This is a genomic window from Clostridium algifaecis, assembly GCF_017874415.1.
Classification (GTDB): Bacteria; Bacillota; Clostridia; order Clostridiales; family Clostridiaceae; genus Clostridium_B; species Clostridium_B algifaecis.
Genome location: NZ_JAGGLM010000004.1, coordinates 57,672 through 115,342 on the forward strand (window position 1 = coordinate 57,672; position 57,671 = coordinate 115,342).

Genomic DNA, 57,671 nt, shown 5'->3' on the forward strand with positions numbered 1-57,671 from the left:
AAAAAATATTTTCTTATTTGTTAAGCTTAAAAAATCTGAATGAAAAGACTATAAAGAATGTATATGATTATGATAAATTATACTGGGAAGAGGAATTTTTAAATTTATCGGGATGTGTTGTAAACAGGAACACTACAAATGATTTCTGGATAGAAATAAGTAAAAAATGTGGAAAATTGTACGATGAATTTTTCAAGCTATATCAGGAAAGTGAAAAAAGAGGAGAAGATTTTGAGATAGTATGTGGATATGGACTTATGTGCTGGAAACTAAACAATGAAAAAATAATTCATCCTGTACTTGAGACTAAAATGAGAATAGAGTTTAATGCGTTAAGAAAGGTATTTGATTTATTACCTTGCGGTAAAACTAAGTTTCAATCATCTATATTTGAAAATTTAGAAAACGTCGACATAAAAAATATTTTTAGCTTGGAAGATAAAATAAATAATATTAATCTGGATTTAAGAATTAAAGAAGAAACAAAACAAGTTCTTTTAAATATAATTTCAGAGATAAACAGTAAAGGAAAATTGGAAGACACATATTTTTCTAATAAAAAAATTAAAATAAATGATGTTCCTGTAATATATGACACTTTTGTTATTTTTGTAAGAAAAAATAACATGAAATTGTGGCAAACTGAAATAAACAACATATTAAAAGAAATAAAAAATGGATATCCTATACCTGAAACAATTAAAGCATTGGTTGGAGAAGGCAATATATCCGATGATAAAAGTAATAAGAAAAAAGATTCAGAAGATTGGGAAAAAGTATCTAAGACTGTACTCTTCCCACTTCCTGCAAATTTAGAACAAAAAGAAATAATAAAAAGAATATCAGAAAACTATGGAGTAGTTATGCAGGGACCACCGGGAACAGGAAAAAGTCATACCATAGTTAATTTGATATGTCATCTTCTTGCTTATGGCAAAAGAATACTTGTTACGAGCCAGACAGATAGGGCACTTAGAGTACTTATAAAAAAAATACCTGAAGAAATAAGACCACTTTGTATAAGCCTCCTGGGAAATGATCCAGAATCTTTTAAAAATTTAAATGAATCTGTAAGAAAGATAACAGATAATCTATCTTTAGATGCTAAAAATATAGATAATGATATAAAAATATTAAAGCATCAGTTAAATTCATGTGTAGAAAATCAAAAATTACTTTATAGAAAATTAAATCAAGCACAAATTTTAGAAAATGAAACTATAACCTATTCTGGACAAAAATATAATATGCTAGATATATCAAAATGGGTAAGAAAAAATAAAGATAAATGTTCCTGGATTTCAGATAAAATAAATACAAAAAACGATATGCCAATTTCAAGCGAAGAATTTGATTTACTTATGAACTCATTAGGTGAAGTTAGTAAAGAAAAGAAATATAATTTTGACGGCATAAAAAATATAATAAATAAGTTGCCGGAAAATGAAGAAATTAGTACTGTAATATCTAATTATAAAAAATTAAAGCCGCATTATAAAGAGTATATTTCCAATATAAAAAATTGGCATATACCTTATAAAGACAGATGCAACTACGATGAACTTTTAGAGAGTGTTTTAAATTCAAGAGATACTATAATTAAAATTAAGGATAGTGTGTGGGAAGATATTTTTAAAAGATATCATGAAAATGATGGTATAAAACAAACTTTTAAAGATTTATATTATAAATCAAGTAATTTAGTGCTTAGGATTACTAAAATATCCAATGAGCTTAGAAGTCACAGCGTTAGATTACCTGAAGATGATATAAGTAAATTTTCAAAGAACTTTGACACAATATACAAAGCAATGGACAATAAGAAAAAGATAGGAAAATTATTTAAGATACTTCATCCTGAATGTAACTATATATTTTCTAAATGCATCATAGATGATAAAAAGTTTAATAATATGGATCAGGCACTTATTGTTAAATTATTTCTTCATAAAAAAACTATTTTGAGAGAATTAAAAACAATATGGGATAATACGATGTCGGATTATGAAGGGAAGGAAACAAACGATTACGGAAATGATATATTCAAGATAGAAAGAAATTTAAAACAATTGAGAATTATAGTAAATTGGGATGAGGAATATAAATCTGATATTTTAGACAAATTAGGTAAAATAGCACTTCCTAAGGAAATAGATTGGTATTCTTTGAAAACATATGATTACTTAATTGATTGTATAAATAGTCTGAAAAATATTAATGAATATAATAAAAGCAAAGTTTATTTGGATACTTTGAAAAAGTTGATGCTATCTGTAGGAAATAATTCATACTATGAAAATGAATTGGAAGGAATGTCTTTAGACAGCATAAATAAACTTTCAAATGAATTGAAAAATATAAAAATAACTCAGAATAAGGTAAATAAAATAAATGAAGTCTTAAGTAAATTAGAGAGAATATGTCCTAATACTGTGAAAGACATAGTTAAAAATTGGGGAAAATCAAAGGATATGTATACAAATTTCTGCAAGGCATGGAAATGGTCTCAATGGAATAGTCTCCTAAATAAGTTAATCAGATTAAATCCAGAAAAAATTCAGGAAGATTTGGAAAGAGAAAAAACTACAGAAAAGATTCTTATAAAAGATTTGGTTGCTAAAAGCACATGGTATAATCAGATACTTCAAACTTCAGACACACAAAAAAGAAGTTTATTCTCGTGGATGCAGGCAGTCAAGAGAATAGGCAAAGGTAGAGGGAAAATGGTTGCAAAGTATAGAAAGATTGCTCAAAATGAAATGGAAAAATGTAAAGAAGCTATACCGGTATGGATTATGCCCTTAAATAGAGTTATCGAGAATATAAAACTTTCTAAAGATTTATTTGATGTTATTATTTTTGATGAAAGCAGTCAAAGTGACATATTTTCCTTATGTGCACTTATGAGAGCTAAAAGAGCAGTTATAGTTGGCGATGATAAACAAATAAGTCCTGAAATTATTGGAATAGATCAAAAGCTTGTTTTAAATTTAATAGACAAGTATCTTGATGGCATACCAGACAAGCAATGGTTTGATCTTCAAACAAGTCTTTATGATACGGCACTTAGGGTATTCCCAAACAGGCTTATGCTTAAGGAACATTTTAGATGTGTGCCTGAAATAATAAAATTCAGTAATGATTTAGCTTACTCTGGTGAAATAAAACCACTTAGATATCCTACTCTTAATGAAACTTTCTATCCGCCTATAAATGCAGTTAGGGTGAATGGAAAAAGGGATGCTTTAAAACCTATAAATATGATAGAGGCTGAGGCTGTGGCAGACAAAGTTGCAAACTGCTGTAAGAATGAGAAATATAATGGCATGACTATGGGAGTTATATCATTGCTTGGTGAAGCACAGGGAAATATTATAGAGAACATTCTTAAAGAAAAGATTGGAATAGAAGAGATGATAAAAAGGAGGATTATATGTGGGGATGCATATTCATTTCAAGGTGATGAAAGAGATGTAATGTTTTTATCAATGGTAATTTCAAATGATGTTAAGTTTGCACCTTTATCAAGAGATGCAGATATAAGAAGATTCAATGTAGCTTCGAGCAGAGCGAGAAATCAAATGTGGCTTTTCCACTCGGTTGATTTGAAGGACTTAAGCGAAGAATGTGTGAGATATTCTCTTTTAAATTATTGTGAAAATTACAATAAGGTTATTGTAAATAAAAACGATATAGAAGAAGTATTTCAATCCGATTTTCAAAAAGACGTTTACAATTGTATAAAAAATAAAGGATATAGTATAAGGCCAGAGATAAAGATTGGAAAATATAATATAGATTTTATGATAGAAGGCGAAAGAAACAGGGTTGCCATTATATGTTATGGCGATACTTCAAAGGAACAGTATAATTTTAAGGATACTATAGAAAGACAATTGAATTTAGAAAGGGTGGGATGGACATTTATTAGAATAAGAGCAAGTGAGTTTTATTTAGAACCAGAAATTGTAATGAATAGGGTATTTGAAAAATTAAATAACCTAGGAATGAACAAAAACATTATTAGTAATTATAATAATTCCATTGAAAATAAATTGGATGATCTCAAAGTCGTATAAGACCAGGACAAGGTATATTGAAACAAGTATATTTTTCACAACTTATATTATACAAACATATATTATAATGTGATTTATATTTATTATTGAAAATTTAAGTTTATTTAATAAAGACATCATATATAATATAAAAATATTTGCAGCAATGGTTAGGAGGTAAATACTTGTTATATGCATTGATTTTGGCTGGAGGAAAAGGTACGAGGCTTTATCCACTTTCAAGAGAAAAAAACCCGAAACAATTTCTAAAAATTATAAATAATAAAAGTTTTTTAAGAAGTACTGTAGATAGAATAATTCCTTTAGTAGATAGAAAAAATATATATGTTATTACAAACGAAGAATATATAAACAAGGTACAAAAAGAATTACCAGATATTAACAAAGATAATATATTTGCGGAACCGGAAAATAAAGAAACAGCTACATGCATTGGATTTTCAGCAGTAAAGTTGTTAAAAAAAGATCCTTCTGCCACTATGATAATTTTACCGTCAGATCATTATATTGGAAACAATAAATTGTTTATAAATACAATAAGTCAGGCATCAGAAATTGCTGAGAAAAAAAGAGGACTTGTAACCATGGGAATTAAGCCTCAAAGGGCAGAAACTGGTTATGGATATATAGAGATGGGAGAAAAAATAAATGCAGCCATAGATAGTTTTAAAGTAGAGAGGTTTTTAGAAAAACCTAATTTAGAGGTAGCTAAAGATTTGATACTCAAGGGCACCTATCTATGGAATAGTGGCATATTTGTATGGAGGGCAGATGTATTTTTGAGAGAAATGCAAAAATATCTCCCTAAAATGTATAAAAGTATGCTTGCTATTTATGAAAGCATTGATACTAGACAGGAAAATAGTACTATAGAAGAACAATATGATATGATAGACGGTATTTCAGTGGATTTTGGAATAATGCAAAAGACCAGAAAAGCTTATGTAGTTAAATGTGAATTCTTATGGGACGATATGGGAACATTTACTGCTATCGGGAGATTTTTAAGAAGATGTGGAGAAAATAATATAAAAGGAAATGTATTCCTGGAATCTAGTGAAAACTGTACTATTTTTGGAGATGAAAGGTTAATAATAGCTTTTGGAGTTAAAGACTTAATAATTATAGATTCGGATGATGTACTCCTAGTTATGGATAAAAATAGAGATCAAGAAGTAAAATATTTAGTAGATATTTTAAAGAAAAAAAATACCATGAAGAAATATTTATAACATTTAGAACAAAAAGTACAGTAGATTTAACTTGTCTGCTGTATTTTACTTTAAATTTTTATTTGATTGAATTATTTTTAATTTATTTTCTTTTGTAAGCTGTTTTATGGCATATTCACGCTGCATAGCTTGTATTTTTGAACTATATTCTTCAAAATATACCAACTTTACAGGAAGCCTTCCTCTTGTATATTTTGCTCCCTTGCCGGCATTATGAGTTTGTATTCTTTTATTTAAATTGTTTGTATATCCTGTATAAAACGTATTGTCATTACACCTTAATATGTATACATAATGCATAAAAATATCCTCTTTTTATAAATTATCTACTTATTTTTTGATACATATATATTGTTTTTTATGAAAAATCTCCATGGGTAATCTTTAGCTTCTTCGGCATAATCTATGCCTATTCTTTTTGAACTTTCTATTTCAAAATTATTAATGCTATTATCTGATATATACAATTCATCTTTACACAAGTCTAATTTATTAGCACTTCTGTCTATTGATAAAGCACTGCAAAGTTTACCAGGACCATTTGTTAAATTTTTGATCTGATATTTTGATAGTTCATCATAAGGTTTATTGAATCTATTAAGAGCAAGTGTATTCAAATTATCTAAAGGCTCCAAAGCCCTTATAAGGACTGCATTTGGTATACCTTGTTTTTCTGTTATTACATTAAAGCAGTTATACATACCATATATCATGAAAACATAAGAAATACCAGGTATGCCATACATAACCTCCGTTCTTTTAGTTCTCCTGCCTTTATAAGAATGAGCAGCTTTATCTGAAATACCTTTATATGCTTCAACTTCTACTATTTTTCCTGAAAGTATATTACCATCTGTATTGTGGATTAGTACTTTACCTAAAAGTTCTTTTGCAACTATCAAAGTGTCTCTGTTATAGAAATCCCGATTAAGTTTTACCATAAGTTTTACACTTCCTATTATGTGATGTAGTAATTATAACACAATATAATATTTTACGTAATTTTTAAAAATATATACTAAAAAAAAGAAAAAGAATTATGTTAAAATAAATATAAGAGTATATAAATTATTTATCTAAAATTTAACAGTTAGGAGAAAACGATATTATGAAGATACTTTATTATGATTGTTTTTCAGGAATAAGCGGAGATATGAATTTAGGGGCAATGATAGATGTTGGAGTAGATAAAAATTATTTGATATCGGAACTTGAAAAGTTGAAAATTAATGAATATAATATAATTATACAAAAAAATACCAAAAATGGGATTTCAGGGACTAAAGTAGATGTTGTCCTATCAGAAGAAAGCGAACATAATTTCGATCATAAACATAATGAACATGAGCATCATCACCATCATCATAGAAATTTATTTGATGTTGAAAATATTATAAATTCTAGTGAATTAACGTCAAAAGTCAAACAGATTAGCCTTCAAATTTTCAAAAAAGTGGCTGAAGCAGAATCAAAAGTTCACAATAAGCCTATAGATGAAGTACATTTTCATGAAGTAGGGGCAGTGGATTCTATAGTGGATATTGTAGGAGCGGCAATATGTTTTGACTATTTGAAAGTAGACAAAGTGTTATCATCAACCGTAGAAGTTGGATATGGATTTGTAAAATGTGCCCATGGAACTTTACCGGTACCGGCACCAGCTACAGCAGAAATACTTAAAGATATTCACGTAAAAGCTGAAGTACCTTTTGAAGCTACTACTCCTACAGGAGCAGCAATTTTATCTTACTTAGCTTCGGATTTTACGAATCTTAAAAATTTTAAAATAAATAAAGTGGGATACGGAATAGGTACAAAAGATAATGATGAAATTCCTAATGTTCTAAGAGTATTTTTAGGAGAATATACATTAAATAATCCACAAAATTCAGATGAAGATTTTAGTATGGGATTTATTAAAGATGAAATAGAAGTTATGGAATGCAATATAGATGATATGAGCTCAGAAGTGTATGAATATGTAATGAATACATTATTGGAAAACGGTGCACTGGATGTTTATTTGACACCTATAATAATGAAAAAAGGTAGACCAGCTGTAAAATTAAGTATTTTATATAGAGAAAAAGATGAAGATACTATGAGAGATATAGTTTTTATTAATACTACAACATTAGGAATTAGAAAATATTCAGTAAAAAGGGATATGCTTAAAAGAAAAACCAAAAAAGTAACTACGCCATATGGCATAGTAAATATAAAGGAAGCATATTATAAAGGGAAAAAAGTAAGAAATAAACCAGAATATGAAGATTGCAAGAAACTTGCAATTAAAAATAATGTAAGCATAGAAGAAATTAAAAAAGAAGTTATGATAAACTACAACAAATAATTTTTACAGAACAAGGTGATAAAAATGAATATGGATGATATTAAAAAATTACTTAAGAAAGTGAAAGATGGTTCTGTAGCTATAGATAATGCAGCTGATCAATTTAAAGATATATCATTTAAAGATTTAGGCTATGCAAAGATTGATAATAGCAGAGAAATGAGGGTAGGATATCCTGAGGTCATTTACTGTGCAGGCAAAACTGTAGATCAGGTAAAAGGAATAGTAGAGTTTATGATGACAAAAGGAGATAATATTCTTGGAACCAGGGCGAGTGAAGAACAATATGATGCAGTAAAGAAGATATGTCCTAAGGCAGAATACAATAAAGAAGCTAAGATTATAACTATAAAGAATAAAAAAATAAAATTATCAGATACGTATATAGCGGTGGTAACGGCTGGGACTTCTGATATTCCTGTTTCTGAGGAAGCTGCTTTAACAGCAGAAATATTTGGAGAGAAGGTTGAAAGAGTATATGATGTAGGAGTAGCTGGCATACACAGATTGTTTAGTAAATTAGATATTATAAGAGGTGCAAAAGTAGTAATTGTTATAGCAGGTATGGAAGGGGCACTTGCCAGTGTAGTAGGAGGGCTAGTTGATAAGCCTATTATAGCTGTTCCGACTAGTGTAGGCTATGGAGCTAATTTTAATGGACTTTCTGCCCTTTTATCGATGCTGAATAGTTGTGCTAGCGGGGTTAGTGTAGTCAATATTGACAATGGTTTCGGAGCTGGATATCTAGCAAGTATGATAAATAGGCTGCATTAAATAATTTTTATACTGGTTGTTAAAATATTTACTAATGTTAAAATATACTTATTTCTCATGATTTATTCTGAAAATCAAATAAACATGGCCGATGTTCTCTAATTGACTATGAATATCAAGTAATAGCTATAATACCACTGAATTGAACATTAAAATAATGAAAGCTATAATTAATATAAGTACTGAATAGGTACTTATATTAATGCTTAGAAATAATTTTTTAATTAATAATTTATGAGGAGGAATGGCAGATGAAGGTAGTAGAATTATTGGAAAAGACAGCTAAAGATACATTGGTAAAATCGGGCCTAAAGTTACTTAATAGTAAAGAGCCAGAGAAAAGCCTTGATAAACTCTTTGCATTAGTTAAAAAAACAATAAAAAAGGATAAAGATAGTTTGGAAAAAGTTGAGCGTGTTGAGGAATTATATAATACTAATCCATCAATTCATGAACTTGTTACAGGAATTGTAAAAGATACAAATAGAAATTGCATGAATAAATTCTTTACTAATTTTTTTGCCAATGCAGCATGGTATGGAGTACCAAAGAGAGATAAATTTTTAAATGATACAGGGATAAAAACACCATTTACGATTCTTATAAGCCCATCCATGAGATGTAATTTAAGGTGTAGTGGTTGCTATGCATCAAGTTATAGTAAAGAAGATGATATTCCTAAAGAAGAACTTGATAGAATTATTAAAGAGGCAAGAGATCTTGGAATTTATTATTTTATAATTCTCGGAGGAGAACCTTTTATAAATGACTATATGCTGGACTTATATGAAAAATATAATGATTGTATGTTTACACCGTTCTCAAACGGCACACTTTTTACTGAAAAAGTAGCAGATAGAATACAAAAGCTTGGAAATGTTATTCCAATGTTTTCTCTTGAAGGTTTTGAAGAAGAGACAGATAAAAGAAGAGGCAAAGGAATATTTAAAAAAGTTATGCATGCCATGGATCTTTTGAAGGAACGTGGAGTTCTATTTGGAGTGTCTTCTGCAACTAGCAGGAACAACATAGATACAGTAACTTCGGATAAATTTATAGATATGCTTATTGAAAAGGGTGCAAAAATGAGCTGGTATTTTTTGTACATGCCTGTAGGTAAAAAGCCGGATACAAGTGTAATGTTAAAACCTGAGCAAAGAATATATCTTGGAGAAAGAATAAGAGAAATAAGAAATAAAAAACCTTATTTTACTATTGATTTCTTTAATGATGCACCTTATGTAGGAGGATGTATTGCTGGAAAATTTTATTGTCACATAAACTCTGAGGAGCAGGTAGAACCATGCATATTCGCTCATTTTGCTGTAGACAACTTAAAAGGCAAAAAGCTTGTAGATGTATTTAAGTCGGATTTTTTTAGAGAACTTAGAAACAGACAGCCATATAATCGTAACTTGCTTATGCCTTGTATGATGATTGATAATACAAAACAAATCAGGGATATTGTAAAAAAGACGGGAGCAAAACCAACAGATGAAGGTGCAAGGATGATGCTTGAAGATCCAGAGTTCCAGAAAGATCTTGATAATATATCGAAGGATTTTAGACCTTATGCGGAAAAAGCATGGAAGGAAGAATTTCATTCAACGGGAAATTATAAAATGTCAAAAGGTTAAAAGCTGAGAGTACGCTCCAGCTTTTTTCTTTTGTTTAACTTATGATATAATATTTATACATGAAATATGGGGGATATAATATATGAATAAATATATAAAATTAAGTTTAATTTTTTTAATAGTAATAATATTATTTGTCGCTGTATCCTGTAATAAAAAAGAAAGTTATAGTGAAAAAGAAGTTTATAAAGGTAACTTAAATATTGTAACGGATGCAAAATATGAAGACCAATTTAGAACTTCTGCAGAAAAATTTAAAGAAATTTATAAAAAAGTAAATGTAAATGTAAAGACTGATAGCAATATTCAGGGAAATCTGAAAAACTTATTAAGTGATAACAGCAGTGATGCAGATATTATTAGTATTAATGATGAAAATTTAGAATATGATTTAAATAAATTTAAAAATAATATTTTAGACTTGACAGATTCAGTATCAAATTACAAAAATACAATAATATCTAATAAAATTTATATTGATACTGTGAATGGCAGAATTTATGGAATGCCATGGGATGCATCACCTGAACTTATATTGTATAGAAAAGATATATTTAAAAATGAAAATATAAATATAAATGACATTAAAACATGGGATGATTACATAAATATAGGAAAAAAAATATCAGGAGATAAATGCAAAAATTTTATAGGTAATAATGAAGCAAGCAGCAATTTCAACTTAATTCTGGCAAATCAGCTTGGAACCAGTTATTTTAATTATAATAAAAAATTAGATTTTAACTCTGAAAAGTGGAATAGAATATTTGAATTGAAAAAACAAATTTACAATGAAAATTTAATTGTAAATTTCAATTCAGAAAAAGAGCTTATAAAAGCTGCTCAATCAGGAAACATTGTAAGCGTTATTGCAAATCCTTATACTGCTTATGATTTAATGAAAGCAATGCCTGATAGTAAAAATATGTGGGGAGTCATGAAGCTCCCGGCTTTTGAATGTGGTGGAAATAATAATGTATCAATAGGTGGAATAAATTTAATAGTGAACAAGAACTCTAAGAATAGTAAACTAGCGGAAGAATTTATAAAATTTGCATTGACAGATGATAATCTTCAAATAGAATTATTGAATAAATATGGCAGACTGCCTGTATATAAAAATTCATATAATTTTGTAGATATGGATAAATACATAGGTTATTTTGATAATAAGATATGGAAACTATTCTCGGATTCTCAGAATGGTGCATTTAATATAGAGTATACCAAATATTTTCCAGATATATATTCTGAAATAAATAGTTTTCTAGACCCGACAAATATAAAAAATAAGGATGCAAAGACTGTATTTTCTGATATTGAAAAGGCTTTGGAAAATAAATTAAAATAAATTCAATAAAACGTTTACAAAAATATGATTATAAGATATAATAATCTCAAGGGGATTTAATCATAGGGATTTTTTAAAATATAAAAAGATAAAATTTTTAACTAGAGCGGAAAATAGTTAAAAGTTTTATCTTTTTAATTTTATGTTTTCAATATTTTATTGTAAATTTTTATGGTTTTTTCACAGGTATTTTCCCATGAAAATAGATGGGAACGATTTAATGCTTTTAAACTTAGCTCATTTCTTATAGTATCATCATTTAGGATGGATTCTATAGAGTACATTAAACTTACTATATTTTTAGGATCTATTAATATGGCACCATCACCTACTACTTCAGGTATGGAAGATATATTAGATGTAATTACAGGTGTCCCACAGCTCATAGCTTCCAGTGGAGGAAGTCCAAAACCTTCATATAGAGATGGATATACAAAAAGGTCACAGCCGCTATAGAATACAGGAAGCAAGTCATCTTTTATAAATCCTGTAAATCTTATATTCTCTTCTATATGCAACTTGGAAGAAAATTCTTTTAACTTTTCTAAATCATCTTTACTTGAGCCTACAATAACCAAGTCATAATCTTTATTTAAATTCTTGTGGATTCTAGAAAAAGCTTCAATTAAAGATGTAACATTTTTTCTTGGACTGAATCCTCCTACATATAAAATAAATGGTTTATCTATATTATATGTTGATTTTATTTTATTTTTACATATTTCTTTGTCTAAGGGTTTATATTTTTCATCTGCAGCCAAAGGTGTTACAAATATTTTATTTTTATTTATAGGAAAAAATTTCAATATATCTTTTTTAGAATATTCAGATACAGTTATTATAGCGTCAGCCATATTTATAATTCGCGGCATTTCTTTTATAAACTTTGTCAGATAACTTCTTCCCACGGTTTCAGGCATTATATAAGGTATCAAATCATGCACAGTTATAACTTTTTTACAAGTTATATTTTCTGAAATACCAATTCCATTTTGTGGTACATGATATATGTCTATGTTTTCTTCTTTTAGATTTTCAGGAAAATAATATTGTTCGAAAAATCTATGCTGTTTTTTAGATGCCATTATTATTTTAGTATTCTTTTTATTAAAATTATCATATTTGTTTCCAGACCAGTATATGTGATAAAAATTTTCACTATGATTTTTTATCATGTAGGATAATATTCTATCTGTATAAGTTCCAATACCGGTGCCTTTGTACCAATTAATTCCTCTCGCATCAATGGCAATTTTCATTAATTTTACCTCCAACAGCGCAAGCTAAAAATTAAATTAATCATATTACATAATATTATTAATTATATAAAAATGTGAATTGCGTGAGCTATCACATACGTAAATAATTATTCATATAATACAAATATAGTGATTTTGGAGGCAAAATCTTGGATATTTTAAAAGTAAAAGAACTTGTTCAAAATAATTATGATATTAATATTCAGTATATAGAAAAAATAAAGAATGTGTACAAGATTAATGATGATTATAAATACTATTGTTTAAAAGTAATAAATTATGATTTTGGACATTTTTTATTTATCATTTCAGCTATGGAACATTTGCAAAGAAATGATTTTCAAAGCATACCTGAAATAATAAATACAAAGTCAGGAAAAAAATATATAAAAATTGGAAATAGTTTTGCTTATCTTACTAGATGGATTAATTGCAGATTATCAGATTATGATAATTCTTCGGATATTCTTATGGCATCTTCAAAATTAGCAGAGCTTCACAATAAGAGTTTGGGATTCAAGTTTACTGAAGATATGAATCCTAGAATTGGCTGGTTTAAATGGCTGGAAACTTTTAATACACGAGAAAATGAAATACTTGATTTTAAAAAAAGAATTTTAAAGAAAGATAGAAAAAGTAAATTTGATAACCTGTATATAAAAAAAATGGATGAGGAAATTGAGATCTCACGATGTTCTAGAAAACATTTGGCTGAAAGTAATTATCTTGATAGTATGAAAAAAGAAGTTGTAAAAAATGGTTTTTGTCATCATGATTACGCTAATCACAATGTTCTTGTAAGTGAGGATAACAAAATAAATATTATTGATTTTGATTATTGTATGCTAGATACTCATTTACATGATTTAGCCAGTTTACTTATGAGAAGAATGAAACATGGAAAATGGAGTATGAATAATGCACTTTTTATAATGGATGTTTATGATTCTATAAATAAAATATTTCAGCATGATATTCCAATTATGGCAGCTTTTATGGAATTCCCTCAGGATTACTGGCAGATTGGAATACAGTATTATTGGGAAAAGCATAGATGGGATGAAGGTTTATTTATAAAGAAATTAAGAAAAATATTTGAAGATGAAGGACAAAAACAGGAATTCATACATGAATTTAGATTAAAAAGATACAACTGAAATTAAGTTAAGGAGGCAGGTATCAATGTCACATAAAAAAGAAAATGAATATAAAGGGCAGGATGAAGATAGAGACTTTACTTACTATGAAAATAGGGCCAATAGTTTAAAAAAGACTGTAAAACAGCTTGAGAAAATAAAAAGGATGAAAAAACATGTAAATGAACTAGAGAGGAAAAAGAAAAAGATACTTAAAAAAATGAAAAAACATCATTCTTGATTTTCATACGGTTAACCCATTAATAAATGGAGGTGATTTAGTGTATTATTTTGATATCAATTCATGTTTTTATAAATATCTTAAATCCAAGGGTATAGTTATAGTAGATGATTTTAAAAATGAAGAAAAAAACGATGATATAAACTTACCTAAAATAGAAGAACAAATTGAAGTTATAAACGAATTTCACAAGAGAACTTTGGGATATACCGGATACATGAACAAACGACTGGATAATAATGTGGGAAAATTAGTGGAAGAGTATAAAATATATATAAATTGGTTAAAAAGAGATATAAATAATATATATGAAAAAAGCGAATTTCAAAAGATAATTAAAGAGGTAGGAAAAAAATATTTGGAAAAAGCACAAAAAAGCATAACTGATATATATGAGAATAATTATATATGTATTCTTAAGAGGAGTAGTAAAAGGAAAGAAGTAGGTATTAAGAATACTTATTTTAATAATTTAAGACAAAGAAATAATATAGAAATTATTAATATAGATGGATGTTCATATAATATGGTAGAAATAGATGCTATAAGTTTTTTAAAAAAACTTAGAAAAAAAAGAATAGATATTGATATGGATTATATTATAAATAAATTTTGTAGTATTGAAAATTTAGATAGAGATAGTGTGGAATTTATATCGTCTATACTTAATTATCCTTATGAATTTATGAAATGTTGTAATAAATATAGATTTAGATCTAAATCGCTAGATGAAGAAAAATATGTTACTAAATTAAAAAAGATTGTGGAGTATAAAAATTAAATTGTATCAACTTTTAAGGAGGTGTTTATATTGATATATAGATATAGTGATAAAAGATATCTTATGGAATATGACTTATGCATAGAACTTTTTAAAAGCTTTGATTTGAATGTAAATGATGTAGTACCGGTAAGAAATGTTTATATGGTATCTACAGATAAAGGAGAAAAGATTTTAAAAAAAGTTGAGTATACAATAGAAGAATTAAATTTTATATATGATGTTCTTACTTATATAAAAAGCAAATTTAACAGAATAGTAAGTTTTGTGAAAAACAAGGATAGAAATATTTATACTATATGGAATGGAAATATGTATTGTATAATGGATGTAGTTGATGGAACAGAATGCAATTTCTATAATCCTATGGATCTTATTAGTGCATCTAAGGGATTGGGAGAACTTCATAAGGCTTCCGAAGGATTCAAAAGCAGCTTGGCTTCGAAATGTAACAGTGGAAAGACAATTGACATTTATAAGAGAAGAATTCAGGAGATGGAATTTTTCAAGAATATTGTTAAAATCCATGAAAAGAAAACAGAATTTGACGAGTTATTTATAAAAGATGCTGATTATTATATAGATCAAATAAAACATAGTATAGATATGTTAAATAATGCAGGATATTATAAATTATGTAGTGAAGATGACAAAATAGTTGTATGTCATAATGATCTAGCTTATCACAATATAATTATAAGCAATGGGGAAGCATATTTTATAGACTTTGATTATGCGTCAGTTGATATTAAGGTGAATGATTTATGTAATTTTATAAATAAAGTAATAAAAAATTTTGCATTTGATATAGATAAAGTTAAAGTTATAATAGAAAATTATTGTAAAACTAATACGGTAAGTAAAAGGGAACTTAAAGTATTAACTGCTATGCTAAATTTCCCGTATGATTTTTATACTATATCAAGGGATTATTATACAAGACGTAAAGAATGGGACGAAAATGTATTTTTGGATAGAATGAGGAAAAAATCATCATATAAGGATGACAGAGAAGAATTTCTAGAAAATTTACAAAAATTATGCCCGTTATAGAACCTGATTTTAAATAAAATAAAAAGCTTGTGAAACGTAATTTTCACAAACTTTTTATTTTATTTATTTACAATTTTATCATATACGGCCAATGTATCTTCGGCTGTTTTTTCCCAGCTGAACTGAGAAGCTCTCTTTATTCCTCGCTTTGAAAGATCAATATAGAGTTTTTTATCGAGTAATACGTTTAACATGGATTCACATAGTTCATCATAATTTCTAGGGTCTATTAATAGGGCACTATTTCCTACAACTTCTGGTATGGAAGTTGTATTTGAAGTTATCACAGGAATCCCACATGACATAGCTTCTATAGGCGGAAGTCCAAAACCTTCATAGAAGGAAGGATATACAAATAATTTTGCTGCATTATATATATACGGAAGATGGTTTATTGGTATAAACCCTGGAAATATAACTTTATCCTGAATATTTAATTTTTCAGCGCATTTTTTATATAAACTATAGGATTTTCCACGATTTCCTACAATAACAAGAGATATAGGATCTTTATATAGAGAAATAAGCTTGCTGAAACTTTCTATAATACCCATTATATTTTTTCTCGGACTAAAACCGCCTACATAAAGTATAAAATCACCTTTTATTGAATAATATTTTTTAGCTATATATTTACTTATCATTTTATCAAGAGGTCTATATATTGATTCACTTGCCAGGGGAGTAACATATATTTTTTCTTCAGGATAATTAAATGCTTTTATTATATCCATTTTAGAAAAAATTGATACAGTAATTATAGCGTCACATTGCGATATTATTTTGGGAATATATTCTGAGAAAAGATTTAAATATCTATCACTTACAGTTTCAGGCATTCTATATGGAATAACATCATGCAATGTTATAACAAATTTACAATCTTTTGAAGAAGGAAGGCCTATTCCATTTTGGGGAACATGATAAAGTTGTATTTTTTCATTTTTCAGCACATTTGGAGTATTTATTCCATCCCAAAAATTGTCTTGTTTATTATCTTCAATATTTCTTATTTCAAAATTTTTATCAAAATTTATTTCATTTTTGGAGCTGCCAGGCATGAACAAAAGATAATTGTTTACTTTATCTATTTCATTCAAGCAGTTTATAACCTGATAGGTGTAAGTTCCTATACCTGTACCTCTATACCATTTGGCAGCACGTCCATCAATTCCTATTTTCATCATAAAATTCCCCATAAACTTACTATATTTCATTATATTAAAATGGAGTTAAAAATGTTAATATTCTTCTAAAGCAGTATATGTGTTCATATAAATATAGAGAGGTGATTGAACATGATGCGAGAATTTGAAATTGAGAGGCAATTTGGAATTAAAATTGAAAGCATAAAGCCAAATAGGGGAGTATATTTTTTAAAAACTAATAAAGGACTAAAATGTTTAAAAAAAATAAACTATGGTACCCAGAAACTTTTATTTGTATATGGCGCAAAGGAACATCTTATAAAAAATGGATTTCCAAGATTAGATAGATATTCTCTTAATATAAATGGAGCTCCATATGCTCTGGTAAATGAGGATATATATACCTTGTCTCAGTGGATTCCCGGAAGAGAATGTGACTTTAAAGATGATTTGGATATTAAAAATGCAGCAAAATGTCTTGCAAGTCTTCATAAATCATCTAAAGGGTATGAGCCTCCGGAAAATAGTAAACTTAAAACAGATCTTGGAAGATGGCATCATCTTATGGAAAAAAGAGTTAGGTCTTTCGATAAAATGAGGGATATGAGTAGGAAAAAGAATAACAAAGGTAAATTTGATATGAATTATATAACAAAAGTAGGGTTTTATAAGGATTTCGGAAATAGGGCCATAAAAGTACTACAAAACTCAAAGTACAATGAACTCTGTGCAAGTACGGAAGAAGAAATGAGCTTTTGCCATCATGATTTCACATATCATAATATCATAATTGATGATGATAATAATGTAAATGTAATAGATTTTGATTATTGCAAGAGAGAAATAAGAGTATATGATATTTCAACTTTTATGATAAAAGTTTTAAAAAGGGTAAACTGGGATATAAATTATGCAAAACTTATAATAGATTCTTATAATGAAGTTAGTGAACTCAAAGAAGAAGAATATATGGTATTATTTGCATTTTTATTGTTCCCTCAAAGATTTTGGAGGCTTGCAAACAGATATTATTATAATGAAGTCAATTGGCCGTTAAATACGTTTAGTAATAAATTGGAACAGTTGATTTCAGAGCAGGAAAAATATGTGGAATTTATAGATAAATTCAAAAGCACTTACAACTTAAAAGAAGTATGAACATGATAAATAAGAGTCTCATATAGTAAAAAAATTACTGAATGAGACTCTTGTTTTATTAATGAATTTATAATGCACGTAAAGAACTTATATCCATATTATAATATTATGATTGCTAGTTCGGAGATGGAGATATGAAAATAGGAGACATGGTAGTAAGAAAGTCTTATGGGCGTGATATAACCTTTAAGATAATAGATATAAAAAAAACAAAAGAAGGTTATATATATATATTAAAAGGGACAAACCTTAGAATAGTTGCAGATTCTAGAGAAGAAGATTTAGAGGAGGTATCTGAGCATTCTCTAACAGACAATGAAAAATTATTTTCTAAAAAAGTAAATAATTCAATTAAAAATATATTGATAAATAGAAATGGATTTAGAGGCGAAGCAAACAAAAGTTTAAAACAGGAAGGCAATAAAAAATTTTTTAAAAAGAATGATTCTAAAAATGAATTGGCTTTTGGAAGACCAGGAAAAGTACTGCATATAGATGGTGATGCAGAATATTTGGATGTATGTCTTAAAGTGTATAAGCAGTTGATGTTAAACGCAGTTGGAAAAAACATACCGGAAAGTGAACAGCCTGAGAAAATATTAGAACTTGTAAAAAAAGTAAAACCAGATATTGTAGTTATTACAGGACACGATTCTATAGCTAAAGATAGCAATGATTATACTGATTTGAACAATTATAAAAATTCAAAGTATTTTGTAGAATCAGTGTTAAGGCTTAGGAACTATGAACCCAATTATGATGATTTAGTTATATTTGCAGGTGCATGTCAATCTTGTTATGAAAAGATATTGGATTCTGGAGCAAATTTCGCTAGTTCTCCAGGCAGAGTTTTAATTCACTGTCTTGATCCTGTGTTTTTATGTGAAAAAATAGCTTATACGAATATAGAAAAAGTAGTTTCTATTGAGGAAGCCCTGGAAAATACTATAACAAGAACAAATGGAATAGGGGGATTGCAGACAAGGGGAAAGTATAGAGAAGGATTTCCAAAATCACCTTATGTATAAAATTGCTTAAGGTGTAAATAATATTGTATATATAAGCCAGTTAAAGTAATATTGATAAATAGCAAATAAAATCATCTTAGAAAGCATTTGTTTACAAAAAAATAATATTGACAAAGCTATTTATTAATTGTTACAATTAAGCTTTACTTGACATTATACCCATACGGGTATATAATTAAAATGTGGAGAGAAGGTGTTTAGTATGGCAGGACAAAATGTTTTGGTTACTATAAGAAATGATATCCAAGGCCACGTAGGTGATAAAGTTACCTTAAAGGCAAACGGTGGTAGAAGAAAAGTTTTTGTAAATGAGGGAATAATAGAAAAAGCTTATCCTAGCATATTTGTAATTAGGTTGGAGAATAATAATCAAAGAAAAGTGACATATAGCTATTCAGATGTTTTAACTAAGACAGTTCAATTGGTATTTTCAGCATAGAAAATTACCCACTTTACACTACATTATACTATAATAATAAATTACATTATTAAATAATTATTAACTCAATATAATATCACTATATAAATATTATATATGTACTCAAATAATTTTTCAAGCTTAATCTATTTTGAAATTAAATAATTTTTAAATGTATTTTTTATAATTACGCCAGCAAGTTCTTTAAATAAATTTTATGGTACTTACTGGTATATTTTTTTTATTTTATTTATATAAATAAGTAGTAGATTTTATAGGGAGGATTATTTAATATGAGCATAGATTTGGTTAAAGAGAATATAGAATGTGAACAACTTCTTGCTGAAAATTTTTGCGATACTGTGATAAAAGCAGAATATGTAATACCCGATACTCATCCTGATGTTTCGGAAATCTTAATTTTAGATGCAAGTCCGGTTGTAACAAATAAGGAAGTAATGCAGGATAAAATATTTCTAGAAGGAAAGATAAATTATAATATATTGTATTTGGCAAAAGAAGAAAATGATGAAAGTGGAATATATAGTGTGGATTATACAGGAGATTTTTCAAATTATGTGGAGATAAGTGGAGCGGAACACACTATGCTTTGCGATTCTGATTGTTATATTGAACATATGGACTGCACTATAGTAAACGAAAGGAAAATTGGAATAAAAGGTATTGTAAAGTTAAAAGCAGAGGTATATAAAAACTATGACTTTGAAGTAGTAAAAGATATAGCTGAATCAGATGATGATGTACAGATGCTAAAAAATCCAGCTACATTGGATAAGATAATGGGAACAGTGAATGGAAACTTAATAGCAAAAACAGAGATTCAAATACCAACTGATAAGCCTCAGGTAGGAGATATACTTAAAATTGATACTATGGTTCATAAAAAAGACATAAAAATTTTAGATGACAAAATACAATTGGATGCTTTTGTGCTTATTAAAGTACTTTATAGGGGAAAGGATACAAAGGAAGTTGTAATGATAGAAGACGATGTGCCTGTAAATAAAGATTTGGAATTAAAAGGAGTAACACCTTCCATGAATAGTTTTACAGACTTTGATGTAGATGGACTTGAATACACTGTAAGGGAAGATGATTTGGGAGAAGACAGAATAGTACAATTAGAGGCACTTGTAAAATCAAATACAAAGGTTATGTATAAAGAAGACATGGATATAATAGAAGATGTATATTCACCACAATCTCTCATGAAAATAGATAAGAAAAACTATGAATTAAATGTTATATATGGCCAGAATACCGTTGAAAGCATGGTTAAATCAAATATAGAAATGGAGAATGATGAAAGATTACAGAACATAATTATGTGTCATGGGGATGTATGTATTACGGGCAAGAAGATAGTTGAAGATAAAGTTGTTGTAGAAGGAGTAGTCAATGTAAAAGTTCTGTATGAGACATCAAGTGGAGGCATAAGAAAAGCTAATGAAGAAATACCATTTAATTCTTCTATCGATATACCCGGAAGTAAAATTGATATGCAGTGTATAGCTAAAGTATCAATTGAAAGCATAGATACGGATATAGAAGTAAATACTATAGCTGTTAAAGCTGTAATAGAAATTTATGCAAGAGTAAATTATATTACCCATAAGGAATTTCTGATTAATGTAGATGAACTTGATGGTGAAATTCCAGGTAAGAAAGCTAGTTTAACAATATATGTAGTACAAAATGGCGATACGCTTTGGAAAATAGCTAAAAGGTATTGTACAACTATACAAGACCTCGTTAAATTGAATGATATAGAAGATCCAGATGTTATAAAGATAGGAGATAAGCTGCTTATACCTGGAAGAGCTATTATTTAACCAAAAGTTCATATAATGTATTTGGATAAAATATGTAAACTTCAGTAATTTTATGACTGAAGTTTTTTTATATGCATAATTAATTAGAATTTGGCAAAAATATAATATATCTAAAGGAAGGGATGCGTCATTTTGGAAGAAGAGTTAGATGGAAATTTAATAATAATAGGGGGAGCAGAAGATAAGAAAGGTGACAAATACATATTAAAAAAAGTATGCAGCAAATTAAAAAAAGAAGAAGATATATTGGTTATTGCAACTATAGCTTCTGAAACTCCAGAAGAAATGGGAAACGAATATAATAAAATATTTGGAGAACTGGGTATAAAAAATATAAAAATATTAAATATAGAAAATAGAAAAAATGCTTATGATAAAAATAATATGGGAAAAATTGAAAATGCATCTTTAATTTTTTTTACCGGTGGAGACCAATTAAGAATAACAAGCCTTATAGGAGGGACACCACTATATTCAAAGATTAAAAAACTATATAAAAATGGATGTATATTTGTAGGAACGTCAGCTGGGGCATCTGTTATGAGCGAGACCATGATAGTTACCGGCCCTGATGATGAATCACCTAAAAAATGTACTCTTAAAATGGCACCCGGCCTTGGACTTATAAATGGCATTATAATAGATCAGCACTTTGCACAAAGGGGCAGGATAGGAAGGCTTTTGGTTGGAATTGCTGAAAATCCACAAAGCTTAGGTATAGGAATAGATGAGGATACTGCTATTATTGTTAAAAACAGCAGTGAATTTAGAGTAATAGGCTCGGGAGCTGTATATGTTATAGATGGTTCAAATATAGGTTATACAAATGTTTCAGAACAATATCCGGAAGAAGTATTATCAATTTTTGATGTAAAGTTACATATACTCAAAAACGGAAACAGATTCAACATATTAGATAGGCTGCCGTACAGTGATTAGAGGAGGAATTATGTAAATGAAAATAGATGATCTCAGAGTTTTTGAAGGGAGAAATATATATTCTCATAGAAAATGTATTAAGATGTATGTAGATTTAGAAGGATATAGTGAAACTCCTACTAAGGATATAAAAAATTTTAATAAGAAATTACTTGAAATTATACCAGAATTAAATGAACACAGATGTGGAATTGATGAAGAACATGGATTTAGAAAAAGACTTTATGAAGGTACATATATTGCTCATGTATGTGAACATATTATAATTGCAATTCAAAATATGCTTGGCATAGATATAGCCTATGGGAAATCGAGGGAAATAAAAGAAGACAAATATTATATTGTATATGAATACAATTATAAGAATACAGCAATAAAAGCTGGTAAGGTAGCGGTAGACCTGATAAATTCTTTTATAAATCAAAAAAACTATGATTTTGCTAAGGCTATGGGTTTATTGAATGATATTTTAATAAAGGAAAAAATTGGACCGAGTACTGCATGTATAATAAAAGAGGCACAAAAAATGGGAATACCTGTAACTAGAATAGGCGATAATAGTGTATTTAAATTAGGATATGGTAAGTATGGCAAGACAATAGAAGCCACAATATCATCTAATACAAGAGCAGTAGCCGTGGATATAGCGTGTGATAAACTGCTTACAAAGGAAATACTTAAAAATCAATGTTTGCCTGTAGCTCCTGGAGAGTTGGTAAAAGATATAGATGACTTATGTACAAAAGCAGATGAAATAGGATATCCTGTGGTTTTAAAACCGAGAAGAGGAAATCAAGGTAGAGGTGTATTTGTAAACTTAAAAAATAAAAATGAGGTTATAGAAGCATATAAATTATTATCAAATAATTTTAGTGACATAATGATAGAAAAAAATATATCAGGAAAAGATTATAGAATTTGTGTAGTTGATGGAAAGGTTGAAGCTGTATCTGAGAGAATACCACCGTATGTTATAGGAGATGGAGTAAGTACTATAAGACAACTCATAGATAATGTTAATAATGATATCATGAGAGGCTATGGACATGAAAAACCTCTTACCAAAATAAAGATAGATAAAGAGCTTGAAGCCTATATAGGTAAAGAAAATTACAATTTAAATAGTGTAATCAAAAAAAATCAAAAGTTAATTTTAAGAGAAAATGCCAATTTGTCTACTGGTGGAAAGGCAGCCGATTGCACAGATATAATATGCAATGAAAACATAGATATATGTGAAAGAACGGCTAAAGCCATAGGTTTAGACATATGTGGTGTAGATTTGTGTTGTGAAGATATAAGTAAACCAGCTTTTGAAAAAGGGGCAATACTTGAAGTAAATGCAGCTCCAGGGATAAGGATGCATCACTATCCAAGCAAAGGAAAGATAAGAAATGTAGCCAAAGCGATAATAGATGAATTGTTTAAAAATTCTCACAAGACTATACCTGTTGTTTCAATTACTGGGACTAATGGAAAAACAACTACTACAAGACTTGTGGCACATATATTAAATAAAGCAGGATATAAAGTTGGTATGACTACTACAGGAGGAATTTATATAGATAATAAATGTATATATACAGGAGATACCACTGGATATTATAGTGCTAAAGCAGTGTTGAACAATTCAGAAGTTGAAGCAGCTGTACTTGAAACTGCAAGAGGAGGAATAATAAAAAAAGGTCTTGCTTATGACATGGCGGATGTAGGTGTAATTACTAATATAACAGAAGATCATCTGGGAATAGATGGCATAGAGAACATGAAGGATTTAGCTTATGTTAAGTCACTTGTGGGAGAAGCTGTAAAAAATGATGGATATGTTGTCTTAAATGCGGATGATTCAGTAAGTATGAGCATAATAGATAGAATGAAAAGTAATATAATAATGTTCTCAAAAGATAAATACAATACTATGCTTAGGAGAAATATAGAAAATGGTGGATTTGGTATTTATGTTGATGACGATGTTATGTATGTTGAAAAAGGAAATAATGTCTTACCAGTAATTAGGACTAGTGACATAAAAGTATCTATTGGTGGAAAGCTTATGTATAATGTTGAAAATGCAATGGCGGCATGTGCAGCAGCAATAGGACTTAATATAAACTATATTGATATAAGCGAAGGGCTTAAGGGCTTTTATGGTAATTCTTTTTTCAATCCGGGAAGATTTAATGTATATGAAGTGAATAATGCAAAAGTTATTTTAGATTATGGACACAATATTGCAAGTTATAAAAGTGTAATTAAAGGAATTGAAAAAATGGATTATAAGAGATTAGTTGGCATAATAGGAGTCCCAGGAGATAGAACTGATAGTAGTATTGAAGAAATAGGAAAAATTGCAGGAAGAAATTTTGATTATATTTATATTAAAGAAGATAAAGATAGAAGGGGAAGGAAGCCTGGAGATGTTGCAAATATTTTAAAAAAAGGTGTACTTGATACAGACTTCAGTGTAAAAAAAATAAAAATTATACTTGATGAGAAACAGGCTTTTGAAGATGCAATAAGTAACTTGAAAAGTGGAGACATATTGATAATATTTTTTGAAAAACTAGAGCCACTTCAAGACTTGATAAATAAAAAAATTAGCGACGAAAAAATAAGAAAGCTTGAAAACTCAGAGGCAATAATTTAATGATATTTAGTGATATTTAATAAATTTAACATTATAAATCTGAATTATCGGTGTAAATCTAGAGTTTTAGATATATTTGTAGTAAAATATAACGGATATAATATATTAAAATTAATTAGTTTTACTTAAATAATAAAGCCGGGATTTGGAGGTTAATATGTTAGTAAAAGCGTATGCTAAGGTAAATTTATCATTAGATATAATTGGAAAAAGAGATGATAATTACCATATTTTAAGAACTATAATACAGGCTATAGACTTGTACGATGTTATAATAATAAATAAAGTCAGTAAAGGAATATATTTATACTGTGATAAAAACTATATACCTTGTGACATAAGAAATTTAGCTTATAAAGCAGCGGACTTATTTATTAATACATATAATATAAGCGGCGGTATTAGAATAAATATAAAGAAAAATATACCTGTTTCTGCAGGACTTGCAGGTGGAAGTGCAGATGCAGCTGCAGTACTTAGAGCCATGAGAGATATATACAAACCACATTTAAGCAATAAAGAATTGGAAAAATTGGCTTTAAAAATAGGTACTGATGTAGTCTATTGTATTAACGGTGGAACTGCACTTTGTGAAGGAATAGGAGAAAAAGTAACTAGAATTACTTCATTTAAAAATCACATTTTAGTACTTGTAAAACCTCCTTTTGGAGTTTCTTCAAAAGAAGCGTATAGTAATCTTGATATCAATAAAATAAATAAACATCCGGATACAAAGCTAATATTAAAAGCTATAGATGAAGATAATATTTTAATATTAAGTAAGAATATGAAAAACATTTTAGAAAATGTAGTTTTAAAGAAACACTTTATATTAAAACAAATAAAAAGAGAAACCATGATTCTAGGGGCTGTAGGATGTTTAATGAGTGGCAGTGGACCTACCATATTTGGTTTATTTGATGATATGTTAAAAGCACAGAATTGTTATGATAAAATGAAGGATAAATATAAAGAAGTGTTTATAACAAGGACAATTTAAGTTTATATATTTTTATATAAAAGCACTATTGGATTAATTTTAATTTAATCTGATAGTGCTTTTAATATGTCTTTGAATAAATAAATCTCAATAGGTTAAAAATAATTTAGGATGTTATTTAAATAAATTAATTTTTTAGGAAGTGACAGCTTTGAAGGAAATTATAGAGAATTATGTATCTTCTAAAATAGATGAAAATATGATGTATGTAAAAAAATTATTTGAGGGAAATTCAGATATGGTTTTTAGAGAGTTTTATATAGGAAATGTAAAGACTTCACTGGTTTATATAGATGGTATGGTAGATAAAATATTAATAAATGATCTTATGAGAGGACTTATGACAAGATCCCACTATATAAAAAATGAAAATGAAATAAAAGATAAACTTTTAACTGTGTCAGATGTAAAAGAATTAAATGATTTAGAAAATGGTATAAATTTTATTTTATCTGGAGAGACTTTAATGTTTGTAGATGGGTTAAGCAGCTTTTATATAATAGCTACAAGACTTTGGCCTGCAAGATCAGTATCAGAACCATCCTCTGAAACTGTCATAAGAGGATCGAGAGATGGATTCACGGAAACAATTAGATTTAATACAGCCCTTATAAGGAGAAGAATAAGAGATACAAGGCTTAAGATGGCTTATACGCGTATAGGCATAAGATCTAAAACAGATGTAGTTATTGTTTACATAGATGACATAGTGAATAAAACTGCATTAAGTGAATTAAAGAATAGGCTGAACAAAATAAAAATAGATGCCATTTTAGACAGCGGATATGTAGAGCAGCTTATAGAGGACAACAAATGGTCGCTTTTTCCACAAATTCAAAATACAGAACGACCGGATGTAGTGGCTTCAGCTGTATATGAAGGAAGAATTGCAGTACTTGTAGATAATTCCCCATCAGCTATAATAGTGCCAACTACTATGCCTAATTTATTTCAATCTCCTGATGATTATTATCAGAGGTGGATATATAGTTCTATTGTAAGGATTATAAGATTTATAGCAATGATTTTATCTCTTGTAATGCCTGCTTTTTATGTAGCAGTTACATCATTTCATACAGGAATTATACCTAACAAATTAGCATACTTTATTGCAGCTTCAAGGGAAGGAGTACCATTTTCTGCATTTATAGAGGCAATAATAATGGAAAGTAGTTTTGCATTATTACTTGAAGCTATATCAAGGCTTCCAAAAGCAATAGGTGCAACTACAGGAATAGTGGGAGGGCTTATTATAGGTCAGGCGGCGGTTCAAGCAGGAATTGTAAGTCCTATTATGGTAATTATAGTGTCTATTACGGCAATAACTAGCTTTACAGCTCCAAATTATGAAATTACAACTACATTTAGAATAATAAGATTTTTGCTTATAATTGCAGCGGCTATAGTAGGCTTTTACGGAATAATGATAGGATTGATACTAACTTTAATACATCTCGTAAGATTAAAAAGTTTTGGAGTGTCCTATTTGTCCCCAATGGTAAGTGAAAATTTAAGTGATTTTAAAGATATGTATTTTAGAATTCCTATCAATTTCTTTAAAAAAAGACCTAAGTATATGGGTACTGAAGATAAAATAAGACAAAAATAGAAAATAGAGGTGATATATAAATATGCAATATAAAAGTTTTATTAATAACTTTGGATTATTCAGTACTATTGTAGTAACTGTTGTAGGTGTAGGAATATTTTCTTATCCTCAGGAGATAGTTTCTATCGTTGGAACAGATGGCTGGATTGTAACTATTTTTGCAGGAATTATAACTTATTTGCTATTATATATTGCATATTCAGTTATTCGATTGAGTGAATATGAAAAATTTTATTTTATATTGAAAAATAATTTTGGAGCTATAATTGGCAGAATTGTATCTCTTGTTTTTATAGCATTTAATGTTGTTGTAATATCTATGGGAATGAGAATGTTTTCAGAAGTTATAAAAATGTATTTATTAGAAAAGACACCTACAGAATTTATACTTGTTATAGTAATACTTACAGGAATGTATCTTTTGAGGGGAGGACTTGAAAGCCTAATAAAATTCAATGAAATATCTTTCTGGATAATGTTTGTACCGATAATTATTGTGTTTCTGTTTACATTAAACAAAGCTGATTTTAGTAATATTCTTCCTGTATTTAACAGCAAACCTTATGAATATATAGAAGGTGTCAAAAATTCAATATATTCATTTTCTGGAATAGAAATAATTTATTTAATAGCTCCTTTTATAAAAAGCAGATTTTCTGCTTTAAAAACTTCAGGCAAAAGTATATTATTTATAACATTGTTTTACGTAATAACAATTATTCTATCATTAGCTATTTTTTCAAAGCAGCAGACAAGAGTATTACTATGGCCAACTATAACTATGATGAAATCAATAAGTGTTGATGGAACTTTTATACAGAGGTGGGAAGGTGCAGTCATGGCAATGTGGGTAATGTTTTATTTTACTACTTTCACGAATATATATTACCTTGCATCTGATATAGCCAAAGATATGTTTAAATTAAAAAATATTAATATCCCATGTATAGTATTAGGAGTTGTAATATATATAACTGCACTTTATCCTAAAAATATAGCAGCCTTATATTATATAAACAATAAATTAGTCACGCCACTTTTTATATTTAATCTTCTCATACTTCCAGTAATTTTGTTTTTAGTTATTAAATTTAAAAAAAAACCTTTTTTAAAAAAGGTAATCCCTTTATTTTTAATATGTATTTTACTTACGGGATGCTGGGATAAAACTGAAATAGAAAAAAAACAATTGATTTCCAGTATTGGAATAGATGCAGGAGAAGATATAGACAAACAAAAATATTTAAAAAATGTGAAGTCTAAATATCCACTCACGTCTATTGATCTAAAAAAGATTCATGTTACATTTAGTGTACCTGATTTGAGCAAACTTGGACCGGAAAAAGGAGCACAAGCCGAAGACAAGTATATAGATGCAGATGGATATTCAATGCAGGATGCAGTAAGTAAAGCAAGACGTAAAAGCAGCAGGGCAATAAAATTTAGCCATACGGAATTGCTTATTCTAAGTGAAGATATAATGGAACATCCTGATGTGTTGAAAGAAATTATAGATTATCTTCAAAGGGAGCCATCTTTAAATAGAAATATGTATGTAGTTCTAAGTAAGGGAGATTCAAGCCAGTATATGAAATTAAAAACCAATATGGAAAAGAATATGGAAAGTTACATATTTGGCTTGATAGAAAATGATTTAAAAAGCACTGAAATAATTCCAGTAACTTTAAATGATTTTTTGGTTCAGATGTCCCAAAATGGAAACAGCTTGCTGCCGATAGTTTCTATGGACAAAAATAATAAAAATATAAAAATAGATGGCTCTGAGGCTATTAAAAATTTTAAAGCTAAAGGTAATTTAAATTCAGTTCAAACTGCTAATATTGAATTACTTAGAGGAAAACTAAAGGGAAGTAACAAAATGATTCTTTTAGATAATCATCCTATTGACATAGATATTAATAATACCAATAGAAAAATAAGTGTAAGTGAAATCAATGGAAGATTGTGCTTCAATATAAATTTAAATATAGAGTGTCAAATAAAGAATTATTACTCAGATAAAAAGATATTTTCAGTAGATAAACTAAATTATATTCAAGACAATTTTAATAAGTCTATAAAAAATGAATGTGAACAGGTTGCACAATTAGTTCAACAAAAAATGGAAATAGATCCTATAGGGTTTAAAGAATATGTGGAAAAATATCATCCAATTATATGGAATAAAGTTAAAAATAATTGGGAAAAACAGTACAAAAGTTCAATTATAAATGTTAATGTAGATACGCAAATAAGGAGGATTGGAGTAGTAAAATAAAAAATATAAAGACAAGTGAATATAACTAAAATATATGTCAATAATTACTATTAGATTTATAAATTTTAAACTGTCAGTTTAACAAGGGAGATAGGGTAAAATGAAAAGATTTTTTAGTATATGTGTATTATGTATTTTAGTTATATTTACATTAAATATTACTGCAAGCTGTAAGAATCTAGATACAGAATCTTTAAATCAAAAAAACTGTAATATAAAATTAAATAGCAGAGATTATCAGCCCGTAATACCATTAAATAAAAATATAAATTCTGACAATGAAGGTAATGATGATGTTCAACAAAGCATAGCGTCAAAGATTATAAGATTTCATATTATAGCTAACAGTGATACAAAGAGTGACCAAGCTCTTAAATTAAAAGTGAGAGATGAAATACTTAAATATATATCACCTAAGTTGGAAAATTCTAAAGATATAAACCAGTCAAGGGAAGTACTGAAGCAAAATAATAAAAATATTTTAGATATAGCAAGGAAAGTAATAAATGAGGAGGGGTATACTTATGGTGTGGCGAGTACATTGTCGAAGGTAAATTTTCCTATAAAGACATATGGAAATATTACCCTGCCACAGGGGACATATGAAGCTTATAGAATAGTAATTGGAAAAGGTCAGGGGCAAAATTGGTGGTGCGTCATGTTTCCACCACTGTGTTTTGTAGATGTTTCCAAGGGGCAGGCATCGTATAAACAAACTGAAAAACAGATGAAGAATGTTTTGAATAAAAAGGAGTATAATTCGATAGATAATGGAATTGAAGATTTAGATAATAAAAATATAGGTAAAAACATAGAAGTGAGATTTAAAATAATAGATTTTATAAAGAAACTTGGAATATAGAATTATCTATAACTTAGGGATTATCCCTGAGTTATAGATAATTCTAATTACTTTCAAATAACTTATTGGCTGTTTTTAAAAAATATTCTCCAGCAGATTTTATTAATGTCCTTATATCTTCTTTTTCATATAATCTGCTTTTAACTGAAGGACTATTTATATTAGAATTAGTATTTTTTTTATCTATGAGAGAATGAATTAGTTTTACAATATTGTAGCCTGAATCAGGTTTAGAAAAATCAGTGTAGCTTTTGGCTATATTAGTTAATTTTTCAGGATACTTTAATAATCTTTCTATATTTTCACCGCATTTTGATATATCAGTAAAATCAATAGCAAGTTTATTTTTAAAAAGAAACTCAGCATTTCTTTCTTCCTGGCCTGGTATTGGAGAGAAAATGCCAAGGGGTAAATTACATATAAGAGCTTCGGTAATTGTAAGACCACCGGATTTAGTGAGGAGAATATCACTACACTGCATATACTTATTTACATGATCTGTAAAGCCTATAATACTGGTTGCTTTTAAAGAATCTTTTTTCAATTTTAGCAGTTCAGAATACAGTTTTTTATTTTTACCCGTTATTATGATTATTTGAATATCATCAGCTATTTCGTTTAATTGTTCATATATGTCTTTAATTTTTCCCATTCCAAGACTTCCACCCATAATAAGTATTGTAAATTTAGAAGCAGATAAATTTAATTCATTTAAGGTATTCTCTTTGGAATATTTTTTATGAAAATCTGGATTTACAGGTATTCCAAGATCATATATGGTTTCACTTTTGATGCCTTCTGATACCATTTTTTCAATCATATCTTTATTTGATACTACATAGGCGTTTATATAAGGATGAAGCCAGGTACTGTGAGGATAAAAATCAGTAATTATTGACATACATGGTATTTTCATATTGTATTTAAATTTTAGTACTGACAGCATTTCTGTAGTAAAAGAATGAGTCGATATTAATATGTCAGCATTAAAATCATCTATTAGCGGAAGCAACTTAGAAGTTAGAGCTTCTATTAATTTAGAAGCTAAAGCTACCGCAATAGGATCACTGCCTTCAGAATAAGAATATAGTTTTCCATAAAGAAAAGGAGTAACTTTTAGTGTTTTTAGATAACTGCCTATTACTACTTTGTCTATTACTGGATTTATATACTTTAAAGTATCTATTATTCTTACTTCTGAATTGGAATTTTCTAGTTTAATGTAATTTTTTATTGCTTCTGCTGCATGGCCATGGCCGCCTCCAGCGGAAACTGAAAAAATTAACACTTTCATTTAATCACCTTCTGATTAAGTATGCATAAGCACCACAAATAAGATTTTTAATTTTAAAAATCCATGACTTAATTATATAAAATGTAGATAAAATAATAAACTCATTTAAGAAACATTTAAGAAAAAATTAATATTGTTTGTCTTCGATAAATAAGTTTATATAGATATTATATCAGATATTCACATTTAATATTATGTATTATTTATTATGTGATTGAAATCATGAATAATCAAATCTTCTCAAGCTTAACATATGTATATTATTTATTATAGTACAAATAATATATTTGAAGTTTACAATAAGAGGAGGGAAGAAGTTACACTGGATAAAAACTGTGTAGCGATTAGTCAATGAGAACATTCAAAAAAAGTATAATATACACGGCTATAGTGATTTTAATTATTGTTTTTTCAAGTACATTTGCTGTCCTTATGACTTTAGAAAGAAACGATTATAGGAATTATCTCCAGGCTGAATATGGAAAGAGTATGTATGAACTTATAGATGCAGTTAAAAATATAAGAGTGAATCTGGCAAAAGCAGAAGTTGTAGGATCTAGAGAACAAGGGATAGTTGTATTTGAAGAAATATTTAGATATTCTGCTATAGCTGGTGACAAACTTCATTCCCTTCCAGTTTCACAGCAGGATATATCAAATACAAGTAAATTTTTAAGTCAGGTTGGCGATTTCTGTTATAATTTAGGAAGTTCATCAAGCAAAGGCGTGCAACTCACAGATAAAGACTATTCTAATATGGAAAGATTGAAAAAGGAATCCATAAATTTGGAAGATGAATTAAGTAATGCTTCGAACAACATAAACCAGGGCAAGGTGAAGTGGGGTGAAATAAGAAAAAAGGTTACAGGAGTTCTTGCAAGAAATGATGCAGACAGTGCAGAAAGCGAATTTAAAAATATACAAAAACAGGTAGTACAGTATCCAGCATTAATTTATGATGGGCCATTTTCGGATAATACACTTGAAATAAATCCTAAAGTTAACTCAAAGAAAGAAGTTTCTCAAAAGCAGGCTGAGAAAGTTGCAAGAAAAACTATAGGCAATAATAAAATTAGCAATTTGAAAACTGAAAATCTAACTGAAAAAGGAAATATAAAAGTATATAGATTCACAGCAAATCTAAAGTCCAATAATGGAAAGAAAGAAAATGCAATATGTGAAGTAAGCAAAAATGGAGGAAATATTCTGTATCTTATAAATGACAGAGTTATAAATAATTCCAGCATTAACATGGATAAAGCAGTTGATACCGGGGAAAAATATTTAATCGATTTGGGATATAAAGGTATGGTACCTACGTATACTTTGAGATACGGCAATGAAGCTGTTATAAGCTATGTATATAAGCAGAATAATATTATAATGTATCCTGATCAAATAAAGTTAAAAGTAGCACTGGATAATGGAGAAGTGGTTGGTGTAGAGTCAGAAAAATACCTGGTAGCACATGAGGATAGTAGAAACATAGAACAACCTAAAATAAGTTTAAGTGCTGCAAAGCAAAGAGTTGGAAAGAGATTGAGGATAATAGGTGAAAAATTGGTAATAATTCCGACAGAAAATAATAAAGAAGTACTTTGTTATGAGTTCTCAGGAAACTACAATGAAGATAAATTCAAAGTTTATATAAATGCATATACAGGATATGAAGAAAGGATAATACAGATAATAAATACACCGAATGGGCAGCTTACCATGTAAATTTACATTTGATAAAAATAATAAATAATTTGCATAATTCAAATGTTTTGCTATAATTGACGTATATTTTATAAGAATATAGTTATAACAGGAGGATTGTGTATGAAAAAGAAAGCTATCATATCGGTTTCAAGTAAACAACAAAATAATGATGATACTATAGAAGTTGTAACCCCGGGTGAATTTTATAAAAAAGATGATTGTTATTATGTAGAATATAAAGAAACAGAGATATCTGGTATGGAAGGAACCAGTACTACATTTAAAATGAATAATGATAATTTTTCCCTTATAAGAATAGGGAGTACTAATGCTAATATGAATTTTAACAAAAACCAGAAAAGTTTATCTGTATATGATACACCGTATGGTACTATGGAACTTAGAATAAGGACAAATAAATTGGAAGTTAATTTAGATGAAAAAGGTGGAGATGTATTTATAGATTATAATTTAAGTATATCCGGTCAAGATTATGAAAATACTCAATTAAAAATCAATATAAAAGCATAGATCTGTAGTATTTTCCAACATTCATATTTTTATTTGTGTTTAAAATTTTATTATATGGATAATAATAGAGATATATTGGTTTAAAATTATTATTAGAATAATTAACTAGTAAAATCAATTATCGGGAGAATTAATTATGAACAAATATTTTAACAGTAAAGTGTATAAATACGACGTTATAATTGAAATGCTTAGCAGATATAAAGGCCTAAACAAAGATGAATTATTTCAAATATTAAAAGATAATGAATGCAAATATTTATTTTTTCTTTTAATTAAAAAATATGAATGTTCCAATCTTGAAATATTAAAAAAAGACTTTCCATCTATAAATGAAAACAAATTAAAGAATGGAATGAAAGCGGCAGAGAAAAAATTATTGATTAATAAAAAAATAAGAAATATGTATTTTGAAGCGGAAAGCTTGATAGATAATGTTAAATAAAATAATATGATAAAAAAACAAAAAAAGTCTAGCATATATTAAATTAATATGCTATTATATTAGGTATGTTAAAAAAATGTTTCAAATAAAAAAATCAATATAATAATTAAATTGTATTATGTGAGTAATTTTTATTATAATACTGACGAAACATTTTGTCAATAGTATTTCTATTAAAAAATTTAGATATAACTTACCTAGGAGGTGAATGCTGCTTAAAAGCAGAGATTTTATGAGCACAAAATATATATTTGTAACTGGAGGAGTAGTATCTTCACTTGGAAAAGGAATAACTGCAGCTTCTTTGGGAAGACTTTTAAAAAATAGAGGACTTAAGGTTTCAATTCAAAAATTTGATCCATATATAAATGTGGATCCGGGAACTATGAGCCCTTATCAGCATGGAGAGGTTTTTGTTACAGATGATGGAGCAGAAACAGACCTGGATTTAGGACATTATGAGAGATTTATAGATGAAAGCTTAAGCAAAAATAATAATGTGACTACAGGTAAAATATATTGGTCTGTAATAACTAAAGAAAGAAAAGGTGAATATTTAGGTAGTACAGTTCAGGTAATTCCTCATATAACAAATGAAATAAAATCAAGAATATATAGAGTAGCTAAAGAAAAGCATGAGGATGTAGTTATAACTGAAATTGGTGGAACTATAGGTGATATAGAGTCACTTCCTTTTTTAGAGGCAATAAGACAGGTCAAATATGATGTAGGAATAGAAAATGTATGCTTTATTCACGTAACTTTAGTTCCTTATTTACGCAAATCAGGAGAATTAAAGACAAAGCCTACACAGCATTCTGTTAAGGAATTAAAAGGCATAGGTATACAACCAGATATAATAGTATGCAGATCGGAAAAGGAAATTTCTCAGGATTTGAAAGAGAAAATAGCTTTATTTTGTGATGTAGATAAGGACTGTGTTATTCAAAATTTGGATGCTAAAAATTTATATGAAGTTCCATTAATGCTGGATAAAGAGGGACTGGATGATTTAGTTTGCAGGAGATTAAAGCTAAAATGTAATGACATAGACAACAACGAATGGATAGAAATGGTAAATAGAATAAAAAATTTATCCCATGAAGTGACGATAGGACTTGTTGGAAAGTACGTAGAACTTCACGATGCATACATATCTGTAGTAGAAGCACTTAATCATGGCGGATATGCTAATAATGCAGATGTAAAAGTTAAGTGGATAAATTCTGAGGATGTTACAAGAGATAATGTTCAAGACTATTTAAAAGATGTAGATGGAATTTTAGTACCAGGAGGTTTTGGTGACAGGGGAATAGAAGGTAAAATAGAAGCTGCCAGATGGGCAAGAGAAAATAAAATACCATTCTTCGGAATATGCCTTGGCATGCAGTGTGCAGTAATAGAATTTTCAAGAAATGTAATTGGATATAAAGGAGCACATAGTTCTGAAATAGATCCTGATACCAAATATCCTGTCATAGATTTAATGCCTGAACAAAAAGATATGGATGAAAAAGGCGGCACTATGAGATTGGGTGCATATCCATGCAAATTATCTAAAGACAGCAATTCTTTTAAAGCATATGGACAAGAAGTTATATATGAGAGACATAGACATAGATATGAATTTAATAATGAATATAGAAATCAATTTTTAAAAGCAGGTCTTGTATTTTCCGGAATGAGTCCGGATTCAAGATTGGTTGAAATTGTAGAAATTAAAGATCATCCATGGTATGTAGCAGTGCAATTTCATCCAGAATTAAAGTCTAGACCTAATAGGCCTCATCCGTTATTTAGAGATTTTATTGCAGCAGCTCTAAAAAAATCTAATAAGTAGTTTGTAATTTTTTTCTTATTTTAGTTAATTTATCCGATTTAAATATAATAATATGGATAAATTAACTATATTTTTTAGATCTGGATAAAATTTATCAAAATAAATTCTAAAAACTATTGATTATTGTGATAGATAATAATACTATAGATAATAAGTACCATATTTATGCTATAAAAATTTATTTTTAGTAATAAATTTTGCCCTTCAATATAAATTTCCTTAATATAAATATGAAAAATAAAAAATATTTTTTATTTTACTTTGGATTTCCCTAAAAAATACATATGAAGTTAAATAATGAGAGGTGTTACTTTTTGGTTAATAAAGATATAGATAAAATGAAATTAGTAGAGCTCAAGGAGCTAGCAAAAAGTTTAAAAATAAAAGACTATTATAAATATAAAAAGGCAGAATTAATTGAAAAAATAAAAGAATCGTCTCCGGCATATATAAAAAGAGATGGAATTATACTTAGGGAAAAGATAAGTCCTAAAAGTGAAACAATGGATAAGCATATAAGAAATGAAGAAGAAATATCAAAACCTCATTTGGTAAATACGGTAAAAGAAGAGAAAAGTAAAGAAAATAAGAACGAAGATACTAAAATAAATCCTGATGAAAAAAAAGAAAAATTAAAAGAAATGATAAATGAATCTGATAGTGCAAAGGGAGTACTTGAAATTATTGAAAATAATAATTATGGATTTTTAAGAGGGAAAAACTATTTAACAGGTCCAAATGATATATATGTATCTCCATCTCAAATAAGAAGATTTAATCTAAAAACAGGTGACGAAGTTAGTGGTAAAGTTAGAATTCCAAAAGAAGGAGAGAAATTCAAGGCACTTCTTTATGTTCAAAAAGTAAATGGTGAGAATCCTGAAAGAGCAGTAGGAAGAAAGCCATTTGAGACCCTTACGCCTATTTATCCCAATAAAAAAATAAAGTTAGAAACTGGAAGCTCGGATTTATCTACAAGACTTATGGATATAATATCACCTATAGGAAAAGGACAAAGGGGAATAATAGTTGCGCCACCTAAAGCAGGAAAAACTACACTTCTAAAAAAGATAGCCCAAAGTATATCTATAAATCATCCACAAATAAAATTAATAGTTGTTCTTATAGATGAAAGACCGGAAGAAGTTACAGATATGCAGAGATCAATCCGCGGAGAGGTAATATATTCAACTTTTGATGAAGAACCTGAACATCATACAAAAGTGGCTTATATGGTACTTGAGAGAGCGAAGAGGATGGTTGAACAGGGGCAGGATGTTGTAATACTTTTAGATAGTATCACTAGGCTTTCAAGAGCATACAATCTAACAATAACTCCAACAGGCAGAACACTTTCTGGAGGGCTTGATCCTGGAGCACTTGTAATGCCTAAGAAGTTTTTTGGCGCAGCACGAAATATAGAAGAAGGCGGCAGCCTTACTATTCTTGCAACTGCATTAATTGAAACAGGAAGCAGAATGGATGATATGATATTTGAAGAATTCAAAGGTACTGGAAATATGGAAGTTCACTTGGACAGAAAGCTTCAAGAGAGAAGAATATTCCCTGCTATAGATATTTACAAATCGGGAACACGAAGAGATGAGCTTTTATTTAATACTCAGGAAGAAAAAGATGCTGCTTTTAACATAAGAAAAGTTTTATATGATGAGAATAATGCTCAAAATGTTACAGAACAACTTATAAATCTTCTTACTAAAACTAAAGATAACAGAGAATTCGCTGGTTTTGCCAGTAAAATGGATATGAAGGTAAAACATTTTAGCAGTAGAGATAAATAATAAAACCTGCCCTAATACGGGACAGGTTTTAATAAACTTAAATTGTTTATAAGCTATTATTCATTTTTTAAGTTGAATTTCTTTAAGAATTTATCAACTCTTCCACCTGCATCAGCCATTTTTTGTTTACCAGTGAAGAATGGATGGCATTTAGAACATATTTCCACTTTAAGTTCTTTTTGTGTTGAACCAGTTGTAAAAGTGTTTCCACATGCACACTTTACTACCGCATCATGATAGTATTCAGGATGTATGCCTTTTTTCATATTATTCACCTCTTTCAAATTTTAAACATAATTACGAGATTAACTATTAGATTATATCATAGGCACAATGTCAAATCAATAAAATTTACTGGAATTTTCATAAAATAAATACTTTAATAAATTAAATATGTTTGTTAAAATAATATTTGTTTATATTGTTTATGTAAAAAATAAAATGAAGTAATATATATGATATATGAATAAATTATTATCTTAGATATGTACCTGTGAATTGTGAAAAATGCAATTTTAAATATAAAAAAAGTATAAAAATTAAAGTCTAAATTGAAATGGAGTGATATAATGTGGAAGATAACTTCAGTGGGCGGACAAGCAGTTATAGAAGGAGTTATGATGAGAGGACTTCATGGTATTGCTACGGCAGTTAGGAAACCGGATGGTGAGATTGAAGTTGATACGAAGGAAAGTGTGCCGTTTAATAAAAGAAATAAATTTTTATCACTTCCTGTAATAAGAGGATTCGTAGCTTTAATAGAATCTCTTATTATTGGAATAAAGACACTTAATTATTCTGCATCTTTTTTTGAAGAAGATGAGGAACCAGATAAGTTTGACAGCTGGTTAAATGCTACTTTTAAGGATAAAAGTGATAGTATATTACTTGGAATTACTTTGTGTATTTCTCTTTCTGTTGCTATTGTATTATTTTTTATATTTCCAACTTTTTTTGCAAATGTATTTAAAAAAGTTGGAGTAAAGAGTAGTATAGGATTAAATGTAATAGAAGGAATAATAAGAGTATGCATATTTTTAATTTATATATATCTTATTGGAAAAATGTCAGACATAAACAGATTGTTTCAGTACCATGGTGCTGAGCATAAGACTATATTTTGCTATGAAAATGAAGTTGAACTTACCCCTGAAAATGCAAAAAAATTTGGCAGGCTTCATCCAAGATGCGGCACTAATTTTTTATTTTTAGTTATGATAGTTAGTATAATAGTATTTTCGTTGACGGGATGGAACAATATATGGAATAGGATATTTTATAGAATAATTTTACTTCCTATAATATCTGGATTGACATATGAACTTATAAAGTGGATGGGTATGAGCAACAGTATATTGTCCAAGGTACTATCATATCCAGGACTTATGCTTCAAAAGCTGACAACAAGGGAACCTGATTATAGTCAGCTAGAGGTTGCTATAATGGCATTAAAATATGCAGAGGGAATAGAAAAAGATGAAATTTAATTTACTTGAAATGGAGAAATAAATATGGAAAAGTTAAAAACTAAAATCGGTGAACTTTTAACTTATGGATATGAAAAATTAAAATTACAGAATATTGATAGTTACAGACTGGATGCTGAACTTTTGCTTGGAAAAGTTTTAAATAAGGACAGATTATTTTTACTAATAAATAGAGAAATTGAAGTAGATGAAGCAGACATAGAGGAATATCGTAATTTTATAACTTTAAGAGAAAAAAGAATGCCTGTAAAGTATATATTAGGTGAATGTGAATTTATGGGACTGAATTTTAATATAAAAAAGGGAGTCTTGATTCCAAGACCGGATACTGAGATTCTTGTTGAAGAAGCATTAAAAAAAATAAAGGAAAATGAGTTCAAAAAAATTTGTGATGTATGTTCTGGCAGTGGTGTTATTGGAATATCAATAGCTAAATTAATAGATGAAGTAAGTGTTAATTGCTGCGATAAGTTTCCTATAGCTTGTGAGATTACTAAAGAAAATATAAGTAAGTTTTCACTTGATGACAGAGTTAAAGTTGTAAGAAGTGACTTGCTTCAGAGTTTTGTACTTGAAGATGAAAAGTTTGACTTGATAGTGTCCAATCCGCCTTATATAAAGGAGAAAGTTATAGATACATTAATGGATGATGTAAAAAAATATGAACCTTATGAAGCACTCTGCGGTGGAAAAGATGGACTTAAGTTTTATAGAAAAATAGTGGATCAAAGTTTAGGATTGCTTAACAAGGGTGGAATAATTATGTTTGAAATAGGTGATGATGAAAAAGAGGATATAGAATTTATTCTGGAGCAAAATGGATTTTCAGATATAGAAAGTAAGAAGGACCTTGCAGGGAGGGACAGAGTAGTTTCAGGAAAATTTTAATTATATGAATTTGCAGCATTATAATACGGTTCATTATTGATACAAATAAAAATATTATGATATAATATAGAATTGTGAAAATATTTATACGGAGTGATAAAAAATATGTTGGAAAGACTTGATTTTATAGAGAATAAATATGAAGAACTGTCTATTAAAATAAGTGATCCTTCGATTATGAAAGATCAAAAAAAATGGCAGAAACTTTGCAAAGAACATGCTGAAATGGAAATAATCGTCTCTAAATATAAAGAATATAAAAAAGCTCAAAGTGATCTTGAAGATAATAAAGAAATGCTAAAAGAAGAGACAGATAAAGAAATGAAGGATATGGAACAAGAAGAAATAAAATCCCTCACAGAGAAAATAAAAGAGAGTGAACAAGAGTTAACGATACTTCTGCTTCCAAAAGACCCTAATGATGATAAGAACGTATTTGTAGAAGTAAGAGGCGGTGCTGGAGGAGAAGAAGCAGCTTTGTTCTCGGCAGATCTTACAAGGATGTATACAAGATATGCAGAGAGAAGAGGATGGAGTGTAGAAACTATAAGTTTAAATGCTACAGATATTGGTGGATTTAAAGAAATTGTATTTATGGTAAAAGGAAAAGGTGCATACAGCAGATTAAAATATGAAAGTGGTACCCATAGAGTACAGAGGGTTCCGGATACGGAATCCAGCGGCAGAATTCATACATCCACTGCTACTGTAGCGGTATTGCCTGAAGTAGATGATGTAGATGTACAGATAAATGCCAATGATTTGAGAATAGATGTTTTTAGAGCTTCAGGACACGGCGGACAATGTGTAAATACTACAGATTCAGCAGTAAGAATTACCCATATTCCAACAGGCCTTGTTGTATCATGCCAGGACGAAAAGTCACAGCTTAAAAATAAAGAAAAGGCTATGAAGGTTTTAAAATCCAGACTTTATGAGATGGCTGAGAATGAGAGAAATGCTAGTATAGCTGAAGATAGAAGAAGCCAGGTAGGTACAGGAGATAGAAGCGAGAGAATAAGAACATATAATTTTCCACAGGGAAGAGTTACGGATCATAGAATAGGACTTACTTTATATAAATTAGATTCATTTTTAGATGGAGATATTGATGAAGTTATTGACGCTCTTATAACGGCAGATCAGGCAAAAAAAATGGAGTCCATGTAATATTAGAAAAGAGAAGGAGTTGAAAACCGTTATTAGTTAACGGGTAAACATGAATATAGATAAAACCATAAGAAAGCAAAAAAAATATTATAATATATTTCTGCTATCTATGTGTTTTATCTTTTTTATACTTCCGACAGCATTTATTATGTCAAAAAACTTTCATTTATTTTATATAATATATCTTTTAATTATAGAAATATTAATACTTATTGCCATTATAATAAGAATTAATAATGAATTTTTAAAATTCAGCTATGATAGATATAAATTGGTAATAAATATTGGCATAAAGAGAACTAAAATTGACGTTATTTGTGATAACATTGCATTGGTGCATATAGAAAATTACATATCTAAAAATAGCAATATAAAAGATTTTAAAATCATATTTTTATCAAATTCAAAATTTAGAAATAAAAGAATGGTTCCTATTAATGTAGAATTTTTAAAAAGGCATCCTTATGTAGCTTATGAGTATAATAAAATAAAAATATTACATCCAGAATGGAATATCTATTATACTATAATAAAAAGAGGGGGATTAAAAAAATACCTTCTTTTAGACAGCGTCTATAAAAGTTGTGTTCATGCCAATTTTACAGAAGCAGCTATAGATAAAATAAAATATTATAGGGAAAATTCTGAAAACTATGATAAGATGTATAAAAGTTAATTAATATACATATAAATCATTTATTTTAAATAAATATAAAGCATAATCAATAAAATATAGGTGATTTTTTGCATATTAATATTACTGATATTGTAATAATAGGCAGTGTAGTATCCCTTTTGGGGACAATGATTGGAGCGTTTCTTGGCATAATAGTAAAAAATCCTTCTAAAAAATTTATTGGAACCATAGTTGGATTTGCAGCAGGTCTTATGCTTTCTGTAGTTGTATTTGATTTAATTCCAGAAGCTATTAATAGATGGAGTTTTTTTAATACAATAATATTTGCAGTATTAGGAGTTATTATGATGGCCGCAGTTGATAGCAGAATTAATGTTGAACACTTAAATAAACATTTAAAAGTAGCTTTTATGGCAGCAATAGGACTTATGATTCACAATTTTCCGGAAGGTATAATAATGGGATGCGGTTTTAGTGCAGGTGGCAGTCTCGGAATAAAAATGTGTCTTATAATTGCAATTCATGATATACCAGAAGGTCTTGCAGTTTCAGCACCACTTATGTCATCTAATATAAAAAAATATAAAATATTACTTTATGCTTTTATTACTGCATTTCCTACCGCTATAGGAACTTTTTTTGGAGCATTTATTGGAGGTATATCAGAAAGTATACTTGGTATTTGCCTCTCGGTTGCTGCTGGTATAATGCTGTATGTAGTTTGTGGAGAAATGATACCGGAGTCATCCAGATTATGGGATGGAATAACAAGTACCTTAGGAATTTTATGTGGAATAATACTTGGACTTATAATTGTGCATGTACTTTAAATTTAAAAGGTGGTAATTGAATTGGAAACAAAGGTAAAAATTTTAGACGAAGAAAATATTGATGAAAATGTCATAAAGCAAGCTGGTGAAATTATAAAAAATGGTGGACTTGTAGCGTTTCCTACAGAAACTGTTTATGGACTTGGGGCTAATGCACTTGACGAGAATGCGGTAAAAAAAATTTTTAAGGCAAAAGGAAGACCACAAGATAATCCACTTATAGTTCATATTTCAGATATTGATGAAATTAAAACCCTTGTAAAATGCATACCAGATGCAGCTAAAAAATTTATGGATAAATTTTGGCCCGGTCCTATGACTATAATACTTCCTAAAACTGATTTGATTCCAGATGTTACAAGCGCCTCGCTTAAGAGTGTAGGAATAAGAATGCCTTCTAATAAAATAGCAAGGGCACTTATAAAAACATCTAAAGTACCGATTGCAGCACCATCTGCTAATATATCAGGCAGACCAAGCCCTACAGATGTAGAAAGATGTATAGAAGATTTGAATGGCAAAGTTGATTACATTTTAGGTGGAGATATGTGTGAATTTGGAGTAGAGTCTACAGTTATAGATTGTACTGTAACTCCAAGTTGTATATTAAGGCCTGGAAGAATAACTCTTGAAATGATAAAATCGATTGAACCAGATGCATATATTGACCCTGCTATTATGAAAAAGCCTGATGAAAATTTAAAGCCAAAGGCTCCAGGAATGAAATATAGACATTATGCTCCAAAGGCTAAAGTTAAAATAGTTCGGGGAGATTTGAAAAAAACTATTGCAAAAATTAATGAAATGGTGCAAAATTATATAGATGAAGATAAAAAAGTAGGTATAATGGCTACGGATGAGACTAAAGAATATTATAAAAATGGTGTTATAATATCTCTTGGAAGTAGAAAAAATATGGTTCAGATTTCTAAAAACCTTTTTGAAACTTTAAGGAGTTTCGATGATAAAAATGTAGATATAATAATTTCAGAAGCTTTTTGCGAAGAAGGAATAGGTGTAGCCGTAATGAATAGGCTCCAAAAATCTGCAGGCTTTGATATTACAACAGTTTAAGTTAATTATAATTTTGTTTGCAAGGAGAGTTAATATGAAAAAAATTCTATTTGTTTGTACTGGTAATACATGCAGAAGCTGTATGGCAGAAGCTATATTTAATAAATTTTGCGATATAGATGAAGTCATAGCAGAATCAGCAGGAATATCTGTAGTTCCAAATAGCAAAGCATCTCTTAACTCTTCAAAGGTTATTAAAGAATTTATTGAAGTTGACATAAGCAATAGAAAAGCGGTAGGGCTCACAGAAAATATCATGAAAGATGCGGATTTAATTTTATCTATGACGGAATACATAAAGTATAAACTTATAGAGAATTTTAAAGACTTTCACGATAAAATATTTACATTAAAAGAAATAGTTTGTTTGAATGGAGATATAACAGACCCTTTTGGCGGGGATATGAGAATTTATAGGTCTACCTATAAAGAAATTGAAGATAGCATTTTATTATTATTAAAGAAAATAAAAGAAGATACAGGCATTGCTTAATGTTTTTATCTTCTTTTTTTGGGGATTTTCAATAATCCCGTAATATATTTAATAATAATTAGGCAGCATATAACAAATAAATAATTTTGGAGGTATTTTTATGAAAATTGCTTTAGGAAGTGATCATGCAGGTTTTCCTTTAAAGAAGGAAATAATGGAGCATTTAAAATCTCAAAATATAGAATTCAAGGATTTTGGTACATTCTCCGAAGATTCTTGCGATTATCCTGATTTTGCAGAAAAGGTTGGGGAACAGGTAGTTTCTAAAAACTGTGAATTTGGAATATTGGTATGTGGAACAGGTATAGGAATAAGCATATCTGCAAATAAGATTCCAGGCATAAGGGCAGCACTTTGCAGTGATACATTTAGTGCTCATGCTTGCAGGGAACATAACAATGCAAACATATTGGCACTTGGACAGAGAGTTGTAGGAGCTGGACTTGCAAATGATATAGTAGATACATTCTTAAGTGCAGAATTTCAGGGAGGAAGACATCAGAGAAGAATTGATAAAATTACAGATATAGAAAATAGATGGAGGAGTAGAAATGAGTAAAGTAACACAAATAAAACATCCACTTATATTACATAAGCTATCTCTTATAAGAGATAAAAATACAGGATCAAAAGATTTTAGGGAACTTGTAGAAGAAGTAGCTATGTTGATGGCATATGAAGTTACAAGGGATCTTGAAACAGAGGAAGTTGAAGTAGAGACACCTATATGTAAAACTATATGCCAGATGCTTTCAGGAAAAAAGGTTGCAATAGTCCCTATACTTAGAGCAGGACTTGGAATGGTTGGTGGAATGCTTAAACTTATTCCGGCAGCAAAAGTCGGACATATTGGACTTTACAGAGATGAAAAAACTCTAAAACCTGTAGAATATTTTTGCAAGCTTCCACAGGACATTGGTGAAAGAGAAGTAATTGTAACAGATCCTATGCTTGCAACTGGTGGTTCGGCTGGAGATGCTATAGAACTTTTAAAGAAAAAAGGAGCTAAAAGTATAAGACTTATGTGTTTGATTGCTGCTCCTGAAGGAATAAAAAAAGTTACAGAAAGACATCCTGATGTGGATGTGTATATAGGATCTTTGGATGAGAAGTTAAATGAAAACGGGTATATAGTTCCTGGACTCGGCGATGCTGGAGATAGACTTTATGGAACAAAATAACTGCTTAGGGACCTTTGATTAATTCAAAGGTCTTTGTTTTAATAATGAGTGTAGAATTCTTTAAAAAACTATCTTTATAGTTTATAATTAGTATTATATGTTTTACCGAGGAGATAATTTTTATGAGAAAAGATTGGGATAACTATTTTATGGATATTGCTTTTCAAGTATCGGAAAGAAGTACTTGTCCAAGACTTCATGTAGGAGCAGTTTTGGTTAAAAATAGAAGAATTAAAGGAACGGGATATAATGGAAGTCCGAAAGGGTTGGATCACTGCGACGATGTAGGATGTTTTATGAAAAACAATCATTGTATAAGAACAATTCATGCAGAGGTTAATTGTCTTTTAGAGGTATCCCCCGATGATAGAGAAGGTGCTACATTATATGTTACTCATATGCCATGCCCGGAATGTCAAAAACTTATAATTACCTGTGGTATAGAAAGAGTAGTATTTTGTGAGGATTATTCTCCTGAAGTCAATTGGTTTGAGCATGCACCAAAAATTAAATTAGAGAAGATAGCACGAAAATAACGCAACATATGATAAGGAAGGTTAATTCATGAACAATATATATATGCTTGCAGTAATTTCAATAGTGATTTCAGCTATACTTACACCGCTTGTTAAAAAACTTGCAGTGAAATTGAAGGTTATAGATATACCGAAGGATAGTAGAAGAGTACATAATAAGCCAATCCCGCTTCTGGGCGGCTTAGGGATATATATTTCATTTTTGATAACACTTATATTGAATAAAGGACCACTTACAAGCTCTGAAAAGGGATTAATATTAGGCTCTACTATAATAGTAATTGGTGGCGTTATAGACGATAAATACGATATAAAACCCTGGTGCAAATTATTATTTCAAATATCGGCAACATTGGTTCTAATATATTTTGGAATAAAAATAACTATTATAACAAATCCACTTAATCCAATTTATGAATTTATAAATATAGGTATGTTATCTATACCATTTACCATAATTTGGGTAGTGGGAATAACAAATGCTATGAACTTGATTGATGGATTAGATGGTTTAGCAGCTGGAATAGCACTTATATCATCTATTACAATTTTTATAATAGCACTTTTAAATGGAAGAAATGAAGCTGCTATGCTTATACTTATATTTTCAGGCGCAATAATTGGATTTTTACCATACAATTTTAATCCTGCAACTATATTTATGGGTGATACAGGTTCACAACTTTTAGGATTTATGCTTTCAGCTATATCAATAGAAGGTGCGATAAAAGCAGCAGCAGCTTTTTCAATTGCTGTTCCTATACTTGCACTTGGAATACCAATATATGATATGTTATTCGCTGTGATAAGAAGAAAAATAAATGGCAAACCTATTATGCAAGCAGATAGAGGGCATCTTCACCACAGACTTCTTGACATGGGACTTAATCAAAAACAGGCAGTTATTACAATGTATATTATAAGTGCAATACTTGGAAGTCTTTCTATAATAGCAATGGAGGTAAATCCACAAAAATCTTATTTTGTTCTTGCAGCAGTTATGGTGGTACTCGTCATAATAGCATGGAAGGCTGGATTTTTTAAACATAAAGAATAAATGATTTATTATAAATGAATCCATAAAAATGGAGGTATATATATGGCTAAATTAAAAATTATTACTATATTTGGTACTAGACCTGAAGCAATAAAGATGGCACCACTTATAAAAGAACTGGAAAGGAGAGAAGTTATAGATAACAAGGTTTGTGTTACGGCTCAGCACAGACAGATGCTTGATCAAGTTTTAAACTTGTTTAATATAAAACCTGATTTTGATTTAAACATAATGAAAAATAAACAAAGTTTAACAGGCATAACAAATAAAGTGCTTGAAGGACTTGATGAAATATTTGAAACTGAAAGACCTGATTTAGTACTTGTTCATGGAGATACAACAACTACTTTTGCAGGGGCACTTGCTGCCTTTTATAAAAAGATAAAAGTAGGACATGTAGAAGCTGGTCTTAGAACTTATAACAAGTATTTTCCTTTCCCTGAAGAAATGAATAGAAAGCTTACAGGAACTATAGCGGATTTGCAGTTTGCACCTACTCCAGGAGCAAGGGATAATTTGCTTAAAGAAGGAGTAAATAAAGATCAAATATTTGTGACTGGAAATACTGTTATTGATGCTATGGGATTTACAGTAACAAACGGTTATGAATTTAACAATAATGAATTGAATAATATAGATTATGAAAATAATAAAGTTATAATGGTAACAGCACATAGAAGAGAAAATTGGGGAAAGGGAATAGAAAATATTTGCATGGCCCTAAAAGAAATAGTACAAAAAAATGATGATGTAGAATTAATATATTTGGTTCACTTGAACCCTATTGTAAAAGATGTAGTATATAAAATACTTGGAGGTGTAGAAAGAGTGCATCTTCTTCCACCGCTTGATACGGATGAAACACATAACCTAATGAACAAATGTTATATGGTAATGACAGATTCTGGTGGATTGCAGGAGGAAGCCCCTCACCTTGGAAAACCGGTACTTGTTTTAAGAGATGTTACGGAAAGACCTGAAGCAGTAGAAGCTGGTACGGTAAAACTTGTTGGAACTTCCAGAAGTGTAATAGTTGAAAATGGAAATGAGCTTATACGAAATAATAAAGAGTATGAAAAAATGAGCAAAGCTATAAATCCTTATGGCGATGGAAAAGCTTCTGTTAGAATTGCTGATGCTATACTTGAATATTTCAATCTACAAAAGGGAAAATATAGGGAATTTAATTATTTACATAAATAATATGGATTATATTATTGAAAATAGAATTAAAATGGTATATAATAAAACCAGAGTAAGAAAAGATAGTTAGAAAAATAAGTTTTCTAACTATTCTATTGCAAAACTTTGTGTTTTTTTTAACAAAAACATTGATAATTTTTTAATTAACTAGTATAATTAAGATATTGAAAGAAGAGTTTGTAATTAAATTAAATTTTTAAATTTAAAATAAAAATATATAAAAAAGTTTAGGAGGAAGAACAATGAAAGAAATAGTTATTGCAAGTGCAGCTAGAACAGCAATAGGAAAATTTGGTGGAAGCTTAAAGAACGTACCAGCAGTTGAATTAGGTGCTATAGTTATAAAAGAGGCAATAAAAAGAGCTAATATTAAACCAGAAGCTGTAGACGAAGTTATAATGGGAAATGTACTTCAAGCAGGACTTGGACAAAACCCAGCAAGACAGGCATTAATAAAATCAGGAATCCCAAATACAGTTCCAGCTTTTACATTGAACAAGGTTTGTGGTTCAGGACTTAGAGCAGTAAGTTTAGCAGCTCAGCTTATAAAAGCTGGCGATGATGATATCGTTATAGCTGGTGGAATGGAAAATATGTCCGCTGCTCCATATGTAATTCCAGGTGCAAGATGGGGACAAAGAATGTTTGATGGCAAAATAGTAGATGCAATGGTAAATGATGGATTGTGGGATGCTTTCTATCACTATCATATGGGAATGACAGCTGAAAATGTAGCTGAAAAATGGGGAATAACAAGAGAAATGCAGGATGAATTCTCAGCATCATCACAACAAAAGGCACAAGCAGCTATAGAGAGTGGAAGATTTAAGGACGAAATAGTTCCAGTAGTTATAAAGGATAGAAAAAAGGGAGAAATAGTATTTGATACTGATGAATTCCCTAGATTTGGTACAACAGCTCAAACATTATCAAAATTAAAGCCAGCATTTAAGAAAGATGGCGGAACAGTTACAGCAGGTAACGCTTCAGGTATAAATGATGCAGCAGCAGCATTTGTTGTAATGAGTGCTGATAAAGCTAAAGAACTTGGAATAAAACCACTTGCAAAAATAGTTTCTTATGGTTCAAAGGGATTAGATCCTCAGATAATGGGATATGGACCATTCTATGCTACAAAATTAGCACTTGAAAAAGCTAATTTAACTGTAGATGATTTAGATTTAATAGAAGCAAATGAAGCATTTGCAGCTCAGAGCTTAGCAGTTGCTAAAGACTTGAAATTTGATATGAGCAAAGTAAATGTAAATGGTGGAGCAGTTGCTCTTGGACATCCAATTGGAGCTTCAGGCGCAAGAATACTTACAACATTACTTTATGAAATGAAAAAGAGAGATTCAAAACGTGGTCTAGCTACATTATGTATAGGCGGCGGAATGGGAACTGCAATAATAGTTGAAAGATAGAATAAATTAGAATATGTTAGATATGAGTAAAGCAGATATTGTATAAATATCTGCTTTACTTTTTATAGCTATTTTAGTTGAGTTTATAATTGACAATTTAATGAGTAATTATAATGTAATATAAAGAAAACTGACTAAAACTAAAAAAAGATAAGTAATTAAAGTAAAAATAAACCTTTTAGATTATGACTTAAAGGTATATAATTGTTAGTAATCAATAATTGTTAGTAATCAATAATTGGCGGAGGAACTTAATGAACAGAGATATTGTGTATATGATGAAAAAGGTATCAATAATTAATTTGTTCTTTGGAATTATTTTGGGAATTATAGTGCAAATTTTATTTAAAAACTATGGATTGTTTATCATGTTGGGAATGATTATAGCTGTACTTAATTTTTTTATAAATGGTACATTAGGTGGATTAGCATTTGAAAAATTTAAAAATTCATCTGCATCATTATACATGATAAGTTTTATTTTAAGAATTGTAATTGCAGCGGGAATAGGTTATTATATTTTTAAATGCAATAAATATTATACTATAGCATACTTATTTGGATATACTTCTCATTTAATGGGAATATATATATATTCAGTTATTAAAAACAAATAACATCAATTTTAAGAAGGGATGTGATGGAGTGGAAAGCTTTTCACCATTGTTTTTGATACATTTTGGGGCTTTAAAGATACCAATAACCTCTAGTGTTCTTGTACAATGGGCAATTATTGTAATACTGGCTATTTTGGCAAAAATTTTTACACGCAATATGGAAAAAGTACCGAATAAAAAACAAAGTGTTGTTGAAATGATTTTTGAAGGAATAAAAAATCTAGTTGAAGACAACATGGGAAAAGAGTACAGTTCATTTGTACCGTATGTAGGAACTCTTGCAATATACATTATAGTAATGAATATTGCTCCACTAATTATAGGAGTAAGAGCCCCAACAGAAGATTTGAGTGTAGCAGTGGGGTTAGCACTTATAACCTTTGTATTAGTTCAATTTAATGCAATTAAAAAAATTGGGCTGGGGCATTATTTTATAGCTTATGCTCATCCAGCAGTTCCATTATTACCACTTAATGTTGTGGAAAGAATAGTTCTGCCAGTTTCATTAAGCTTGCGACTGTTTGGTAATATGACAGCAGGAGCAGTAATTATTGGAATGGTATATAAAGGATTGGGTCATATAGCTTGGTTTTCACAATTATTAATACCAATTCCTTTTCATGCTTTTTTTGACTTATTTGATGGATCAATACAAATGATAGTATTTGTTATGCTTACTATGATGAATATAAAAGTTATAGCAGAAGAGTAAAGCAATTAAAATTAATTATTATTTATTATTTTAAGGAGGATTTTTATTATGAATATAGATGCAAATTCATTTATATCGGGTATGGCAGCAATTGGTGCAGGTCTAGCTGCTATAGGATGCTTAGGAGGAGGTATTGGAGTTGGTACCGCAGCTGGAAAAGCAGTTGAGGGAGTATCAAGACAGCCGGAAGCAAGTGGTAAAATACTAAGTACATTCTTTGTAAGTGCAGCATTATCAGAAGTAACAGCTATATATTCATTATTGATAGCTCTTATTTTAGTATTTAAAGTTTGATATATAGTTGCCTCACCAGTTTACATATATATTTAGAGGGGAGGATTGAAGTTTGTTATGCAAATTGATTGGTCTACAGTTATTATAACAATTGTAAACTTTGTTGTATTATATTTTATTTTGAAACATTTTTTCTTTAAACCTGTGAACAATACTATTGTGAAAAGGCAGGATGAAATTAATTTAAAAATAAAAGATGCCGATGAAAATGAAAAAAAATCAAAACAAATGTTGTCTCAACATCAAGAGCTACTTAAAAATTCAAAACAAGAAGGTAAATCTATAGTTGAGGAATATAAAAATAAAGCTGAAAAAGTTTCTGAAGATGTAATAAAAGATGCCAAGAATGAGGCACAGTTGATTCTAGATAGAGCTAAAATTGAGGCTAATAGAGAAAAAGAAAAAGCTCAAGCTGATATAAAAAACCAGGTGGTTGATCTCGCTTTATTGGTATCATCAAAAGCGCTGGATGGCTCTATTGATGAAAAACAGCACAGAAAACTTATTGATGACTTTATAGCTAAGGTAGGTATCTAACTATGCATGAATATTTAGATAGGAGATACGCTCTTGCACTTTACGAAGTTGCAGAAGAAAAAGGAAAAGTAGAAGAATACTTAGAACAATTAAGGCAAGTTGTATCTATTATAAAAAATAGTGATAAGTTTATAGAAATTATAGAACATCCCGAAGTAAGTACATCTGTAAAAAAGAAAATGTTTACTGAAATTTTTAAGGATAAAGTTGACGGTGATATACTTTCATTTTTATTGGTTCTCATAGAAAAGGGAAGAATTGATGAAATTGAAGGAAAGCTTAGAGAGATGGAAAATATATATCTGGATAGGCATAATACTGCTATTGCAAAAGTAAAGACTGTTATATCTTTAAATGATGATGAAAAGAAAGCTTTAACTGATAAATTGGAAAAGAAGTTTAATAAAAAAGTTTTGCTTCAGGAAGAATTAGATTCTAGTATAATAGGTGGAGTCTATATTCAGGTAGACAATGAAATAATTGATGGTACCATAAAGTCAAAACTTTCTGAAATGAAAAAAATAATGCTTAAGGGAGAATAGAGGTGAGCCTATGAATATAAAGCCTGAAGAGATAACTTCAATTATAAAAGATGAAATACAGAAGTATGAGAAAAAAATAGAAACAGTTGATTCAGGTACAATAATTCAAATCGGTGATGGTATTGCCAGAGTTTATGGCCTTAATCAGTGTATGGCAGGAGAACTTTTAGAATTTCCAAATGATATTTATGGAATGGCTTTAAATCTTGAACAAGATAATGTAGGATGTGTTCTTTTAGGTTCTGAAGAGGGAATAAAAGAAGGAGATTCAGTTAAAAGAACAGGAAAGGTTATGGAAGTACCTGTAGGAGAAGAACTTATGGGTAGAGTTGTAAATTCACTTGGTCAGGCTATTGATGGAAAAGGCCCTATTAAGACACATGAAACCAGGCCTGTAGAACTTATAGCTCCAGGAGTTATAACAAGACAATCAGTTAAGGAACCACTCCAAACAGGACTAAAAGCTATAGATTCAATGATACCAATAGGAAAAGGGCAAAGAGAACTTATAATAGGAGACAGACAAACAGGAAAAACTGCTATTGCGATGGATACAATAATAAATCAAAAAGGAAAAGATGTAATATGTATTTATGTAGCAATAGGACAGAAACAGTCAACTGTAGCACATATAGTAAATGACCTGACTGAAATGGGTGCTATGGATTATACAATAGTTGTATCAGCATCAGCGTCAGATTCAGCACCACTTCAATATATTTCTCCTTATGCAGGGTGTTCTATGGGTGAATATTTTATGCATAAAGGAAAGGATGTTCTTATAGTATATGATGATTTGTCCAAACATGCAGTTGCATATAGAGAGATGTCATTATTACTTCGTAGACCACCAGGAAGAGAAGCATACCCTGGAGATGTATTCTATTTACATTCAAGATTACTTGAAAGAGCTGCAAAGCTTTCAGATAAATTAGGTGGAGGATCACTTACAGCTCTGCCGATAATAGAAACTATGGCAGGAGATGTTACTGCATATATACCAACAAATGTTATTTCTATAACTGATGGCCAGATATTCCTTGAGACAGAGCTTTTTTATGCTGGACAGAGACCGGCTATAAATGCAGGTATATCAGTATCAAGGGTTGGTGGTAATGCACAAATTAAAGCCATGAAACAGGTAGCAGGTACCTTGAGATTGGATCTGGCACAGTATAGGGAACTTGCATCATTTGCCCAATTTGGATCGGATCTTGACAAGGAATCTATGAGGAGACTTGAAAAAGGTAAGAGGTTAACGGAGATATTAAAACAACCTCAATATAGACCAATGCCTGTAGAAAATCAGGTAATGATATTATTTGCAGCTGGTAGAAATCATCTTATGGATGTACCGGTTGAAAAAATTGTAGAATTCGAAAATGAATTCATGGATTATATGGGTACACATCATAATGAGATAGGACAAGAAATCAGAGAAAAGAAGATTATATCTGATGAATTAAGTGATAAACTTGGTAATGCTATAGAAGAATTTAAAAAAATATTTTTAGCAGAGGCTTAATTTCCTCTGCGGGAGGTGAAATATGGCAGGAGCAGGACTTGTTGCAATAAAAAGAAGGATAAAATCAATAACCAGTACTCAGAAAATAACAAATGCCATGAAACTTATTGCCACCTCTAAACTTAGAAAAGTTAGAAAAAAACTTGAGGCAAATAATGAATACTGTAAGCTTTTCACATCTATTGTAAATGAGTTTGTCTTGGGTGCAGAGGAAAAAAATATTTATATAGATGGTAATAAAAGTAAAGCTAAACTTTATATTGCTTTAAATTCAGATACAGGATTGTGTGGAGGCTTTAACGCCAGCGTTGTAAATGAAGCCGATGCTGTTATGTCAAAGGATAAAGAAAATAATTCCTTGATAGTTGTAGGTCAAAAAGGAAGAATGTATTTTAAAAGACTTAAATATAGTACTGAAGCAGAATATGTTGATATTCCAGATATACCTACAATGAAAGAAGTGGATACTATAGTGTATAAAGCTTTAGATCTTTATAGAAGTGGCAAAATTGGAGAAGTTAATATAGTTTATACTAAGTTTATTTCAACTGTAAGACAGAATGTAATTGTTGAAAAGTTGCTTCCACTTAAAGGTGACAAAGCGGAAGAAAGAAATTTTATTGTAAAGTTTGAACCATCCATAGATGAAATGTTAGATGATGTAGTAAAACTTCACCTAAAACAGAAATTACTTAATTGTATGATAAATTCCAAAGTCAGTGAACAGGCTTCTAGAATGACGGCCATGGATGGTGCAACTAAAAATGCAAATGACCTATTGGATAAATTAAATCTTAAATATAATAGAGAAAGACAATCTGCTATAACGCAGGAAATAACTGAAATAGTTGGAGGAGCAGAAGCTCTTAAGTAAGGAGGGACATTAATGCCAAATATAGGCAAAGTTGTTCAGGTTATAGGACCTGTAGTAGATATAAAATTTAGCACAGAAAACCTTCCTAATATATACAATGCCATAGATATACAATTAGGAGACAAAAAGGTTGTCACAGAAGTTTCTCAACATTTGGGTGATGACATAGTAAGAACTATATCAATGGAAAGTACAGATGGATTAGTAAGAAACATGGATGCTATAGATACTGGAGCACCTATATCGGTACCTGTAGGGCAACCGGTTTTGGGAAGACTTTTTAATATGTTAGGACAGCCGATTGATGAAAATGGAGAAGTAAAAGCTGATAAATATTATCCTATTCATAGGCAGGCACCAAGTTTTGAAGACCAATCTGTTAAACCTGAAATGTTTGAAACTGGTATTAAGGTTATAGATCTTCTTGCACCATACCAGAGAGGTGGAAAGATAGGATTATTTGGAGGAGCCGGTGTTGGTAAGACAGTTCTTATACAAGAACTTATAAACAACATAGCTAAGGAACATGGTGGACTATCTGTTTTCACAGGTGTTGGAGAAAGAACAAGAGAAGGAAACGATCTTTATTATGAAATGCAGGAATCTGGAGTTATAAAAAAGACAGCACTTGTATTTGGACAGATGAATGAGCCACCAGGAGCAAGGATGAGAGTTGCGCTTACTGGACTTACCATGGCAGAATATTTTAGAGACCAGGGGCAGGATGTACTCCTATTTATAGATAATATATTTAGATTTACTCAGGCTGGTTCGGAAGTTTCAGCACTTCTTGGCAGGATACCTAGTGCGGTTGGTTATCAGCCAACGCTAGCAACTGAAATGGGTGCTCTGCAGGAGAGAATAACATCCACTAAACAGGGCTCTATTACATCTGTTCAAGCAGTATATGTTCCAGCAGATGATTTAACAGATCCGGCACCAGCTACAACATTTACACATCTTGATGCAACAACAGTTCTTTCAAGATCTATATCAGAAATTGGTATATATCCTGCAGTGGATCCACTTGAATCTACATCAAGAATACTGGATCCTAGAATTGTAGGAGAAGAACATTATAAAGTAGCATCAGATGTCAAGCATATACTTGAAAGATATAGTGAGCTTCAAGATATAATAGCAATACTTGGTGTAGATGAACTTTCAGAAGAAGATAGATTGGTAGTTATAAGAGCCAGAAGAATTCAGAGATTTTTATCACAGCCATTCTCTGTTGCAGAACAATTTACAGGGTATAAAGGTAAATATGTTCCAATAAAAGAAACTATAAGAGGTTTTAAAGAAATTCTTGAAGGAAAATATGATGATTTACCAGAAACAGCTTTTCTATTTAAAGGAACTATAGAAGAAGTTGTTGAAGCTGCTAAAAGCATGAATAAAAATTAATAAATTACAAGAGGGAGATTAATATGTCAGAAGCTTTAAAATTGACTATCCTTACTCCTGAAAGAGATTTCTACAGGGGAGAAGTGGTAGAACTAATAACTGAAAGTATACAAGGTAGTATTGCTATTCTTCCAAATCATATGCCTTTAATAACTACCCTTCAACCTACTGCTACTGAGATTACACAGAAAGATGGTAAGAAGTTAAAAGCATTTACTTCTACTGGAATACTTGAAGTAAAAAATAATGAACTTAAAATTCTCTGTGATGCTTGTGAATGGCCTGAAGAAGTGGACTTAAAGAGGGCAGAAGCGGCCAGAAATAGGGCAGAGGAGAGATTACACGATAAGAAAAACGGAATAGATGTAAAAAGAGCTCAGATGTCATTAGCAAGGGCTCTGGCTAGAATTAATTTAAAATAATAATTAAATATATGAATTATAAATGAGCATGGAGTTTTTACTCTGTGCCTATTTTTTGCAAAAAAATACATTCACAATATAATTAAATTAATTATATATTAATAGTGAACATATCTATATTAATATTGTAAATATAAATTGTAGAAAATTGAATAATATGTTCATATCTGTCCATAATTTTAAAGAGTGTAAAGGGGAGGATGGATTATGAATAAAAAAATTATCATTTCAGTTATATTATGCATAGTATGTATAATGTCTTTATCAGTTAAATCTTTGGCATATAAGTTAGATACTGATGATAAAAGC

At 29.4% G+C, this 57,671-nt stretch carries 54 protein-coding genes (2 of these 54 cut by a window edge); 48 read left to right on the forward strand and 6 right to left on the reverse strand.

The features are described from left to right. Together J2Z42_RS04915 and J2Z42_RS04920 are read left to right on the forward strand one after the other, a co-directional pair. A protein-coding gene (locus J2Z42_RS04915) for a PDDEXK-like endonuclease domain-containing protein (protein WP_209701419.1) crosses the window boundary here: on the forward strand, nucleotides 1–4,079 show its 3' portion. It extends 22 nt beyond the left edge of the window; 4,079 of the gene's 4,101 nt are visible here — the last part of the coding sequence; its start codon lies beyond the left edge, outside the window; the stop codon is at nucleotides 4,077–4,079. Nucleotides 4,080–4,243: 164 nt separating this feature from the next. After that, nucleotides 4,244–5,311, forward strand: a complete 1,068-nt coding sequence (locus J2Z42_RS04920) for a mannose-1-phosphate guanylyltransferase (RefSeq protein WP_209701421.1) — start codon at nucleotides 4,244–4,246, stop codon at nucleotides 5,309–5,311. Nucleotides 5,312–5,356: 45 nt separating this feature from the next. Here J2Z42_RS04920 and J2Z42_RS04925 read toward each other — a convergent pair whose 3' ends face one another. Continuing rightward, entirely contained in the window at nucleotides 5,357–5,611 is a 255-nt protein-coding gene (locus J2Z42_RS04925) for a GIY-YIG nuclease family protein (RefSeq protein ID WP_209701423.1), read from the reverse strand. A 26-nt stretch (nucleotides 5,612–5,637) separates the two neighbouring features. Further along, on the reverse strand, nucleotides 5,638–6,252 hold the full coding sequence (locus tag J2Z42_RS04930) for a DNA-3-methyladenine glycosylase (RefSeq protein ID WP_209701425.1): 615 nt from the start codon (nucleotides 6,250–6,252) through the stop codon (nucleotides 5,638–5,640). A 167-nt stretch (nucleotides 6,253–6,419) separates the two neighbouring features. Between J2Z42_RS04930 and larC the strand changes: the two genes are divergently transcribed. The 4 genes from larC to J2Z42_RS04950 all read left to right on the forward strand — a co-directional run bounded on the left by larC (nucleotide 6,420) and on the right by J2Z42_RS04950 (nucleotide 11,426). Continuing rightward, entirely contained in the window at nucleotides 6,420–7,664 is a 1,245-nt protein-coding gene (gene larC / locus J2Z42_RS04935; RefSeq protein ID WP_245331492.1) for a nickel pincer cofactor biosynthesis protein LarC, read from the forward strand. A 24-nt stretch (nucleotides 7,665–7,688) separates the two neighbouring features. Beyond that, nucleotides 7,689–8,438 carry a nickel pincer cofactor biosynthesis protein LarB gene (gene larB / locus J2Z42_RS04940; protein ID WP_209701427.1) on the forward strand — a complete coding sequence of 250 codons (750 nt, stop codon included), beginning with the start codon at nucleotides 7,689–7,691 and terminating at the stop codon, nucleotides 8,436–8,438. A 251-nt stretch (nucleotides 8,439–8,689) separates the two neighbouring features. After that, on the forward strand, nucleotides 8,690–10,075 hold the full coding sequence (locus J2Z42_RS04945; protein WP_209701429.1) for a radical SAM protein: 1,386 nt from the start codon (nucleotides 8,690–8,692) through the stop codon (nucleotides 10,073–10,075). Between the two features lie 82 nt (nucleotides 10,076–10,157). Next, nucleotides 10,158–11,426 (forward strand): ABC transporter substrate-binding protein, encoded by a 1,269-nt coding sequence (locus J2Z42_RS04950; protein WP_209701431.1) that lies wholly within the window; start codon nucleotides 10,158–10,160, stop codon nucleotides 11,424–11,426. A 140-nt stretch (nucleotides 11,427–11,566) separates the two neighbouring features. Here J2Z42_RS04950 and J2Z42_RS04955 read toward each other — a convergent pair whose 3' ends face one another. Then, nucleotides 11,567–12,685: a glycosyltransferase family 4 protein gene (locus tag J2Z42_RS04955; protein ID WP_209701433.1), complete on the reverse strand. Its 1,119-nt coding sequence runs from the start codon at nucleotides 12,683–12,685 to the stop codon at nucleotides 11,567–11,569. 149 nt (nucleotides 12,686–12,834) lie between these two features. Between J2Z42_RS04955 and J2Z42_RS04960 the strand changes: the two genes are divergently transcribed. The 4 genes from J2Z42_RS04960 to J2Z42_RS04975 are packed head-to-tail and all read left to right on the forward strand — an operon-like array spanning nucleotide 12,835 to nucleotide 15,896. Next, on the forward strand, nucleotides 12,835–13,842 hold the full coding sequence (locus J2Z42_RS04960; RefSeq protein WP_209701435.1) for a CotS family spore coat protein: 1,008 nt from the start codon (nucleotides 12,835–12,837) through the stop codon (nucleotides 13,840–13,842). A 25-nt stretch (nucleotides 13,843–13,867) separates the two neighbouring features. Beyond that, entirely contained in the window at nucleotides 13,868–14,062 is a 195-nt protein-coding gene (locus J2Z42_RS04965; protein WP_209701437.1) for a hypothetical protein, read from the forward strand. A gap of 40 nt (nucleotides 14,063–14,102) precedes the next feature. Beyond that, nucleotides 14,103–14,843, forward strand: a complete 741-nt coding sequence (locus J2Z42_RS04970; protein ID WP_209701439.1) for a spore coat protein — start codon at nucleotides 14,103–14,105, stop codon at nucleotides 14,841–14,843. 30 nt (nucleotides 14,844–14,873) lie between these two features. Continuing rightward, complete coding sequence (locus tag J2Z42_RS04975; protein ID WP_245331493.1) at nucleotides 14,874–15,896, forward strand: CotS family spore coat protein; 1,023 nt, start codon at nucleotides 14,874–14,876, stop codon at nucleotides 15,894–15,896. A 59-nt stretch (nucleotides 15,897–15,955) separates the two neighbouring features. Here the strand turns inward: J2Z42_RS04975 and J2Z42_RS04980 are convergent, their stop codons facing one another. Further along, a complete protein-coding gene (locus J2Z42_RS04980; protein WP_209701441.1) occupies nucleotides 15,956–17,080 on the reverse strand; it encodes a glycosyltransferase family 4 protein in 1,125 nt (374 codons plus the stop codon). 114 nt (nucleotides 17,081–17,194) lie between these two features. Between J2Z42_RS04980 and J2Z42_RS04985 the strand changes: the two genes are divergently transcribed. The 10 genes from J2Z42_RS04985 (at nucleotide 17,195) to spoIIR (ending at nucleotide 30,836) form a co-directional block, all read left to right on the forward strand. Further along, complete coding sequence (locus J2Z42_RS04985; protein WP_209701443.1) at nucleotides 17,195–18,202, forward strand: CotS family spore coat protein; 1,008 nt, start codon at nucleotides 17,195–17,197, stop codon at nucleotides 18,200–18,202. Nucleotides 18,203–18,336: 134 nt separating this feature from the next. Then, on the forward strand, nucleotides 18,337–19,230 hold the full coding sequence (gene yabG, locus J2Z42_RS04990; RefSeq protein WP_209701444.1) for a sporulation peptidase YabG: 894 nt from the start codon (nucleotides 18,337–18,339) through the stop codon (nucleotides 19,228–19,230). Nucleotides 19,231–19,432: 202 nt separating this feature from the next. After that, complete coding sequence (locus J2Z42_RS04995) at nucleotides 19,433–19,669, forward strand: Veg family protein (RefSeq protein WP_209701446.1); 237 nt, start codon at nucleotides 19,433–19,435, stop codon at nucleotides 19,667–19,669. A gap of 272 nt (nucleotides 19,670–19,941) precedes the next feature. Further along, nucleotides 19,942–21,501 carry a DUF3794 and LysM peptidoglycan-binding domain-containing protein gene (locus J2Z42_RS05000; protein WP_209701449.1) on the forward strand — a complete coding sequence of 520 codons (1,560 nt, stop codon included), beginning with the start codon at nucleotides 19,942–19,944 and terminating at the stop codon, nucleotides 21,499–21,501. Between the two features lie 132 nt (nucleotides 21,502–21,633). After that, nucleotides 21,634–22,440, forward strand: a complete 807-nt coding sequence (locus tag J2Z42_RS05005; protein WP_209701451.1) for a cyanophycinase — start codon at nucleotides 21,634–21,636, stop codon at nucleotides 22,438–22,440. A gap of 16 nt (nucleotides 22,441–22,456) precedes the next feature. Then, entirely contained in the window at nucleotides 22,457–25,087 is a 2,631-nt protein-coding gene (gene cphA / locus J2Z42_RS05010) for a cyanophycin synthetase (RefSeq protein WP_209701453.1), read from the forward strand. Nucleotides 25,088–25,244: 157 nt separating this feature from the next. After that, nucleotides 25,245–26,087: a 4-(cytidine 5'-diphospho)-2-C-methyl-D-erythritol kinase gene (gene ispE / locus J2Z42_RS05015; protein WP_209701455.1), complete on the forward strand. Its 843-nt coding sequence runs from the start codon at nucleotides 25,245–25,247 to the stop codon at nucleotides 26,085–26,087. Between the two features lie 151 nt (nucleotides 26,088–26,238). Next, on the forward strand, nucleotides 26,239–27,696 hold the full coding sequence (locus J2Z42_RS05020) for a spore germination protein (RefSeq protein ID WP_209701456.1): 1,458 nt from the start codon (nucleotides 26,239–26,241) through the stop codon (nucleotides 27,694–27,696). A gap of 22 nt (nucleotides 27,697–27,718) precedes the next feature. After that, a complete protein-coding gene (locus J2Z42_RS05025) occupies nucleotides 27,719–29,974 on the forward strand; it encodes a Ger(x)C family spore germination protein (protein WP_209701458.1) in 2,256 nt (751 codons plus the stop codon). A 100-nt stretch (nucleotides 29,975–30,074) separates the two neighbouring features. Next, complete coding sequence (spoIIR, locus tag J2Z42_RS05030; RefSeq protein WP_209701460.1) at nucleotides 30,075–30,836, forward strand: stage II sporulation protein R; 762 nt, start codon at nucleotides 30,075–30,077, stop codon at nucleotides 30,834–30,836. A gap of 43 nt (nucleotides 30,837–30,879) precedes the next feature. On the opposite strand, the gene J2Z42_RS05035 is transcribed toward spoIIR, so the two are convergent. Next, on the reverse strand, nucleotides 30,880–32,130 hold the full coding sequence (locus tag J2Z42_RS05035; RefSeq protein ID WP_209701462.1) for an MGDG synthase family glycosyltransferase: 1,251 nt from the start codon (nucleotides 32,128–32,130) through the stop codon (nucleotides 30,880–30,882). A 351-nt stretch (nucleotides 32,131–32,481) separates the two neighbouring features. Between J2Z42_RS05035 and ypeB the strand changes: the two genes are divergently transcribed. From ypeB to rho, 5 genes are all read left to right on the forward strand, one after another. After that, nucleotides 32,482–33,852, forward strand: a complete 1,371-nt coding sequence (gene ypeB / locus J2Z42_RS05040; RefSeq protein ID WP_209701464.1) for a germination protein YpeB — start codon at nucleotides 32,482–32,484, stop codon at nucleotides 33,850–33,852. Nucleotides 33,853–33,954: 102 nt separating this feature from the next. Beyond that, the gene (locus J2Z42_RS05045) at nucleotides 33,955–34,365 is read left to right on the forward strand and encodes a YwiB family protein (protein ID WP_209701467.1); all 411 of its coding nucleotides are present in this window, start codon (nucleotides 33,955–33,957) and stop codon (nucleotides 34,363–34,365) included. A gap of 136 nt (nucleotides 34,366–34,501) precedes the next feature. Further along, complete coding sequence (locus J2Z42_RS05050; protein WP_209701469.1) at nucleotides 34,502–34,810, forward strand: ribose-5-phosphate isomerase; 309 nt, start codon at nucleotides 34,502–34,504, stop codon at nucleotides 34,808–34,810. A 232-nt stretch (nucleotides 34,811–35,042) separates the two neighbouring features. Further along, a complete protein-coding gene (gene pyrG / locus J2Z42_RS05055) occupies nucleotides 35,043–36,650 on the forward strand; it encodes a CTP synthase (protein WP_209701638.1) in 1,608 nt (535 codons plus the stop codon). A gap of 314 nt (nucleotides 36,651–36,964) precedes the next feature. Continuing rightward, entirely contained in the window at nucleotides 36,965–38,452 is a 1,488-nt protein-coding gene (gene rho / locus J2Z42_RS05060) for a transcription termination factor Rho (RefSeq protein WP_209701471.1), read from the forward strand. A gap of 56 nt (nucleotides 38,453–38,508) precedes the next feature. Here rho and rpmE read toward each other — a convergent pair whose 3' ends face one another. After that, on the reverse strand, nucleotides 38,509–38,718 hold the full coding sequence (gene rpmE / locus J2Z42_RS05065) for a 50S ribosomal protein L31 (protein WP_209701473.1): 210 nt from the start codon (nucleotides 38,716–38,718) through the stop codon (nucleotides 38,509–38,511). 303 nt (nucleotides 38,719–39,021) lie between these two features. On the opposite strand from rpmE, the gene J2Z42_RS05070 reads away from it, so the two are divergent. From J2Z42_RS05070 to J2Z42_RS05180, 23 genes are all read left to right on the forward strand, one after another. Continuing rightward, nucleotides 39,022–39,939, forward strand: a complete 918-nt coding sequence (locus J2Z42_RS05070; RefSeq protein ID WP_209701475.1) for a DUF1385 domain-containing protein — start codon at nucleotides 39,022–39,024, stop codon at nucleotides 39,937–39,939. Between the two features lie 24 nt (nucleotides 39,940–39,963). Continuing rightward, nucleotides 39,964–40,827 carry a peptide chain release factor N(5)-glutamine methyltransferase gene (gene prmC / locus J2Z42_RS05075; protein WP_209701478.1) on the forward strand — a complete coding sequence of 288 codons (864 nt, stop codon included), beginning with the start codon at nucleotides 39,964–39,966 and terminating at the stop codon, nucleotides 40,825–40,827. Between the two features lie 105 nt (nucleotides 40,828–40,932). After that, nucleotides 40,933–41,997 (forward strand): peptide chain release factor 1, encoded by a 1,065-nt coding sequence (gene prfA / locus J2Z42_RS05080; RefSeq protein ID WP_209701479.1) that lies wholly within the window; start codon nucleotides 40,933–40,935, stop codon nucleotides 41,995–41,997. A 148-nt stretch (nucleotides 41,998–42,145) separates the two neighbouring features. Continuing rightward, nucleotides 42,146–42,673: a hypothetical protein gene (locus tag J2Z42_RS05085; protein ID WP_245331494.1), complete on the forward strand. Its 528-nt coding sequence runs from the start codon at nucleotides 42,146–42,148 to the stop codon at nucleotides 42,671–42,673. Nucleotides 42,674–42,741: 68 nt separating this feature from the next. Continuing rightward, nucleotides 42,742–43,464 (forward strand): ZIP family metal transporter, encoded by a 723-nt coding sequence (locus J2Z42_RS05090; RefSeq protein ID WP_209701483.1) that lies wholly within the window; start codon nucleotides 42,742–42,744, stop codon nucleotides 43,462–43,464. A 21-nt stretch (nucleotides 43,465–43,485) separates the two neighbouring features. Next, nucleotides 43,486–44,538, forward strand: a complete 1,053-nt coding sequence (locus J2Z42_RS05095; protein ID WP_209701485.1) for an L-threonylcarbamoyladenylate synthase — start codon at nucleotides 43,486–43,488, stop codon at nucleotides 44,536–44,538. A gap of 34 nt (nucleotides 44,539–44,572) precedes the next feature. After that, nucleotides 44,573–45,031 (forward strand): low molecular weight protein arginine phosphatase, encoded by a 459-nt coding sequence (locus tag J2Z42_RS05100; RefSeq protein ID WP_209701487.1) that lies wholly within the window; start codon nucleotides 44,573–44,575, stop codon nucleotides 45,029–45,031. A 100-nt stretch (nucleotides 45,032–45,131) separates the two neighbouring features. Next, a complete protein-coding gene (gene rpiB / locus J2Z42_RS05105) occupies nucleotides 45,132–45,590 on the forward strand; it encodes a ribose 5-phosphate isomerase B (RefSeq protein ID WP_209701489.1) in 459 nt (152 codons plus the stop codon). Further along, the gene (gene upp / locus J2Z42_RS05110) at nucleotides 45,583–46,212 is read left to right on the forward strand and encodes a uracil phosphoribosyltransferase (protein ID WP_209701491.1); all 630 of its coding nucleotides are present in this window, start codon (nucleotides 45,583–45,585) and stop codon (nucleotides 46,210–46,212) included. The genes rpiB and upp overlap by 8 nt, the downstream gene beginning before the upstream one ends. A gap of 122 nt (nucleotides 46,213–46,334) precedes the next feature. Continuing rightward, on the forward strand, nucleotides 46,335–46,748 hold the full coding sequence (locus tag J2Z42_RS05115; RefSeq protein WP_209701493.1) for a deoxycytidylate deaminase: 414 nt from the start codon (nucleotides 46,335–46,337) through the stop codon (nucleotides 46,746–46,748). A 28-nt stretch (nucleotides 46,749–46,776) separates the two neighbouring features. After that, nucleotides 46,777–47,805, forward strand: coding sequence for an MraY family glycosyltransferase (locus J2Z42_RS05120; protein ID WP_209701495.1), 1,029 nt, complete (start codon nucleotides 46,777–46,779; stop codon nucleotides 47,803–47,805). A gap of 42 nt (nucleotides 47,806–47,847) precedes the next feature. Continuing rightward, nucleotides 47,848–49,008 carry a non-hydrolyzing UDP-N-acetylglucosamine 2-epimerase gene (wecB, locus tag J2Z42_RS05125; protein ID WP_209701497.1) on the forward strand — a complete coding sequence of 387 codons (1,161 nt, stop codon included), beginning with the start codon at nucleotides 47,848–47,850 and terminating at the stop codon, nucleotides 49,006–49,008. Nucleotides 49,009–49,250: 242 nt separating this feature from the next. Continuing rightward, a complete protein-coding gene (locus J2Z42_RS05130; RefSeq protein WP_209701499.1) occupies nucleotides 49,251–50,432 on the forward strand; it encodes an acetyl-CoA C-acetyltransferase in 1,182 nt (393 codons plus the stop codon). 254 nt (nucleotides 50,433–50,686) lie between these two features. Then, a complete protein-coding gene (locus tag J2Z42_RS05135; RefSeq protein WP_209701501.1) occupies nucleotides 50,687–51,049 on the forward strand; it encodes an ATP synthase subunit I in 363 nt (120 codons plus the stop codon). Nucleotides 51,050–51,077: 28 nt separating this feature from the next. Further along, nucleotides 51,078–51,761 (forward strand): F0F1 ATP synthase subunit A, encoded by a 684-nt coding sequence (locus J2Z42_RS05140; protein WP_209701504.1) that lies wholly within the window; start codon nucleotides 51,078–51,080, stop codon nucleotides 51,759–51,761. A gap of 48 nt (nucleotides 51,762–51,809) precedes the next feature. Next, a complete protein-coding gene (atpE, locus tag J2Z42_RS05145) occupies nucleotides 51,810–52,055 on the forward strand; it encodes an ATP synthase F0 subunit C (RefSeq protein WP_209701506.1) in 246 nt (81 codons plus the stop codon). 57 nt (nucleotides 52,056–52,112) lie between these two features. Further along, entirely contained in the window at nucleotides 52,113–52,592 is a 480-nt protein-coding gene (locus J2Z42_RS05150) for a F0F1 ATP synthase subunit B (RefSeq protein WP_209701508.1), read from the forward strand. A 2-nt stretch (nucleotides 52,593–52,594) separates the two neighbouring features. Further along, the gene (locus tag J2Z42_RS05155) at nucleotides 52,595–53,134 is read left to right on the forward strand and encodes a F0F1 ATP synthase subunit delta (protein ID WP_209701510.1); all 540 of its coding nucleotides are present in this window, start codon (nucleotides 52,595–52,597) and stop codon (nucleotides 53,132–53,134) included. Between the two features lie 10 nt (nucleotides 53,135–53,144). After that, a complete protein-coding gene (gene atpA / locus J2Z42_RS05160) occupies nucleotides 53,145–54,659 on the forward strand; it encodes a F0F1 ATP synthase subunit alpha (protein WP_209701512.1) in 1,515 nt (504 codons plus the stop codon). A gap of 22 nt (nucleotides 54,660–54,681) precedes the next feature. Further along, the gene (gene atpG / locus J2Z42_RS05165; RefSeq protein ID WP_209701514.1) at nucleotides 54,682–55,533 is read left to right on the forward strand and encodes an ATP synthase F1 subunit gamma; all 852 of its coding nucleotides are present in this window, start codon (nucleotides 54,682–54,684) and stop codon (nucleotides 55,531–55,533) included. 12 nt (nucleotides 55,534–55,545) lie between these two features. Then, a complete protein-coding gene (gene atpD / locus J2Z42_RS05170; protein WP_209701516.1) occupies nucleotides 55,546–56,940 on the forward strand; it encodes a F0F1 ATP synthase subunit beta in 1,395 nt (464 codons plus the stop codon). A 23-nt stretch (nucleotides 56,941–56,963) separates the two neighbouring features. Then, the gene (locus tag J2Z42_RS05175) at nucleotides 56,964–57,362 is read left to right on the forward strand and encodes a F0F1 ATP synthase subunit epsilon (RefSeq protein WP_209701518.1); all 399 of its coding nucleotides are present in this window, start codon (nucleotides 56,964–56,966) and stop codon (nucleotides 57,360–57,362) included. 207 nt (nucleotides 57,363–57,569) lie between these two features. Next, on the forward strand, nucleotides 57,570–57,671 hold the 5' portion of the coding sequence (locus J2Z42_RS05180; protein WP_209701520.1) for a hypothetical protein. It continues 657 nt past the right edge of the window; 102 of the gene's 759 nt are visible here — the first part of the coding sequence; it begins with the start codon at nucleotides 57,570–57,572; its stop codon lies off the right edge, out of view.

What these genes read in the sequence shown, in the direction of transcription:
- J2Z42_RS05050 (WP_209701469.1), top strand. Translation starts at nt 34,502, where the DNA reads ATGAACAAATATTTTAACAGTAAAGTGTATAAATACGACGTTATAATT.
- J2Z42_RS05120 (WP_209701495.1), top strand. Translation starts at nt 46,777, where the DNA reads ATGAACAATATATATATGCTTGCAGTAATTTCAATAGTGATTTCAGCT.
- J2Z42_RS05150 (WP_209701508.1), top strand. Translation starts at nt 52,113, where the DNA reads ATGCAAATTGATTGGTCTACAGTTATTATAACAATTGTAAACTTTGTT.
- J2Z42_RS04980 (WP_209701441.1), bottom strand. Translation starts at nt 17,080, where the DNA reads ATGAAAATAGGAATTGATGGACGTGCTGCCAAATGGTATAGAGGTACA.
- J2Z42_RS05175 (WP_209701518.1), top strand. Translation starts at nt 56,964, where the DNA reads ATGTCAGAAGCTTTAAAATTGACTATCCTTACTCCTGAAAGAGATTTC.
- J2Z42_RS05045 (WP_209701467.1), top strand. Translation starts at nt 33,955, where the DNA reads ATGAAAAAGAAAGCTATCATATCGGTTTCAAGTAAACAACAAAATAAT.
- upp (WP_209701491.1), top strand. Translation starts at nt 45,583, where the DNA reads ATGAGTAAAGTAACACAAATAAAACATCCACTTATATTACATAAGCTA.
- ypeB (WP_209701464.1), top strand. Translation starts at nt 32,482, where the DNA reads ATGAGAACATTCAAAAAAAGTATAATATACACGGCTATAGTGATTTTA.
- atpG (WP_209701514.1), top strand. Translation starts at nt 54,682, where the DNA reads ATGGCAGGAGCAGGACTTGTTGCAATAAAAAGAAGGATAAAATCAATA.
- atpE (WP_209701506.1), top strand. Translation starts at nt 51,810, where the DNA reads ATGAATATAGATGCAAATTCATTTATATCGGGTATGGCAGCAATTGGT.
- J2Z42_RS04945 (WP_209701429.1), top strand. Translation starts at nt 8,690, where the DNA reads ATGAAGGTAGTAGAATTATTGGAAAAGACAGCTAAAGATACATTGGTA.
- J2Z42_RS05100 (WP_209701487.1), top strand. Translation starts at nt 44,573, where the DNA reads ATGAAAAAAATTCTATTTGTTTGTACTGGTAATACATGCAGAAGCTGT.
- rpmE (WP_209701473.1), bottom strand. Translation starts at nt 38,718, where the DNA reads ATGAAAAAAGGCATACATCCTGAATACTATCATGATGCGGTAGTAAAG.
- J2Z42_RS05025 (WP_209701458.1), top strand. Translation starts at nt 27,719, where the DNA reads ATGCAATATAAAAGTTTTATTAATAACTTTGGATTATTCAGTACTATT.
- ispE (WP_209701455.1), top strand. Translation starts at nt 25,245, where the DNA reads ATGTTAGTAAAAGCGTATGCTAAGGTAAATTTATCATTAGATATAATT.
- J2Z42_RS05135 (WP_209701501.1), top strand. Translation starts at nt 50,687, where the DNA reads ATGAACAGAGATATTGTGTATATGATGAAAAAGGTATCAATAATTAAT.
- J2Z42_RS05085 (WP_245331494.1), top strand. Translation starts at nt 42,146, where the DNA reads ATGTCAAAAAACTTTCATTTATTTTATATAATATATCTTTTAATTATA.
- cphA (WP_209701453.1), top strand. Translation starts at nt 22,457, where the DNA reads ATGAAAATAGATGATCTCAGAGTTTTTGAAGGGAGAAATATATATTCT.
- J2Z42_RS04950 (WP_209701431.1), top strand. Translation starts at nt 10,158, where the DNA reads ATGAATAAATATATAAAATTAAGTTTAATTTTTTTAATAGTAATAATA.
- rpiB (WP_209701489.1), top strand. Translation starts at nt 45,132, where the DNA reads ATGAAAATTGCTTTAGGAAGTGATCATGCAGGTTTTCCTTTAAAGAAG.
- prfA (WP_209701479.1), top strand. Translation starts at nt 40,933, where the DNA reads ATGTTGGAAAGACTTGATTTTATAGAGAATAAATATGAAGAACTGTCT.
- J2Z42_RS05155 (WP_209701510.1), top strand. Translation starts at nt 52,595, where the DNA reads ATGCATGAATATTTAGATAGGAGATACGCTCTTGCACTTTACGAAGTT.
- yabG (WP_209701444.1), top strand. Translation starts at nt 18,337, where the DNA reads ATGAAAATAGGAGACATGGTAGTAAGAAAGTCTTATGGGCGTGATATA.
- spoIIR (WP_209701460.1), top strand. Translation starts at nt 30,075, where the DNA reads ATGAAAAGATTTTTTAGTATATGTGTATTATGTATTTTAGTTATATTT.
- atpD (WP_209701516.1), top strand. Translation starts at nt 55,546, where the DNA reads ATGCCAAATATAGGCAAAGTTGTTCAGGTTATAGGACCTGTAGTAGAT.
- J2Z42_RS04985 (WP_209701443.1), top strand. Translation starts at nt 17,195, where the DNA reads ATGATGCGAGAATTTGAAATTGAGAGGCAATTTGGAATTAAAATTGAA.
- J2Z42_RS04930 (WP_209701425.1), bottom strand. Translation starts at nt 6,252, where the DNA reads ATGGTAAAACTTAATCGGGATTTCTATAACAGAGACACTTTGATAGTT.
- pyrG (WP_209701638.1), top strand. Translation starts at nt 35,043, where the DNA reads ATGAGCACAAAATATATATTTGTAACTGGAGGAGTAGTATCTTCACTT.
- J2Z42_RS04965 (WP_209701437.1), top strand. Translation starts at nt 13,868, where the DNA reads ATGTCACATAAAAAAGAAAATGAATATAAAGGGCAGGATGAAGATAGA.
- J2Z42_RS05000 (WP_209701449.1), top strand. Translation starts at nt 19,942, where the DNA reads ATGAGCATAGATTTGGTTAAAGAGAATATAGAATGTGAACAACTTCTT.
- prmC (WP_209701478.1), top strand. Translation starts at nt 39,964, where the DNA reads ATGGAAAAGTTAAAAACTAAAATCGGTGAACTTTTAACTTATGGATAT.
- J2Z42_RS05130 (WP_209701499.1), top strand. Translation starts at nt 49,251, where the DNA reads ATGAAAGAAATAGTTATTGCAAGTGCAGCTAGAACAGCAATAGGAAAA.
- J2Z42_RS05070 (WP_209701475.1), top strand. Translation starts at nt 39,022, where the DNA reads ATGTGGAAGATAACTTCAGTGGGCGGACAAGCAGTTATAGAAGGAGTT.
- J2Z42_RS04955 (WP_209701433.1), bottom strand. Translation starts at nt 12,685, where the DNA reads ATGAAAATTGCCATTGATGCGAGAGGAATTAATTGGTACAAAGGCACC.
- J2Z42_RS05035 (WP_209701462.1), bottom strand. Translation starts at nt 32,130, where the DNA reads ATGAAAGTGTTAATTTTTTCAGTTTCCGCTGGAGGCGGCCATGGCCAT.
- atpA (WP_209701512.1), top strand. Translation starts at nt 53,145, where the DNA reads ATGAATATAAAGCCTGAAGAGATAACTTCAATTATAAAAGATGAAATA.
- J2Z42_RS04925 (WP_209701423.1), bottom strand. Translation starts at nt 5,611, where the DNA reads ATGCATTATGTATACATATTAAGGTGTAATGACAATACGTTTTATACA.
- larB (WP_209701427.1), top strand. Translation starts at nt 7,689, where the DNA reads ATGAATATGGATGATATTAAAAAATTACTTAAGAAAGTGAAAGATGGT.
- J2Z42_RS04995 (WP_209701446.1), top strand. Translation starts at nt 19,433, where the DNA reads ATGGCAGGACAAAATGTTTTGGTTACTATAAGAAATGATATCCAAGGC.
- larC (WP_245331492.1), top strand. Translation starts at nt 6,420, where the DNA reads ATGAAGATACTTTATTATGATTGTTTTTCAGGAATAAGCGGAGATATG.
- J2Z42_RS05115 (WP_209701493.1), top strand. Translation starts at nt 46,335, where the DNA reads ATGAGAAAAGATTGGGATAACTATTTTATGGATATTGCTTTTCAAGTA.
- wecB (WP_209701497.1), top strand. Translation starts at nt 47,848, where the DNA reads ATGGCTAAATTAAAAATTATTACTATATTTGGTACTAGACCTGAAGCA.